52 protein-coding genes and 1 tRNA gene (2 of these 53 cut by a window edge) are annotated in these 57,671 nt (G+C 55.3%); 37 read left to right on the forward strand and 16 right to left on the reverse strand.

Annotated features, from left to right (window positions below):
• The 3 genes in view from BB497_04780 to BB497_04790 are tightly spaced (at most 55 nt apart) and all read right to left on the reverse strand, a layout consistent with a single transcriptional unit that may run on beyond the window.
• On the reverse strand, positions 1-1,129 hold the 5' portion of the coding sequence (locus BB497_04780) for a 1-deoxy-D-xylulose-5-phosphate synthase (protein ID AVI62064.1). Its footprint begins 797 nt before the window's first position; the window shows 1,129 of its 1,926 coding nt (coding positions 1-1,129); its start codon is at positions 1,127-1,129; its stop codon lies beyond the left edge, outside the window.
• 55 nt (positions 1,130-1,184) lie between these two features.
• The gene (locus BB497_04785; GenBank protein AVI62065.1) at positions 1,185-2,078 is read right to left on the reverse strand and encodes a geranyl transferase; all 894 of its coding nucleotides are present in this window, start codon (positions 2,076-2,078) and stop codon (positions 1,185-1,187) included.
• Entirely contained in the window at positions 2,072-2,365 is a 294-nt protein-coding gene (locus BB497_04790) for an exodeoxyribonuclease VII small subunit (protein ID AVI62066.1), read from the reverse strand. Before BB497_04790 ends, BB497_04785 begins: the two co-directional genes overlap by 7 nt.
• Positions 2,366-2,646: 281 nt before the next feature.
• Here BB497_04790 and BB497_04795 point away from each other — a divergent pair, with 281 nt between their 5' ends.
• Entirely contained in the window at positions 2,647-3,891 is a 1,245-nt protein-coding gene (locus BB497_04795) for a D-3-phosphoglycerate dehydrogenase (protein ID AVI62067.1), read from the forward strand.
• Between the two features lie 56 nt (positions 3,892-3,947).
• Here the strand turns inward: BB497_04795 and BB497_04800 are convergent, their stop codons facing one another.
• A complete protein-coding gene (locus BB497_04800) occupies positions 3,948-4,637 on the reverse strand; it encodes a quercetin 2,3-dioxygenase (GenBank protein AVI62068.1) in 690 nt (229 codons plus the stop codon).
• Positions 4,638-4,863: 226 nt separating this feature from the next.
• Between BB497_04800 and BB497_04805 the strand changes: the two genes are divergently transcribed.
• The 5 genes from BB497_04805 (at position 4,864) to BB497_04825 (ending at position 10,736) form a co-directional block, all read left to right on the forward strand.
• Positions 4,864-5,859: a hypothetical protein gene (locus BB497_04805; GenBank protein ID AVI62069.1), complete on the forward strand. Its 996-nt coding sequence runs from the start codon at positions 4,864-4,866 to the stop codon at positions 5,857-5,859.
• A gap of 105 nt (positions 5,860-5,964) precedes the next feature.
• Positions 5,965-6,771 carry an enoyl-CoA hydratase gene (locus BB497_04810; protein AVI62070.1) on the forward strand — a complete coding sequence of 269 codons (807 nt, stop codon included), beginning with the start codon at positions 5,965-5,967 and terminating at the stop codon, positions 6,769-6,771.
• Positions 6,772-6,880: 109 nt separating this feature from the next.
• Complete coding sequence (locus tag BB497_04815) at positions 6,881-7,705, forward strand: transcriptional repressor IclR (GenBank protein ID AVI62071.1); 825 nt, start codon at positions 6,881-6,883, stop codon at positions 7,703-7,705.
• A 13-nt stretch (positions 7,706-7,718) separates the two neighbouring features.
• Positions 7,719-8,150: a hypothetical protein gene (locus tag BB497_04820; protein AVI62072.1), complete on the forward strand. Its 432-nt coding sequence runs from the start codon at positions 7,719-7,721 to the stop codon at positions 8,148-8,150.
• Between the two features lie 210 nt (positions 8,151-8,360).
• Entirely contained in the window at positions 8,361-10,736 is a 2,376-nt protein-coding gene (locus tag BB497_04825; GenBank protein AVI62073.1) for a mechanosensitive ion channel protein MscS, read from the forward strand.
• 105 nt (positions 10,737-10,841) lie between these two features.
• Here BB497_04825 and BB497_04830 read toward each other — a convergent pair whose 3' ends face one another.
• On the reverse strand, positions 10,842-11,588 hold the full coding sequence (locus tag BB497_04830; GenBank protein ID AVI62074.1) for a short-chain dehydrogenase: 747 nt from the start codon (positions 11,586-11,588) through the stop codon (positions 10,842-10,844).
• 209 nt (positions 11,589-11,797) lie between these two features.
• Here BB497_04830 and BB497_04835 point away from each other — a divergent pair, with 209 nt between their 5' ends.
• Both BB497_04835 and BB497_04840 read left to right on the forward strand, forming a co-directional pair.
• Positions 11,798-12,247 carry a 2-amino-4-hydroxy-6-hydroxymethyldihydropteridine diphosphokinase gene (locus BB497_04835; protein AVI62075.1) on the forward strand — a complete coding sequence of 150 codons (450 nt, stop codon included), beginning with the start codon at positions 11,798-11,800 and terminating at the stop codon, positions 12,245-12,247.
• 112 nt (positions 12,248-12,359) lie between these two features.
• Complete coding sequence (locus BB497_04840) at positions 12,360-13,181, forward strand: flagellin (GenBank protein AVI62076.1); 822 nt, start codon at positions 12,360-12,362, stop codon at positions 13,179-13,181.
• 27 nt (positions 13,182-13,208) lie between these two features.
• On the opposite strand, the gene BB497_04845 is transcribed toward BB497_04840, so the two are convergent.
• Positions 13,209-14,759, reverse strand: coding sequence for a BCCT transporter (locus tag BB497_04845; protein ID AVI62077.1), 1,551 nt, complete (start codon positions 14,757-14,759; stop codon positions 13,209-13,211).
• A gap of 298 nt (positions 14,760-15,057) precedes the next feature.
• A complete protein-coding gene (locus tag BB497_04850) occupies positions 15,058-15,804 on the reverse strand; it encodes a hypothetical protein (protein AVI62078.1) in 747 nt (248 codons plus the stop codon).
• A 182-nt stretch (positions 15,805-15,986) separates the two neighbouring features.
• On the opposite strand from BB497_04850, the gene BB497_04855 reads away from it, so the two are divergent.
• The 14 genes from BB497_04855 (at position 15,987) to BB497_04920 (ending at position 31,324) form a co-directional block, all read left to right on the forward strand.
• On the forward strand, positions 15,987-17,678 hold the full coding sequence (locus tag BB497_04855) for a histidine kinase (protein ID AVI62079.1): 1,692 nt from the start codon (positions 15,987-15,989) through the stop codon (positions 17,676-17,678).
• Between the two features lie 28 nt (positions 17,679-17,706).
• Positions 17,707-18,438, forward strand: coding sequence for a transcriptional regulator (locus BB497_04860; protein ID AVI62080.1), 732 nt, complete (start codon positions 17,707-17,709; stop codon positions 18,436-18,438).
• 196 nt (positions 18,439-18,634) lie between these two features.
• Entirely contained in the window at positions 18,635-19,630 is a 996-nt protein-coding gene (locus BB497_04865) for a tricarboxylic transporter (protein AVI62081.1), read from the forward strand.
• Between the two features lie 107 nt (positions 19,631-19,737).
• Positions 19,738-20,220, forward strand: coding sequence for a TctB protein (locus tag BB497_04870; GenBank protein AVI62082.1), 483 nt, complete (start codon positions 19,738-19,740; stop codon positions 20,218-20,220).
• Between the two features lie 48 nt (positions 20,221-20,268).
• Positions 20,269-21,759 carry a transporter gene (locus BB497_04875; protein AVI62083.1) on the forward strand — a complete coding sequence of 497 codons (1,491 nt, stop codon included), beginning with the start codon at positions 20,269-20,271 and terminating at the stop codon, positions 21,757-21,759.
• Between the two features lie 377 nt (positions 21,760-22,136).
• Complete coding sequence (locus tag BB497_04880; protein ID AVI62084.1) at positions 22,137-23,489, forward strand: urea ABC transporter substrate-binding protein; 1,353 nt, start codon at positions 22,137-22,139, stop codon at positions 23,487-23,489.
• Between the two features lie 135 nt (positions 23,490-23,624).
• A complete protein-coding gene (locus BB497_04885) occupies positions 23,625-25,235 on the forward strand; it encodes an urea ABC transporter permease subunit UrtB (GenBank protein ID AVI62085.1) in 1,611 nt (536 codons plus the stop codon).
• Between the two features lie 3 nt (positions 25,236-25,238).
• Positions 25,239-26,420: an urea ABC transporter permease subunit UrtC gene (locus BB497_04890; protein AVI62086.1), complete on the forward strand. Its 1,182-nt coding sequence runs from the start codon at positions 25,239-25,241 to the stop codon at positions 26,418-26,420.
• On the forward strand, positions 26,417-27,253 hold the full coding sequence (locus tag BB497_04895; protein AVI62087.1) for an urea ABC transporter ATP-binding protein UrtD: 837 nt from the start codon (positions 26,417-26,419) through the stop codon (positions 27,251-27,253). Before BB497_04890 ends, BB497_04895 begins: the two co-directional genes overlap by 4 nt.
• Entirely contained in the window at positions 27,253-27,960 is a 708-nt protein-coding gene (locus BB497_04900; protein AVI62088.1) for an urea ABC transporter ATP-binding subunit UrtE, read from the forward strand. The genes BB497_04895 and BB497_04900 overlap by 1 nt, the downstream gene beginning before the upstream one ends.
• Before the next feature lie 252 nt (positions 27,961-28,212).
• The gene (locus tag BB497_04905) at positions 28,213-29,574 is read left to right on the forward strand and encodes a diguanylate cyclase (protein ID AVI62089.1); all 1,362 of its coding nucleotides are present in this window, start codon (positions 28,213-28,215) and stop codon (positions 29,572-29,574) included.
• A gap of 128 nt (positions 29,575-29,702) precedes the next feature.
• Positions 29,703-30,110 carry a hypothetical protein gene (locus tag BB497_04910; GenBank protein ID AVI62090.1) on the forward strand — a complete coding sequence of 136 codons (408 nt, stop codon included), beginning with the start codon at positions 29,703-29,705 and terminating at the stop codon, positions 30,108-30,110.
• A gap of 81 nt (positions 30,111-30,191) precedes the next feature.
• Positions 30,192-30,728 carry a hypothetical protein gene (locus tag BB497_04915; protein AVI62091.1) on the forward strand — a complete coding sequence of 179 codons (537 nt, stop codon included), beginning with the start codon at positions 30,192-30,194 and terminating at the stop codon, positions 30,726-30,728.
• A 2-nt stretch (positions 30,729-30,730) separates the two neighbouring features.
• Positions 30,731-31,324: a photosynthetic protein synthase I gene (locus tag BB497_04920; GenBank protein AVI62092.1), complete on the forward strand. Its 594-nt coding sequence runs from the start codon at positions 30,731-30,733 to the stop codon at positions 31,322-31,324.
• A gap of 47 nt (positions 31,325-31,371) precedes the next feature.
• Here the strand turns inward: BB497_04920 and BB497_04925 are convergent, their stop codons facing one another.
• Positions 31,372-32,739: a hypothetical protein gene (locus BB497_04925; protein ID AVI62093.1), complete on the reverse strand. Its 1,368-nt coding sequence runs from the start codon at positions 32,737-32,739 to the stop codon at positions 31,372-31,374.
• An 885-nt stretch (positions 32,740-33,624) separates the two neighbouring features.
• On the opposite strand from BB497_04925, the gene BB497_04930 reads away from it, so the two are divergent.
• The 7 genes from BB497_04930 to BB497_04960 all read left to right on the forward strand — a co-directional run bounded on the left by BB497_04930 (position 33,625) and on the right by BB497_04960 (position 38,859).
• Positions 33,625-34,509 carry an urease accessory protein ureD gene (locus tag BB497_04930; protein ID AVI62094.1) on the forward strand — a complete coding sequence of 295 codons (885 nt, stop codon included), beginning with the start codon at positions 33,625-33,627 and terminating at the stop codon, positions 34,507-34,509.
• A gap of 27 nt (positions 34,510-34,536) precedes the next feature.
• Entirely contained in the window at positions 34,537-34,839 is a 303-nt protein-coding gene (locus BB497_04935; GenBank protein ID AVI62095.1) for an urease subunit gamma, read from the forward strand.
• Between the two features lie 80 nt (positions 34,840-34,919).
• A complete protein-coding gene (locus tag BB497_04940) occupies positions 34,920-35,240 on the forward strand; it encodes an urease subunit beta (protein AVI62096.1) in 321 nt (106 codons plus the stop codon).
• Positions 35,237-36,952 carry an urease subunit alpha gene (locus BB497_04945; GenBank protein AVI62097.1) on the forward strand — a complete coding sequence of 572 codons (1,716 nt, stop codon included), beginning with the start codon at positions 35,237-35,239 and terminating at the stop codon, positions 36,950-36,952. Before BB497_04940 ends, BB497_04945 begins: the two co-directional genes overlap by 4 nt.
• A 13-nt stretch (positions 36,953-36,965) precedes the next feature.
• A complete protein-coding gene (locus BB497_04950) occupies positions 36,966-37,523 on the forward strand; it encodes an urease accessory protein UreE (GenBank protein ID AVI62098.1) in 558 nt (185 codons plus the stop codon).
• Positions 37,513-38,196, forward strand: a complete 684-nt coding sequence (locus BB497_04955) for an urease accessory protein UreF (GenBank protein ID AVI62099.1) — start codon at positions 37,513-37,515, stop codon at positions 38,194-38,196. Before BB497_04950 ends, BB497_04955 begins: the two co-directional genes overlap by 11 nt.
• Positions 38,197-38,220: 24 nt before the next feature.
• On the forward strand, positions 38,221-38,859 hold the full coding sequence (locus BB497_04960; protein ID AVI62100.1) for an urease accessory protein UreG: 639 nt from the start codon (positions 38,221-38,223) through the stop codon (positions 38,857-38,859).
• A 19-nt stretch (positions 38,860-38,878) separates the two neighbouring features.
• On the opposite strand, the gene BB497_04965 is transcribed toward BB497_04960, so the two are convergent.
• On the reverse strand, positions 38,879-39,805 hold the full coding sequence (locus BB497_04965; protein ID AVI62101.1) for a hypothetical protein: 927 nt from the start codon (positions 39,803-39,805) through the stop codon (positions 38,879-38,881).
• A gap of 400 nt (positions 39,806-40,205) precedes the next feature.
• On the opposite strand from BB497_04965, the gene BB497_04970 reads away from it, so the two are divergent.
• A complete protein-coding gene (locus BB497_04970) occupies positions 40,206-41,954 on the forward strand; it encodes a chemotaxis protein (GenBank protein AVI62102.1) in 1,749 nt (582 codons plus the stop codon).
• Between the two features lie 111 nt (positions 41,955-42,065).
• Here BB497_04970 and BB497_04975 read toward each other — a convergent pair whose 3' ends face one another.
• Genes BB497_04975 through BB497_04985 form a run of 3 tightly spaced genes read right to left on the reverse strand, consistent with a single transcriptional unit; the run spans position 42,066 to position 44,889 of the window.
• Positions 42,066-43,328 carry a C4-dicarboxylate ABC transporter permease gene (locus BB497_04975; GenBank protein ID AVI62103.1) on the reverse strand — a complete coding sequence of 421 codons (1,263 nt, stop codon included), beginning with the start codon at positions 43,326-43,328 and terminating at the stop codon, positions 42,066-42,068.
• Positions 43,325-43,849, reverse strand: coding sequence for a C4-dicarboxylate ABC transporter permease (locus BB497_04980; GenBank protein AVI62104.1), 525 nt, complete (start codon positions 43,847-43,849; stop codon positions 43,325-43,327). Before BB497_04980 ends, BB497_04975 begins: the two co-directional genes overlap by 4 nt.
• Entirely contained in the window at positions 43,849-44,889 is a 1,041-nt protein-coding gene (locus BB497_04985) for a C4-dicarboxylate ABC transporter substrate-binding protein (protein AVI62105.1), read from the reverse strand. The genes BB497_04980 and BB497_04985 overlap by 1 nt, the downstream gene beginning before the upstream one ends.
• A gap of 297 nt (positions 44,890-45,186) precedes the next feature.
• On the opposite strand from BB497_04985, the gene BB497_04990 reads away from it, so the two are divergent.
• Positions 45,187-46,578, forward strand: a complete 1,392-nt coding sequence (locus tag BB497_04990; protein ID AVI62106.1) for an FAD-linked oxidase — start codon at positions 45,187-45,189, stop codon at positions 46,576-46,578.
• 34 nt (positions 46,579-46,612) lie between these two features.
• On the opposite strand, the gene BB497_04995 is transcribed toward BB497_04990, so the two are convergent.
• Together BB497_04995 and BB497_05000 are read right to left on the reverse strand one after the other, a co-directional pair.
• Positions 46,613-47,560 (reverse strand): LysR family transcriptional regulator, encoded by a 948-nt coding sequence (locus BB497_04995; protein ID AVI62107.1) that lies wholly within the window; start codon positions 47,558-47,560, stop codon positions 46,613-46,615.
• A gap of 121 nt (positions 47,561-47,681) precedes the next feature.
• The gene (locus BB497_05000; protein AVI62108.1) at positions 47,682-48,677 is read right to left on the reverse strand and encodes a C4-dicarboxylate ABC transporter substrate-binding protein; all 996 of its coding nucleotides are present in this window, start codon (positions 48,675-48,677) and stop codon (positions 47,682-47,684) included.
• Between the two features lie 143 nt (positions 48,678-48,820).
• Here BB497_05000 and BB497_05005 point away from each other — a divergent pair.
• A tRNA-Arg gene (locus BB497_05005) sits at positions 48,821-48,897 on the forward strand.
• A gap of 278 nt (positions 48,898-49,175) precedes the next feature.
• Here BB497_05005 and BB497_05010 read toward each other — a convergent pair.
• The gene (locus BB497_05010; protein AVI64263.1) at positions 49,176-49,970 is read right to left on the reverse strand and encodes an enoyl-ACP reductase; all 795 of its coding nucleotides are present in this window, start codon (positions 49,968-49,970) and stop codon (positions 49,176-49,178) included.
• A 412-nt stretch (positions 49,971-50,382) separates the two neighbouring features.
• Between BB497_05010 and BB497_05015 the strand changes: the two genes are divergently transcribed.
• The 3 genes from BB497_05015 (at position 50,383) to BB497_05025 (ending at position 51,633) form a co-directional block, all read left to right on the forward strand.
• Positions 50,383-50,688 carry a monooxygenase gene (locus BB497_05015; GenBank protein AVI62109.1) on the forward strand — a complete coding sequence of 102 codons (306 nt, stop codon included), beginning with the start codon at positions 50,383-50,385 and terminating at the stop codon, positions 50,686-50,688.
• 101 nt (positions 50,689-50,789) lie between these two features.
• Positions 50,790-51,248, forward strand: coding sequence for a hypothetical protein (locus BB497_05020; GenBank protein ID AVI62110.1), 459 nt, complete (start codon positions 50,790-50,792; stop codon positions 51,246-51,248).
• A gap of 25 nt (positions 51,249-51,273) precedes the next feature.
• Positions 51,274-51,633: a hypothetical protein gene (locus BB497_05025; GenBank protein AVI62111.1), complete on the forward strand. Its 360-nt coding sequence runs from the start codon at positions 51,274-51,276 to the stop codon at positions 51,631-51,633.
• Positions 51,634-52,653: 1,020 nt separating this feature from the next.
• Here the strand turns inward: BB497_05025 and BB497_05030 are convergent.
• Positions 52,654-54,222: a hypothetical protein gene (locus tag BB497_05030; GenBank protein AVI62112.1), complete on the reverse strand. Its 1,569-nt coding sequence runs from the start codon at positions 54,220-54,222 to the stop codon at positions 52,654-52,656.
• Positions 54,223-54,928: 706 nt separating this feature from the next.
• Here BB497_05030 and BB497_05035 point away from each other — a divergent pair.
• Together BB497_05035 and BB497_05040 are read left to right on the forward strand one after the other, a co-directional pair.
• Entirely contained in the window at positions 54,929-57,379 is a 2,451-nt protein-coding gene (locus BB497_05035; protein AVI62113.1) for a restriction endonuclease, read from the forward strand.
• Positions 57,380-57,452: 73 nt separating this feature from the next.
• Positions 57,453-57,671 carry the beginning of a DNA methyltransferase gene (locus BB497_05040; GenBank protein ID AVI62114.1) on the forward strand. Its footprint extends 1,263 nt past the window's final position, so only the first 219 of its 1,482 coding nucleotides appear in the window; the start codon lies at positions 57,453-57,455; its stop codon lies beyond the right edge, outside the window.

Consider the following 57,671-nt stretch of genomic DNA (forward strand, 5'->3'; position numbering starts at 1 on the left):
GGTAGGCTTGGGAAAAGCGAATTAAATCTGAGCCTTCGCGCATGGCGGGAGTAATGCCCATCAGCCGCGGGTCGGCGGCGGCCATATCGTATAGCCAGTCACCAAAGACGTTACAGTATTTCTTCGAGCTCTGTTTTGGCGCTACCGGCTTTTTCACCAGCGATGCTTTGGCGATGTCGCTAGGTTTTTCCAGCTTAGTGATGGCGTGATAACCAATCTGGTCAGCTTCAGCGGGTAAGAAGCCTTTACCTTTGACGGTTTTAATATGCAGGAACTGCGGCCCATCTTCATCGCGCAGGTTGTGCAGCGTGCTGGTTAGCGCGTCCAAATCATGGCCATCGATGGGGCCGACGTAGTTAAAGCCCATCTCTTCAAATAGCGTGGCGGGGCTCACCATACCTTTCATGTGCTCTTCGGTGCGGCGGGCAAGCTCGAGGGCGCCGGGCAGGTGAGAAAGCACTTTTTTGCTCTCTTCGCGCATTTTGAGATAAGGCTTGCTGGACAGCACGCGGGCAAGGTACGTCGCGATGCCGCCGACGTTTTCAGAAATCGACATTTCGTTGTCGTTCAGCACCACCAGCAGGTTAGCGTTAACGTGACCGGCATGGGCCAGAGCTTCAAACGCCATGCCTGCGGTTAGCGCGCCGTCGCCAATAATCGCACACACCCTGCGTGGGTTGCCTTGCGCTTGGGCGGCCAGCGCCATGCCAAGGGCCGCGGAAATTGAGGTGCTGGAGTGGCCGACGCCAAAGGTGTCGTACTCTGACTCTGCCCGGTGGGGAAAGGCTGCAAGGCCGCCGTGCTGGCGAATACTGAGCATCGCGTCGCGGCGCCCCGTGAGAATCTTATGAGGGTAAGCTTGATGGCCCACGTCCCACACTAAGCGGTCTTTAGGGGTATGAAAAGCGTGGTGCAGCGCTACGCTAAGCTCCACGACGCCGAGGCCTGCGCCAAAGTGGCCGCCGGAAACGCCGACGCTATACAGCAGGTAAGCGCGCAGCTCATCTGCCAGCTGGGCAAGCTGCTTACTATTCATGGCACGCAGGGCGGCAGGGTGCTCAAAGGAGTCGAGCAGCGGTGTCGTCGGGCGCTCGCGGGGTATCTCGTCGAACAGCTTCATAGGCGGCATGCTTTCATGAGTATGGAGTTAAAAACATCGTTAAGAACATGGTTAAGAGCATCGTTTAGTGGTCGCGCTCGATCATATAGTGCGCCAGATCGGCCAGCGGTGCGGCACGCTCACCCAGGGGGGCGAGGGCGGCAATGGCCTCATCAATCAGCGCTTGTGCTTTGCGCTGTGCGCCCGCAAGCCCTAGCAGGCTAGGATAAGTGGGCTTGGCACGGGCGGCATCGGCACCGGATGCTTTACCCAGCGTGGCGGTATCACCCGTCACGTCCAGCACATCATCGTGAATCTGGAAGGCTAGACCAATGGCGCGGGCGTAGCGAATTAATGCGCTTAAGCGCGGGTCCTGTTCTTCAACGGCGACTAGCCCACCGAGACGTACCGCGGCCACAATGAGCGCGCCGGTTTTATGGCTGTGCATGTGCGCTAGCGCGTCGACATCCGGGTGGCCGCCCACAGCGGCAAGGTCCAGTGCTTGGCCTGCGACCATACCTTCTCGACCCGAAGCCACCGCCAGCGTAGTCACCATACTGCCAAGCCGGGGGTGCGGGCGGCGGGCGAGCACTTCAAACGCTAACGCTTGTAGCGCATCACCGGCCAGAATAGCGGTAGCTTCATCGAAGGCTTTATGTACCGTCGGTTGGCCGCGGCGCAAGTCGTCGTCGTCCATGGCGGGTAAATCGTCATGGATTAGCGAGTAAGCGTGAATCAGCTCAATCGCCGCCGCGGGGGCATCCAGGGCCTCATCATCAGCGCCCAGGGCCTGCCCTGCGAGATACACAAGCAGCGGGCGCAGGCGTTTGCCGCCTACCAGCAGGCCGTGGCGCATGGCGGCTTCCAGGCGCGGATCAACGGCGCGGTGGCTGTCGAATAGTGCGGCGAGGGTGGCGTCTACCCGGGCGTTGCTGGTTTGGCGCAGGGTGGTTAGCCGTGTTGGGTTAGCGGTTACCATGGTGGCGTCTCCTCGCTGTCGTCCCCATTGGTTTGGGCAGTGTCGTCCGGGGTGGCAGCAAAGGGGGCGACCGCTAAACGGCCGTCGCGGTCTTCGCTTAAGGCGCGCACCTTTAGCTCTGCGCTGTCGAGACGCTGCTGGGCGTCACGGGTTAGCCGGACGCCTTGCTCGAAAGCTGTCAGCGCATCTTCCAATGAGAGGTCGCCGGACTCAAGGCGTTCCACAAGGCTCTCTAACTGTGAGACCGTTGCGGCAAAATCTTGCGCGGGTGGTGTGTGTTCGCTCATTGGTTAATGCCTACTGGTTTACGGACGCCACAAACAGATAAAGGGCGGCAAGTGGGGCTGCGGTCGTGCTACCAAAACAAGCGCACAGTATACACCGAGGCAAGGGGGTGGCGTCTGCCCTCATCCGGACGGGCATTTTCCGACTTGCGCCCGGTTCATCTTGAAAGCGCACACTTTTCATCATTTCAAGGCGCCGGGAGCCCCGGGTGCTGTGCTACTATACGTGCCTCCCGTGAACCGATACACGGCGCATGCCGCCGACCATAGAGGTTGATTCAGCCATGGCCAAAACGTCCCTGGACAAGAGCAAGATCAAGATCCTGCTGCTCGAGGGCGTCCACCAAAGCGCGGTGGACAATTTTCACAACGCAGGCTACGAGAACATCGAGCTTCTGCCTACCTCGCTAGATGAAGAGGCGCTGATCGAGAAGATCCGCGACGTTCACTTCATCGGCATTCGCTCTCGCACTCAGTTAACCGAGCGGGTGTTCGCAGCGGCAGAGAAGCTGGTGAGCGTTGGCTGTTTCTGTATCGGTACCAACCAAGTTGACCTGGAAGCAGCGCTCAAACGCGGTATCGCCGTGTTCAATGCGCCTTACTCCAACACCCGTTCGGTGGCCGAGTTGGTGCTGGCAGAAGCGATTATGCTGCTGCGCGGTATTCCTGAGAAAAACGCCCGTGCCCACCAGGGTGGTTGGCTGAAATCAGCGAAAAACTCCCACGAAGCACGGGGTAAAACCCTGGGTATCGTGGGCTACGGCAGCATTGGTGCGCAGCTCTCTGTATTGGCCGAGTCGCTGGGCTTCAACGTCATTTTTTACGATGTCATCACCAAGCTGGGGATGGGTAACGCGAACCAAGTGGCCAGCCTTGAGCAACTGCTTGAACGTTCAGACGTGGTTAGCCTACACGTGCCCGACCTGCCTTCAACCCGCTGGATGATGGGCGCGAAAGAGATTGCGGCCATGAAAGATGGCGCCATCCTAATTAACGCAGCCCGTGGCAGCGTGGTGGAAATTGAGCCGCTGGCAGACGCTATTAAGGCCGGCAAACTTAACGGTGCCGCCATCGACGTTTTTCCGGTGGAGCCTAAAGGCAACGATGAAGAGTTCCAAAGCCCGCTGCGTGGCCTGGAAAATGTGATCCTGACGCCGCATATCGGTGGCTCTACCTTGGAAGCCCAGGAGAACATCGGTATTGAAGTGGCGGAGAAGCTGATCACTTATTCAGATAACGGCACCACGGTGACCTCGGTCAACTTCCCCGAAGTGGCGCTGCCAGCGCACCCGGACAAGCACCGCTTGCTGCACATTCACGATAACGTGCCCGGCGTACTTTCCCAGATTAACCGTGTGCTGTCTGAAAACGGCATCAATATCTCGGGTCAGTATCTGCAAACCAACGATAAAGTGGGCTACGTCGTCATCGACGTGGATAAAGCTTACGGCCCCCAGGCGCTGGAAGCTTTGAGAGAAGTCGAGCACACACTGAAAATTCGTGCTCTCTACTCGGCGCACAATAGTTAAGTAGCGCTTCTCACCAAAACGGCCCCTTAAGGGGCCGTTTTGCGTTCTACCACTCATCACGCAAGGTCAAACAGCAGCACTTCGCCCGCCTCTTTACAGGTCAGTGTTATTACCTCTTCGGGGGTGAACGCTGCCGCATCGCCGGTGGTCAGCGTTTCCCCGTTAACCTCTACCGCGCCTTTTACCACGTGTAGCCATGCGTAACGGGTAGCAGGTGGTGCCACCTGATCCCCAGGGCTAAGTAAACTCGCGTAGAGGTTAACGTCCTGATTGATACTCACCGACCCCTCGCGTCCTTCCTGGGAAACCACTAAACGCCACTGGCTCTGACGTTCAGAAACGGGAAAGTGTTTCTGTTCGTAGCTGGGCGTAATGCCGCGTTTAGCAGGCTGAATCCAAATCTGTAGAAAGTGCAGGCCATTCTCTTTGGAGTGATTGAACTCACTGTGCAGTACGCCGATGCCCGCCGACATGCGCTGCACGTCGCCTGGGCGGATGACCTCGCCATTGCCCATATTGTCACGATGTTCCATTTCCCCTTCCAATACATAGGAGAGAATTTCCATGTCCCGGTGGGGGTGGGCGCCAAAACCGTTACCAGGCGTTACCCGGTCTTCGTTGATAACCCTCAGCGCACGGAATCCCATATGGTTAGGGTCCATATAATTGGCGAACGAGAACGTATGGTAGGAGCGCAACCAGCCGTGATCGGCATAGCCCCGCTCGATTGAACGACGAATCTGCATGGGGTGCTCCCAAAGAGTGACTAACAGTGATGCTTACTATACGTCCGGTACGGGTTGGCGTGGGGTGAAGGTTTCTATACGGTAACATCGAATAAATCGACGATTGGGTGTTGTGGTTGCGTGTTGCATCTAGGTTTTGCTGAACTTTTTGCTCATTTTTCGTTAAAATGCGCGCCTCTTTTAACCCGGTCCGCCCTTTGCGAGGGCGACTACCAGGAGTTGTACCATGACGGCACCTACCCCTATCTCAACCTCAGCGCCGCCCATTGTGGTGGCTGCGCTATATAAATTTGTCACCCTGAATGACTTTGAAGCGCTGCGCGAGCCGCTGCACCAAACCATGGTCGAGAACGGCGTAAAAGGCACGCTGCTACTGGCCAAAGAGGGCATTAATGGCACTGTTGCCGGTACGCGCGAAGGCATCGATGCCCTGCTGTCATGGCTGACGGCCGACCCCCGCTTAAGCGATATCGACCACAAAGAGTCGTTTTGCGATGAGCCGCCGTTTTACCGCACCAAGGTGAAGCTGAAAAAAGAGATCGTCACCTTGGGCGTGCCTGGCATCGACCCCAACGACACCGTGGGTACTTACGTTGAGCCAGAAAACTGGAACGACGTGATCTCCGACCCGGAAGTACTGGTGATTGATACCCGCAACGATTACGAAGTGGCGATTGGCAGCTTTGAAGGTGCAGTTGACCCCAAAACCACCACGTTTCGCGAGTTCCCTGGGTACGTGCGCGAGCACTACAACCCGGAAAAGCACAAGAAAGTTGCCATGTTCTGCACCGGCGGTATCCGCTGCGAAAAAGCCTCCAGCTTCATGCTGAAAGAGGGTTTTGAAGAGGTCTACCACCTGAAAGGCGGCGTGCTGAACTACCTGGAAAAAGTGCCGGAAGCGCAATCCCTGTGGCGCGGCGAGTGCTTTGTGTTTGATAACCGCGTTACGGTTCGTCATGACCTCAGCGAAGGCGAGCACGAGCAGTGCCACGCCTGCCGGATGCCCATTTCTCTTGAAGATATGCAGTCGTCGGCCTATGAGCCGGGTATTAGCTGCCCCCACTGTATCGACTCGCTGCCTGAGAAAACCCGCGCCGCCGCCCGCGAGCGTCAGCGCCAAATTGAACTGGCAAAGGCGCGCGGTGAACCCCATCCACTGGGCTATGACCAGCGCCAGAACGGTCGCAAGAAGGAGCCTAAAGACGTAGTCGAAAAAGCGTAAACAGCGTGGCCTATTGTTTTGCAGAGGCCACTTTGGTCTTACTTTGCCCAATACCTCTCTAGGGAAGCGTTAGACTAGCAACAACCCATTGTCTAGGAGCTTCCCATGCCAACTCCCCCCACGACACCCCTGGCCGCGGATAATTTGCTTCAGCGTTCTGACCACCAGGGCGTTACCACGCTAACCCTTAACCAGCCTGAACGTTTTAATGCACTCTCTGAAGCAATGCTCTCGGCGCTGCAAAGCGCGTTAGACGACATCGCCCAGGATGAGCAGGTGCGCTGTGTGGTACTTGCCGCGAGTGGGAAAGCGTTTTGCGCGGGGCACGATTTAAAACAGATGCGCGCTAACCCTGATAAAGCCTACTACCAAGCGCTGTTTGCGCGCTGCGGCGCGGTGATGCAGGCAATTGTTAACCTGCCGGTGCCAGTGATTGCTAAAGTCCAGGGTATTGCCACAGCTGCCGGCTGCCAGCTCGTCGCCAGCTGCGATTTAGCGGTGGCGGCCAGCAGCGCGCGGTTTGCGGTGTCGGGCATTAACGTAGGGTTATTTTGCTCAACCCCTGCGGTAGCACTATCGCGTAATGTTGCCCGTAAGCGGGCCATGGAAATGCTGCTCACCGGAGAGTTTATCAGCGCGGCCCAGGCGGCCGAGTGGGGGCTAATCAACCGCGTCGCAGAGGACGATGCGCTAGACAGCGCGGTTGATGCTTTGACCGCAAGTATTTGCGCCAAAAGCGCGGTGGCGGTTCGCACTGGTAAAGCGATGTTTTCCCGTCAGCTAGCGATGCCGTTGGATGAAGCCTACGCCTTTGCTGGCGAAACCATGGCCTGCAATATGCAGGCAGAAGACGTTGGCGAAGGCATAGATGCCTTTATTGCCAAGCGCGCTCCCCAGTGGCGACACCGTTAGCGAAGCACCTGTCGGCATTGGTGGAATTTGTTTCCGTAAACGCGACAACGCCTATAAGGCGCGTTATCCTCACCCCCTTTACGCCAAGACGCCTTCAAGGGAGAACAGGGTGAGTGAAGTCAAGCGCAGGTCAGTCGGACGCCCGGCGGGAGCCACCAAAGCAAGCGGCGGGCACAGCCAATCGTTGGTACGTGGCCTCACGCTGCTTGAGTATTTATCAGCAAGCCCACTAGGGCTAGCCCTTTCAGAACTGGCGGAAATGGCCGACCTTGCGCCCTCTACCACCCACCGTTTGCTGCAAGCGCTGCAGAGCCAAGGCTTTGTGACCCAAGAGAGCGAGCAGGGGCTATGGCGAATCGATGTGAAAACGTTCCGCATTGGTAACAGCTTTTTGGAAGCTCGGGACGTGGTCGCCAAAAGCCGCCCTTTTTTACGCCGCTTAACCGCAGAGACCGGCGAAACTGCCAACCTGGGCATCCGAGATGGCGCAACGGCTGTGTTTTTGGCCCAGCATGAGTCACCTCAAATGATGCGCATGATTACGCGCTTGGGCTCCCGCGCCCCGCTTCACGCGTCGGGCGTGGGTAAAGCGCTGTTAGCCTGGATGAGCGAGGAGGAGCGCGCCGAACTGCTGAAAGGCTACGAGCTTGGCCGGGTCACCGAAAACACCCTCTACCAAACCGACACCCTGTTAACAGAAATGGCCGCCATTCGCGCCCAGGGGTTTGCCTGCGATCGCGAAGAGCATGCCATCGGCCTGCACTGCGTCGCTGCTTGTATTTATGATGAGCATAGAACGCCGCTGGCGGCGATTTCGGTGTCTGGGCCAATGGCGCGCATTCCTGAAGAGCGCTTGTTAGCGCTGGGTGCACTGGTGCGCAAAATCGCCGACGAGATCACGCTACAGTTAGGCGGTCATCTGCCCCGTTGTTAAGGTGTAACGCCTGATGTTTAGCTTGTTTTGGGTGGCGTTGGCTAGCGCTACGTTGCTACCCGGTGGCTCTGAGGTGTGGTTAGCCCGGTTATGGTGTCTGGGAGAGCCCGCACTGGGCCTGTGGATAGTCGCCACCACCGGCAATACCCTTGGTAGCCTGATTAACGTAGCGATGGGGCGCTATGCTCGAAAATTTCAACATCGCCGCTGGTTCCCCGCGTCTCCCGCTAGCCTCGCGCGGGCTGAGCGCTGGTATCACCGCTTTGGTGAGTACAGCCTACTGATTTCCTGGGCGCCGATTATTGGCGACCCATTAACGGTGCTGGCGGGTGTTTTCAAACTGCCCTGGTGGCGAGCTCTGCTATGGATCGTACTTGCTAAAGGTGCACGCTATGCCTTAGTGCTTGCCCTGGCTCATCAATGGTTAGCACCGCTCTGCAGCTGATGCCTGGCAAAACACTATCCGTTAAGAGAGGCCGTTAATGCCGCAATGCGCGTGCTAAGCGCCGCTGCCCCTTCAACGAACGTGATAACCCCATGTTACCCTAGGCTATCTCTATACAAGCTGTGCCTCCCTGCTGGGTGCGCTATGATTTGTATACAGCGATTCAATCGTAGATTGTTGAAAACTACTCACCCGAAGGGAGGTTAAGGTGTGACGCCACTACGTTTACTACCCTGGCTAAGCGTCTTGATGTTAGCGCTGTTTGCCTTACTGGCAACGCCCGCGTTGGCGCAAACGACGTTAACGGCAGAAGAGCAAGAGGTCACCCAAACAGCGCAGGAAGCGCCCACCTACGCCGCGCTTGCTGATTTGCTTGAGGATGAGCAGGGGCGACAAGAGCTGATAGAGCTGCTGCGCAATCAAGCCTCAACGCTTCCCGCAGGATTAGCCAACGAGCTGTCGCCGGAAGCGGCCGCACAGGGCGGCGAGGCGGCCCCTGAAAATGTATCGCTACCGCGTCAGTTAGCTGAGCTAACCAGCGGGGTAGTCACGGATATTGGCAGGCAACTGGAGCAGGCGTTTACGATGGTAAGCGGCCTGTTTACGGGGCAAGGGGCCGGTACCTTTGATACAGCGGGCTTCATCAACGCGGCGATAAATTTGGGGATTGTGATTGTCGCTACCTTTGCGATGTTTATAGTCTTCCGTCGCCTTGCGAAGCCTCTTTTCACAAAAATTAGTGCTTGGTCGCAACTGGGCAGCGGGCTAACCCCTGTTCTTAGGCTGGTGGTATGCGTTGCTATTGCCGCGGTCATCGATGTGTTACTGGTCGCCCTGGCCTATGTAGGCGGTAACCTGCTAGCGACCTTTGCGGTGGGCGAAACCGGCGAGCTCTCTACCCGCGCGTCACTCTTTTTAAATGCCTTCCTGATTATTGAGCTGCTTAAAGCGGCCGTGCGGATGCTGTTCTCTTCGCGCTATGAAGGACTGCGCCTGCTACCTATTTCAGCTACAGAAGCGTCGTATTGGAACCGTTGGTTAGCGCGCCTGATTGGTATGGTCGGGTACGGCTTAATGGTAGTGGTGCCCCTGGTCAACTTCTACTTGGCAGCTGCGCTTGGGCAGTTGTTAGGCACCGTCATTATGGTGCTGGCGTTTATTTACGCGGTGGGCGTGGTGCTTAAAAACCGCCTTCGCCTGCGGGATAACCTGAATGACATGGCGGCGCGCTCAACGTTAACCGCTAGCCGTGTCTCGCTGCAGCTGTTCGCCCGTACCTGGCACCTGTTTGCGCTGCTCTATTTCTTGATTGTCTTTGTACTTACGCTAGTACGCCCCGGAGATGCCCTGCCGTTTGTGCTTTTTGCGACGCTGAAAACGCTGGCTGCCGTGGTCATTGGCATTCTGCTCTCGTCGTTCTTGAGCCAAACCATTGGCCGTCGTATTCAACTTTCCGATGATCTACGCCGTAAATTGCCGCTACTAGAAGCACGTTTAAACAGCTACGTGCCTAATGCGCTGCGTGTGCTGCGTACCATTATTTTGATCGCGGTCATCATGGTAGTGCTGGATGCTTGGGGCGCCTTTGACCTGAGGGCTTGGTACGCTTCTGAACGTGGTGCCAATCTGGTGGGCAACCTGTTCGGCGTTGCCATCATTCTAATTGTGGCGCTTGGCGTGTGGCTGGGACTCGCAAGCCTGATCGAGCATAAACTCAACCCGGAAACGGGCCATGGGGAGCCTTCGCCGCGCGCTAAAACCCTATTGAGCTTGTTCCGTAATGCCCTTGCTATCGCCATGGTGACCATTACTGGCATGATCGTACTGTCGGAAATCGGCATTAATATCGGCCCGCTGATTGCTGGTGCCGGTGTGCTGGGTCTAGCGATTGGTTTTGGTGCACAGAAGCTGGTTCAGGATGTCATCACTGGCGTCTTTATTCAGGTTGAAAATGCCATGAATACTGGCGATGTGGTGACCCTGGGCGGCATTACGGGAACGGCAGAGCGGCTCAGTATTCGCTCTGTGGGTATTCGCGACCTTAACGGTACTTACCACATCGTACCGTTCTCAAGTGTCGATACCGTTTCCAACTACATGCGTGATTTTGGCTACCATGTGGGTGAATACGGTATTGCCTATCGTGAAAGCATTGACGATGCCATCGTTCAGCTACGTAATGCGTTTGACGAGCTGTCTGCCAGTGAAGAGCATAAGATGAATATCTTGGCGCCGCTTGAAGTCGCCGGGGTAACCAGCCTTGGGGATAGCGCGGTTAACATACGCGTGCGTATTAAAACCATCCCAGGCATGCAGTGGGCCATTGGGCGAGCGTATAACCGCTTAGTGAAAATCCACTTTGATAATGTGGGTATTGAGATTCCGTTCCCGCATACCACGCTCTACTTTGGCGTGGGTAAAGAGGGTGAAGCGCCGCCGGCCAACCTGCGTATCATGCGGCAGGACTTTGATATTGATGGCCGTCCCGGTGGTCAGCCGCGCACAGGCGATGCGAGTCGCCTGAGCGAAGATGACCCGCGCTCCAAGTCAAATCCTGAATTTAAAGGAGACTTTGACGAGGATTAGACCCCACATCCCGGCGAAGTAGTCGGGATGGTGATAGCGTACAGCGGGGCCGCCTTTGGGCGGCCCCGCTGCGTTTGAGGCAGTGCATAAAGGCGTGAAGGAGGGCTACACAGGGTAGTTTTCTGAGTGCTGCCCTTCCAGGTTGTTTGACTCACCGCCATCTACGAACAGGACTTGCCCGGTCACGAAGTTGTTATCCAGTAAGTAGTACATAGCTTGTACAAGATGGCTGGGGTCACCCTGCTGTTTAAGCGGAATGCCTTCTATACGCCATTGAATATAGTCGCTGGTGCGTTGGGACGCAGGGAGTACCACGCCGGGCGCAATACCGTTAATACGCAGGCGTGGGGAAAATTCCAGTGCCGCCATGCGCGTCATGTCGGCAAGGCTCTTTTTCGACAGTAAATAGGCCGCGTAAGGGTACTGGTGGTAGGCCACTTTATTATCAATGATGTTGATGACCTGACCGTTCTCTACGGCCTCTGCAAAGTGGCGCGTGAGGAGCAGCGGCGTAAACAGATTGACCCGAAACTGCGTTTCCAGCATCGCCATGTTGGTGCTAGCAATAGGCGCCGGTTCATACGCAGAAGCACTATTTATCAGCACATTCAGGCCTGGAAAGCGCTGCTTGGCAGTGGCTACCAGCTCTTCAAGCGCGTCGCTTAAGAAGTTGCACGGCAGTATTTCGCACGCTTGGCCTTTTTGGCGAATGCCTTTGGCAACCTCTTCGGCCTCCCCCCGTGAGCTATTGACGTGCAACGCAATATCATAGCCCTTTTCCGCCAGGGCTTCGGCGAAGTGGCGCCCCAAGCGGGTGGCGCCTCCGGTCACTAATGCAGCGGGTGTATGCATAGCAGCTCCTCAGTCTTGAAGAATGTCAACGACAGCCATGACTCTCTGCGTGTACTCAGCGTTTGTCAATAAATTGTACAGGGGTTGAACAAAATATAAGCCGAGCTACTCTAGTGAGGCGCCTATTTAATGACGGCTTTCGCTATTACGTTCGCGACTGCCTGCTTTTGTGACTGCCTTTATCATGCCTTTGAGGCTGGAGTGCTGCTATGCCATCAACGTCGTCACATGCAACTTTGGGTACTGCCTACCATGAATGCGTAATCTCGTTAGGCAGCAATATTCAGCCCGACCAGCACTACACACAAGCGCTCGCCATTTTGGGCCAAGAGTGCGAGCTGGTAGCCAACTCCCAGGCGATTCGTACCTCGCCCGTGGGGTTTCAGCAGCAGCCTGATTTTCTTAACGCGGCGTTACTGGTGCGCACTTCCTTTGATTACACCGCCTTTCGTGCCTATTTAAAAGAGGTTGAAGAGCGTTTGGGCCGCATCCGCGGGCCGATTAAATCCGGTCCGAGAACGATGGATTTAGACATCGTCGCGTGGGATGGCGAGGTAGTGGACACGGCTTATTATCACCACGACTACGTGCGTGGCCCCGTCGATGAGCTATTAGCCGCCACTGGGCGCTCGATTACGCCCTCGGCCAGCATGCAATAACGCATTTTTTTTACCTACTAAGCCTCACCTTCTGCGCTCCTCTGCCGATATTAAAGTGACTGCCACGGTGCGTTTGCCAGCGGCCGAAGTAGCAGCCCTAAGAGGAATCAGCGTGATCAGTCTTGCGACCAATATAACGTCGCTACTGGTGCAAAATAATCTGCGCAGTAGCCAGCAGTCGATGCAAACCGCCATGCAGCGGTTATCGTCGGGCCTGCGCATTAATAGCGCCAAGGATGACCCCGCCGGGCAGGCAATTGCCAACCGTATGACGGCGCAAATAAAAGGCATGAATCAGGCGATCCGCAATACCAATGACGGCATCTCCATGGTGCAGACGGCTGAAGGCACGCTTAACCAGATTAACGATAATCTGCAGCGCATTCGAGAGCTAAGCGTTCAGGCGGCCAATGGCACAAATGCACCCTCCGATCTGGCGTCTATCCAGGGGGAAATCGACCAGCGTTTGGAGGAGATTGAGCGCCTGGCAGGGCAGAGCAATTTCAACGGCATCGGACTGTTGGGAAGCGATAAGACGCTCAATATCCAGGTCGGCGCCAATGCAGGTAATGTGATCGGGGTGCGTTTTGAGGCGATGGGCTTACAGGCATTAGGCTTGGAAGGTTTCAGTGTACTGGGTGATAACAGCGCAACAGACAACCCACTCACTGCCATGGATGAAGCACTTAAACGCGTAGACCGTCAGCGTAGCTATATGGGGGCTGTGCAAAACCGCTTTGAGAGCGTTATCGAAGGGCTGAATACCAACATTATCAACACGTCTGCCGCGCGGTCACGCATCCAGGATGCCGACTACGCACAGGAAGTCTCGAATCTGATCCGTGCTCAAATCCTACAGCAGGCAGGCGTAGCGATTTTGGCCCAGGCCAATCAGCAGCCGCAGATGATTCTGCGACTGCTGGAAGGGCTATAAGAAGCGCTATCAACACGAGAGGCGCTTTTACTTGATGATGCCCTGCTCCCGCGCCATGGCATAGGCTGCCTGGGGGCCATTCCAGAGTGATGGCAGTAAGATCAATGACACGGGAATCGCAGTAATCACGATAAACTGCTGCAGCGCGCCGATTTGTCCAGCGCCCATGTAGAGCAGAACCGCCGCCATCAGCGCCATCGCAATGCCCCAGAAGGCACGTATGTAAGGGCTGGGGTTGTCGTGACCAGCGCCCACTACCGCAATGGCGTAGCTCATTGAATCACCCGTGGTCGCCACAAAAATGGTGGTCAGCAATAGAATTGCCAGCGCCATCCAAGTGCCGCCGGGCAGCGCCTGGGCAACTGTTAATGTTGCCACATCAAATTGGAAGTTGTTCAGCGCATCGGTGAGGTCAATGACGCCGTTGAGCTGGTAGTAAATACCCGAGCCGCCCAGCAAGGTAAACCATACGGTAGTCGCAATAGGCGCAAGAACCGCAACGGCTAGAATCATCTCGCGAATGCTGCGGCCCCGAGAAATACGCGCCACAAAAATTGCCATTAACGGCGCATAGCCAATAAACCAGGCAAAGAAGAATACCGTCCACCACTGCATCCACCACGCTGGTGCGGTGTCGGCGGTCATGGTCGCCATGGTGAAGAACTCACTCGCATAGGCGCCCATACTCGCAACGTAGGTGTTGACCAAAAACAGCGTAGGCCCAAAGACGAAAATCGCCGCGCCAATCGCCAGCGCCAGCAGCACATTAAAACGGCTGAGTAGCTGGATACCTTTGTGTACGCCACTCATGGACGAGAGCACATAAACACTGCCCAACACTGCCAAAATAATCAGCTGTCCGGGGTAGCCTTCAGGTAGTCCAAATAGCTCATGCAGGCCAAAGCTTACCTGCGTTGCCAAAAAACCAATCGGGCCGACCGTGCCGGCAACGACTGCAATCACACAGCACGCATCGACTACCGCCCCCAGTGGGCCACGCATTAGGCGCTCGCCTAAAATTGGGTACAGCAGCGTACGCGGTTGAAGCGGTTGGCCTTTCACATAGTGGGCGTGGGCCAGCACTACTGCCGTCAGGGAGCCCAGTACGGCCCATGCCATGAAGCCCCAGTGCATAAACGACTGGGCCAGCGCGCCAGAGACGGCTTCAGCGGTGCCTGCTTCGGTATCAAATGCCGGCGGCGTGACCACGAAGTGATAAACCGGCTCTCCGGCAGCGAAAAATACCCCGCCACCCGCCAGTAAGGTGCACAAAATAATCGATAGCCACTTGAAGGTGCTTATTTCTGGTGTATCAAGATTACCAATTTTAGCACTGGCAGCGGGGGTGGCGGCCAAGCCAATCGCGATAAAGAAGGTCAGCAAAAGCAACAGTTGAAAGTAGCTGCCCAGCACCAGGGCCGTCCAAGCGAACCCGGCGCTGATGGAGTCGGCGACCAGCTCAATGTCGTACAGTGACAGAGCAAGAAACGCGACGATAAAGCCAATGCTGAGGAGCAGCACAATAGGGTCGCCAATGGTACGCTGTATGCGGCCCTCGTTTGGGACAGGTTGGTTCATAAAACACCTATAAATGAAAAGTCAGGGGCAGAGGTGCCCATTTATCAGCACCTTGCGCAAACGGGTGTAACGCATAGGTCCACAGATTTTTTTAAAGCTTGGTTTTTCGAACAAAAAAAAGCGCCATTCAATGAATGGCGCGAGGACAGGAAACTGGATGTAGTTTATCGCAAATATAGACCAAGGTCTAATGCGTTTTGCTTTGGTGCAAGATAAACACCGTCATGCACTGATATAAAGCAGTCAAAAAGCGTCCGTAGGCGAAGAGTTCTCAGCGTTTTTCAGAGAGGGACTTTCATTACCAACGAAACAGCAGCGAGGCACTGGTGGTGTGATCAGTACGTTCGCTGGCATCTTCTGGCGGTAGTGAATTGTGTTTGATCTCGTGGGATAGCCGTAACGACAGCCGAGAGTTCAAGCGTGTTGTCAGGGCTGTGAGTGACCGTGACGTCGTATTTTGGTCGGTATACTCAACGGACATCTCCTGCTTAAGGTCAGAGTGTTGCGAAAACTCCCAACGGTAATCAAGGGCGGAATAGGCCACGGCGAGCCGCTCATTTTCGTCGTCGCGTAGTCGATCGTGACGATAGCCTGGCCCCGCCTCAAGGGAGAGGTAATGGCGCTCACCATCGACAATTTGTCGGCCGTAGCCACCAATCGCGGAGAGCTGTTGGTCGTAACCGGCAAAGCGGTCTTTTTCCCACCGAGCAAAACCGAATAAATAGTGCGGGCCGTTAAAGTCGTAGCGCTCGCGGCCCGCCAGTAAATACTGTTCAGCGCTTGTGTTGCCATCTCTGCTGACATTGCGCACTTCACCGCGCAGTGAGTGAGTCAACTGGCCGGTAATCCATGTTAGGCGTGTTTTGCCAATCAGAGTACGGCTATCGGTATTGCCGGAAAGCTGGTTAAACCCAAGCTCAGCGTCGCCACTGAATAGGGGGGCGTCATCTTGAGGGGGAGGGGGCGCATAAAATGGGCTAGCCGTTGCTGCAGAAACCCCTACTAAACTACTGGCTAGCACGATACATCTTGTAAGGCTTAGCACGACTCTCCTCCTTGAGTACACAACGGTGCGAACAGCTGACCTTAAAGCGCAGCTAGTAGGTATCAGTATATAGACGCGGCTAGATGGCTGCTATTAAGGCAACGTGCCACAACAGCGCCATGGCTAACGCCTCTTGGCATTGCGGTGCCATAATGACGCTGTCGCGCACTATGAGTTCCGTTATGACTGCTTCCCGCCCCCGAACGCTGGCTGAATTACAGCGCTGGCGCCGCACCCGCGCAAAACACCGCTGGTATAAGCGCAGCTTTCGCTTACAGGTCATGCTGTTGGTGGGCTTCTTATTGGCCGGTATGCTGCTGGCGCAAGGCACGTATCTGAATCACCGCAAAGCGGAAATCATTACCTATCAAATGGGTGAGCGGGCGTTGGCGGTGGCTAAAACGGTGGCGGGTATGCCGCAAATCATTCATGCGTTTGCTACCCCTGATCCCGCGTTAATTATCCAACCCTTGGCGGAGCGCGTTCGCCAAGAAACCGGCGCCCGCTATGTGGTGGTGGGCAATGCTCAGACGATTCGCTATTCGCACCCGCTGCCGGAACGCATCGGCCACCCCATGGTAGGCGGCGACAACGACCAAGCGCTGATTTATGGTCAGTCATATGTGTCAGAGGCAACCGGCACGCTGGGTACCGCAATGCGCGGCAAGACTCCCATCTGGGATGAAGAGGGGAATATTATCGGCGTGGTCTCGGTGGGCTTTATGCTCGATCGTGTGGCCATGGATGTGGGGCGCTATACCAACTTTGGTTGGGCGTTAGTGGCGCTGATGATCGCCTTAGGGTTTGCAGGCGCCTACTGGCTGTCACAGCATCTTAAAAAGGTCATTCTTGGTTTAGAGCCCTACGAGATTGCCCGTCTGGCCATGGAAAAAGAGGCGATTTTACAGTCGATCCACGAGGGTATTCTGGCGGTCAACCGCGAGGGGCAGATTACCTTAGTGAATCAACAAGCGCGGCGTTTTTTAGGATTGCTGGATGAGCATGTGCTGCTGGGCCAGCCGATTCGCGAAGTGGTGCCTAATTCGCGGCTACTGGAAGTATTAAGGCACGGTGAGCAGGAGTTCAACCAGGAGATGTGGCTGGGTGACCACCCGGTGGTGGTCAATCGCGTGCCGATTGTGCATGAAGGCGAGATTGAAGGCGCCGTTGCCACATTTCGTAGCCGCCGTGAGATTGTTGACCTTTCCCAAGCGCTGACCCAGGCAAGCCGTGATGTGGATATGCTGCGTGCTCAAGCCCATGAGTTTTCTAACAAGCTGTACACTATTTCAGGCTTACTCCAGCTAAAACGTATTGACGAGGCGCTGGCGCTGATTCATCACGAAACTGAACGTGCTCAGGCGCAGATGAGCTTTTTGATGCGCCATGTCACCGACGCGGTATTAAGCGGAACGCTGCTGGGTAAGCTGACCCGTGCCCGAGAGCTTGGGGTTGCGTTGGAAATTGATGAGCAGAGCTCACTCTCCAGCCCCTTAACGCCCACTGGACAAGAGGTCATGATGAGCGTGGTGGGCAACTTATTGGATAATGCCTGCCATGCTGCGCTTAATGGCCCAAACAGCGATACCCCAACAGTCCGCCTGTTCTTTACCGACCTGGGGGAGCAGCTGTTGATTGAAGTAGAGGATAACGGCCCAGGCGTCCCTGGTGAGCATGCACAGTCGATCTTTCAAGAAGGGTTTTCGACTAAAACCGGCAAGCATCGTGGCATTGGTTTAGCCTTGGTCGCGCGGCTGTGCCGTCAGCACGGCGGTGAGGTGACGCTAGAAGAGAGCGAATTAGGCGGTGCGTGCTTTATTGCTGTGCTTGATCGCTCGCTTTGCGATCAAGCAGCCACGACGTCCTACTCATAATAACGATGCCAGTATAAGAGGGATGACTATGTCTACGGCGCAGTACGGTATTTTGGTCGTCGAAGACGATTTTCGCATTGCTGATATCCATAAAGCGTTTATCGAACAGAGCGACGGCTTTTATGTGGTGGGAATGGCACGCAACGGCAGCGAAGCAAAAGCGCTAATGGCCGAGCATGCTGACACTATCCAACTGATTCTATTGGATGCGTATTTGCCTGATGTGGAAGGCCTAGAATTGCTATGGGCTATCCGGCGCGACTATGTGCATGTGGATATTGTGATGGTGACCGCCGCCCGTGAAGTGGAAACCATTAGCGAAGCGCTGCGCGGTGGCGTTTTCGACTACCTGATTAAACCCATTGAAGTCACGCGGATGAGCCAGATGTTGAGCCGCTTTCGCCGAGAGCGAGCAGCCTTGGCCAATCGCGTTGAAATGAATCAAGACGAGCTAGATCAGGTGCTAGCGCGGTTGCAGCCGAACGAGCCACCGCGGCCAGCGACGCGCTCGCTACCCAAAGGGGTTGACCGATTAACGCTACGCCGCGTGGTGGATGCGCTGGCAGCAGCACAGGACTCGCTTACGGCTATGCAGGTGGCGCGCACCATGGGGGCAAGCCGCTCCACGGCGCGGCGCTACTTGGAGTTTTTAGTGGCTGAACAGGCGGTTAACGCAGAGCTAGGGTATGGCGATGTTGGTCGACCTGAGCGGCGCTACCGGCTACTAGCCGCGGCGAAAGGCTGGTTAGAGGCGCTGTAATGTATCCGCGTGAACAAAATGAACAAAACGCACATAAAGAACAGTTTGTCCTTTATGCCCATAAGCTTGTCCCCTGAACCTAACTTCTTCTAACGTTCTCAGCGTAACCACACTACAACACGCATATAACCACACGTTTATAACGTTGTTTATAACAATACGCTTATAAAAAATAGCTGAATCGTGGAGAACGCCAATGATCTCGCCTTCCCTAAAGCGCCTAGCCGTGCTGGCCCTGCCGATGGCTGCCCTTGCCGTAACAACCAACGTTCACGCTGAAGAGTGGTCGCCGAGCCGCTCAATTGAATTTGTAGCCCCGGCTAACCCAGGCGGTGGCTGGGACACACTGGTACGTACCGTTTCCCGTGTGCTGCAAGAAGAGCAGCTTGCTGAGCGTAACTTTGCGGCGATTAACGTGCCTGGCGGCGGCGGTGCGGTCGCGTGGGCGCAAATCGCCCGCGATAGCGGTAACCCACACAAGCTGTTTGCGACCAGCCCACCGATAATTCTGGTACCGCTCGCCGGTGCCTCCCGCTACGACCACACTGATTTCACACCGGTCGCGCGCTTAATTACCGATTACTCCATCATTTTGGTTTCTGCAAACGCTGAGTATGAAACCATCAATGACCTATTTGATGCGTTAAAAGAGAACCCTCGTTTGAGCGTTGGTGGCGGCAGTGCCCCTGGCTCTATGGACCACATCTCAGTGGCGGGCTTGGCATCAGCGGCGGGGTTAGATGCCTCTAGCGTCAACTACATTCCGTTCTCAGGCGGTGGCGACGCCATGACCAACCTGATGGGGGGGCATGTAGAAGCGGTTATTACCGGCGCCGGTGAAGCCGCTGGCCAGTTGGGAGAAGGCAGTCAATTACGTGCACTGGGCGTATCCGCACCTGAGCGTTTGACGGGCAGCTTAGCGGATGTCCCCACCTACCAAGAGCAGGGTGTTGATTACACGTTCGATATCTGGCGTGGCGTGATGGGTACCCCCGACATGCCTGAAGAAGCCGTCACCTACTATGAAAATCTCTTCGCTGAAATGCTAGAAACCGACGGTTGGCAGCAGGCCCGTGATCAGCTGGGCTGGATTGATGCCTATCAAAGCAGCGAAGAATTTGGCGACTTTTTGGATCAGCAGAAAGAGCTATTCAGCGACGTGCTGAGCGAGCTTGGCCTACTGCGCCAGTAAGCGCTCCTCTGAGTCCTCCCGATGGCGTTTCGCCATCGGGATTCATCGTCTGAGACCGATACCGCAAGGCAGTGCTTAAATGCCACGGCGCCTTCGGAGAGATTCCAATGACTCGATTAAACACTAACCAGTGGCTGGCACTTGTGTTAGCGCTGTTGGCGGCTGCCTATCTAGCGATGGCGTGGCAGATTCCTGTTTTCCCGTTGCCACGACCAGTGGATTCTGACCTGTTCCCTAAAGTGCTGGGCGCGGCGTTGCTATTGCTATCGGTTTTTCTCTTTTTTGAGAAACCCACCCCGATTGCAGGCGCCGATGAAATCGATCAAGACGCTACCCAAGGGCCGCTGCTGCTTACTCCCTGGGCACGCGTTGTAATAACCGCGCTGGCCATTGCTGCCTACGCGCTGCTGCTGGTGCCATTGGGTTTTGTGCTTGCCTCAACGCTACTGTGCGTTGGCTTGACCGCTTACTACGGCTACCAACGTCATGGGGTCAACCTAGCGTCCTCTTTGGGTGTGGTGCTGGTGCTTTATCTGACGATGACGCGGGTCATGGATGTTTACCTTCCAACCGGCGTTCTGCCGTTCTAATCACACCGTGATGCTGAATTTGTAGCGGGTTTTGCGAGAGAGTCTCCCATGGATGCCTTAAACAATTTGATGTATGGCTTTGGCATCGCGCTTGAGCCAATGAATATTGCGTATGTCTTTGCTGGTGTATTTGCGGGCACTATTATCGGCATGCTGCCGGGCCTAGGGCCGATTAGTGCACTGGCACTGATGATTCCGATTACCTTTGCCATGGAGCCTTCGTCAGGGCTGATCTTGATGGCGGGGGTTTACTACGGCGCGATTTTTGGCGGCTCTACGTCGTCTATTCTGCTTAATGCCCCCGGTGTTGCAGGCACGGTGGCGACCTCCTTTGACGGCTATCCGTTGGCCAAGCAGGGGATGGCCGGGAAAGCGCTGGCTATTGCTGCCTATGCCTCCTTCATTGGCGGCACCATTTCGATTGTCTTTTTGATGCTAGTGGCACCGCTACTTTCCAAAGTCGCGGTGAGTTTTGGCCCACCGGAGTATTTTGCGTTGATGGTACTGGGCCTTACCGCCGTGGTCTCACTATCGGATAAATCCTTGGTGAAAGGGTTAATTGCGGCGGTAGTGGGTGTGATGATCTCCATTGTTGGTATCGACTTACAAACGGGTACCGAGCGCTTTACCTTTGGCACTATTAACTTGCTCGACGGTATCGATTTTCTGGTGGTGGCTCTGGGTATTTTTGCCTTGGCAGAAGTTTTTTACATGCTGCTACGGGGCGGTGGCGGTAAAGCGCCGAAGCGAAATGCGATTGGCTCGCTAAAACTGTCGGGCAGTGAAATGAAGCAGATTGCAGGCCCTATCAGCCGTAGCTCGGTACTTGGTTTCTTTACCGGGGTGCTGCCTGGCGCAGGGGCCACGATTGGCTCTTTTCTTGGCTACAGCATGGAAAAACGTATTGCTAAAGATGGCGATACTTTCGGTAAGGGCAATATTAAGGGGGTTGCTGCCCCGGAAGCGGCCAATAACGCTGCCTGTACCGGTTCATTTGTGCCGCTGCTAACGCTGGGTGTGCCGGGTTCTGGTACGACGGCGGTGCTGCTGGGTGCGCTTTTGGTGATGGGGGTAACGCCTGGGCCAATGATGCTTGAGCAGCGCCCGGATGTGTTTTGGGGGGTTATCGCGAGTATGTATATCGGCAACATCTTCCTGCTGGTACTCAACCTGCCGCTGATTCCACTGATCGCCAAAATTCTTGATCTACCACGGCCACTGCTGCTATCGCTGATTTTAATCTTCTGCATGATTGGCGTTTACGGCATGAGCTTCAGCGTATTTGATCTACTGCTGCTGCTTGGTTTTGGGTTGATTGGCCTGGGGATGCGCTTATTTGGCTTCCCCGCAGCACCGCTGATTTTGGCGCTGATTCTAGGCAATATCATGGAAGAGTCCATGCGCCGCGCGCTGCAGATTTCTGGCGGGGACTGGATGATTTTTGTTGAAAAACCCATCTCACTGAGCCTTCTGCTTATTGCGCTGCTGTCGCTTGGTTTACCGCTCTTAAAGAAGCGTCGTAAGCGCCCCGTGGCTTAAGCATCCCTCTTTTTAAAAAACGTTTAGCGCCTTAGCCTAGCTAGGGCGTTTTTTTAGTTTTTTACACTAAATCGCTGTGAATGCTTTCTTGGTGCATGGTGCTCTCCTGGTGCATCCAAGCCGTGCATTAAGGATGCGTTAGCGCGCTACGTTAGTGCATAAAGCGTTTTTAGGTGTTTCTTAGTTAATGGCTAAGTGTTTGATTTATTATTTATTAAATTCATTTGTTCCAGTGTGGCGCACCCCTTGCAGGCGTAATAGGTACCACTCTAGTGGACGTGCTGAAGCGCACCAATGCCGGTAGCAGCAAGAGGCAGAGGTTTCAGCACGCAGCCAACATACAGAGCCCCAAGCATAAGGGGCGCAAGGAGGTTCAAGTGACCACACTGCAGCGCAAGACACACCCTCGCACCCTTGGCCGTTTTACCACTGGCTTAATTGCCGCCGCGGTAATGGGCGCCAGCGCCCACGCGGTTGCCCAAGATAACGACCCCATCAAAGTCGGTATTCTTCATTCGCTTTCAGGCACCATGGCGATCAGTGAGTCAACGCTAAAAGACACCGTTGAGATGCTAATTGAGCAGCAGAATGACGCCGGTGGTTTGCTGGGCCGCGAGCTTGAAGCCGTAGTGGTCGACCCGGCTTCTAACTGGCCGCTGTTTGCCGAGCGCGCCCGTGAGCTGCTGGCTCAGCATGAAGTAGACGTTGTGTTTGGTAACTGGACTTCGGTATCGCGTAAAGCCGTTCTACCGGTGTTTGAAGAGCTAAACGGCCTGCTGTTCTACCCGGTACAGTACGAAGGGGAAGAGTCTTCTGAAAACGTCTTCTATACCGGCGCGGCCCCCAACCAGCAGGCGATTCCTGCCGTTGAGTATCTGATTAATGAAGTCGGTATCGAGCGTTTTGCACTGGTCGGCACCGATTATGTCTACCCGCGCACCACCAACCGGATTCTGGAAGCATTCTTAAAAGATGAGCATGGTGTGGCAGACGAAGACATCATGATCAGCTACACGCCGTTCGGCCATTCGGACTGGCAGAATATCGTCTCTGAAATACGCCGCTTTGGTGAAGAGGGCAAATCTACCGCCGTGGTTTCGACGATTAATGGCGATGCCAATGTTCCCTTCTACCGGGAACTGGCTAACCAAGGCATTGACGCTGCGGATATCCCGGTGATTGCTTTCTCGGTAGGTGAGCAGGAGCTTTCAGGTATTGATACCGGGCCGCTTGTGGGCCACTTGGCCGCGTGGAACTACTTTATGAGCGTTGATACCGACGAAAACTATGACTTTATAGATGCTTGGATTGACTGGACCGGCGATGAGGAAGCCGTCACTAACGACCCCATGGAAGCGCACTACATCGGCTTCAACATGTGGGCGGAAGCGGTACGTAAAGCAGGTACTACCGACGTTGATGCAGTAAAAGAGGCAATTATTGGCGTAACGGTTCCCAATCTCTCCGGCGGCTATGCGGCCATGATGCCTAACCACCACATTACCAAGCCAGTGCTGATTGGTGAGGTGCAGGATAACGGCCAGTTCGACATCGTATGGCAAACGCCGTCAACCGTTGCGGGCGATGCCTGGTCTGACTACCTGCCGGGTTCACGTGATTTGATCGCCGACTGGCGTGCGCCCATGCGCTGCGGCAATTTCAACGTTGCGACCGGCTCCTGTGGTGGTAGCACCGCAGCAGAAGAAGCCGAGGCGGCCCTCGCTGAGTAACACCCTTATCCCTTGCCGCACTGCTTCGCTAGGCCCATGGATGCCAAGCGAAGCAGTGCAACAACACGCGGCAAGGGAGCACGCTACCTCTCCTTTTTAGACAACCCTTGTTAGACAACCAAAGGAAGAACCCCTATGAGGCGTTTCCTTTCCTTGGGGCTTTTGTGCGCGCTGCTACTGAGCATTTCGTTCACTGCACAAGCACAATCTGACTCCAACCCACCTGATGACTCAGCCGCGCTGGAACTGCTCGAAGCGTTGGACGTGCGTTCTTATCCTGCCAAAGGAGAGGCGATTACGGCCATAGTGCAAAGCGACGATGAGCGCGCCCGCGACTGGCTACAGGCACTCCTGGATGGCCGCTTACAACGCACTGACGACGGCCGTTTTGTGGTGGTGCTTGATAACCGTGGTCGTGACTGGCCAGTGGCGGATGCGTTGACCAATGAACCTCTGGGCGATATGTCGCGCCGCGAGCTGGATCGCATCGGTATTAATAACGCCCTGCGCAATCAGCTACGCAGCGCCATTGCGGTGGTGGACCTCTATTCACCCGATGTTGAGCGTCGCCGTTCTTCGGCAGAACGGTTATTGGGTGAAGTGGATGAAGAGCTAGCCGAGCCGCTCGGTGAACTGATCACAGAGGAGGAGGACCGCCAGGTACAGCGTCGCCTTGCCCAGGCGCTTGCCATTTATCAAGTAGAGAGTGGCCAGCTTGAAGGCGTTGAGGCACTGCGCGGTAGCCTTCACCCCCGTGCCCGTGTGGCGCTCAGCCGCGCGGCCAGCGGGGAAGATCCTATTATTGCCGATGCAGCAAGAGAAGCGCTGAGCAGTATTGAGCAGAATCTGAGAATCAACCGCGGTATTGAGACCCTCTACTTCGGCTTAAGTTTAGGCTCCGTATTGGTGCTGGCGGCGATTGGTTTGGCAATTACCTTTGGTGTCATGGGGGTGATTAACATGGCCCACGGCGAGCTGATCATGCTGGGCGCTTATACCACCTGGATGATGCAGCAATTCTTGCCCGGCCAGCCAGGGCTAGCGTTAATCTTATCGATTCCTGCGGGCTTTATGGTGGCGGCACTTGCAGGTATTGCCATTGAGCGTGGCGTGATCCAGTTCCTCAAAGGCCGCCCGCTGGAAACCCTGCTAGCCACCTTCGGTATTAGCCTGATTCTGCAGCAGCTGGTGCGCACGGTGATCTCGCCGCTGAACCGCACCGTGATTACACCCGAGTGGATGAGCGGTTCGTTGGTGATTAACGACGCCCTGTCATTAACGCTCAACCGCATGTTTGTACTGGGTTTTGCACTGGTGGTGTTTGCAGGCCTGATGCTGATTATGCGCCGCACGCGCCTGGGGCTTGAGGTTCGCGCCGTGACTCAAAACCGCGCTATGGCACGCTCTATGGGTATCCGCGCTACCCGTGTGGATATCATGACCTTTGCGCTGGGCTCTGGCGTGGCAGGTTTGGCAGGCGTTGCGCTCTCGCAGCTGACCAACGTAGGCCCCAACCTTGGCCAAAACTACATTATTGATTCGTTCATGGTGGTGGTGTTTGGCGGCGTGGGCAACCTGTGGGGCACCCTGGTGGCTGGGCTCTCCCTGGGCATTATCAACCAAGTGTTGGAACCCTGGGCAGGCGCAGTGCTTGCCAAGATTATTGTGCTGGTCTTTATCATTCTGTTTATTCAAAAACGCCCGCGTGGACTCTTCCCGCAGAAGGGCCGGGCTGCGGAGGGCTAAGCGATGTCATCAACGACTTCATTAACGACGCAATCATCCTCGAGCCAGTTTTGGCTAACCCGCCCGTTTGGCGAACGGGCCACGCAGATTTTTCTTGGCGTGCTGTTTGCCGCACTTCTGCTGGTCACTGTGCTGCACCTAGCGGTACCCCAGGGCCATCCGCTACATGTGAATGCCTACACGGTAAACCTGTTTGGCAAGTACTTAAGCTACGCGCTGCTGGCGGTAGCGGTCGACCTGGTGTGGGGTTACTTGGGTATTTTAAGCCTTGGCCACGGCGCATTTTTTGCCATTGGCGGCTACGCCATGGGCATGTACCTGATGCGCCAAATCGGTGACCGTGGCACTTACGGTGACCCGGTATTACCGGATTTCATGGTGTTTCTCAGCTGGGATAGCCTGCCCTGGTACTGGCTCGGCTTTGATATGGCCTGGTTCGCGTTTGCCATGGTGTTGATAGCGCCCGGCCTGCTGGCATTGGTATTCGGCTTTTTAGCTTTTCGCTCACGGGTGACCGGGGTTTATCTGTCGATCATCACCCAAGCGCTCACCTTTGCCCTGATGCTGGCATTCTTCCGCAATGAGATGGGCTTTGGCGGCAACAACGGGCTGACCGATTTCCGCGAGCTGCTGGGCTACAACCTGCGCAGTAATGACACCCGCTTAGGACTATTTATTGCTACCGGCGTGGCGCTAGCGCTGGGCTACGTTCTTTGCCGCGCGATTGTCACCAGCAAACTAGGCCGAGTGTGTGTGGCCACCCGAGACGCCGAGGCGCGCACGCGCTTTATTGGCTACCGGGTGGAGCGTTTTCAGCTATTTGTGTTTGTGGTGTCAGCCATGCTGGCGGGCTTGGCGGGGGCGCTATACGTGCCACAGGTAGGCATTATTAACCCCAGCGAGTTTTCGCCAATTTTCTCTATTGAGATTGTGCTGTGGGTCGCGCTGGGCGGTCGTGCCACGCTATATGGCGCGGTAATTGGGGCAATTTTGGTTAACTACGCCAAAACCGTGTTTACCGGCGTGATGCCGGATGCCTGGCTGTTTGCCCTAGGGGCGATGTTCGTACTGGTAACGGTCTTTCTGCCCAAGGGCGTGGCGGGGCTATTTCGCCATCTCAAGCGACGCAAGCAGGGCGATGAGAGCGAACAACCCAACAGCACACCTAAGGAGGCCGCCGTATGAGCTTTTTACAATCGCTGAGCCAGCGCGACCGGGTGTTTGATTTTATGGCTCCCCAGGCTTCCCCGGTAGATGTGCGCCATGGCCCGATTCTGTATATGGAAGATGTCACAGTGAGCTTCGATGGTTTCAAGGCCATCAACAACTTAAACCTGACCATCGATGACGGCGAGCTGCGCTGCATTATCGGCCCCAACGGGGCGGGTAAAACCACTATGATGGACATCATCACCGGCAAAACGCGGCCCAACCAAGGCAGCGTGTGGTTCGGTAGTCGCCATAATCTGCTGCAAATGAACGAACCTGACATCGCCAGCCTAGGCATTGGCCGTAAGTTCCAAAAACCTACGGTGTTTGAAGCGCTTAGCGTGTTCGAAAACCTAGAGCTTGCCATGGCCGCAGATAAGCGGATTTTTCCCACGCTGACCGCCCGCATGACCGGTGAAATCAAAGACCGCATTGATGAGGTGCTGGAAACCATTGGGTTGACCGCGCTGCGATACCAGCCTGCCGGCATTCTCTCCCACGGCCAGAAGCAGTGGCTGGAAATTGGCATGCTGTTGATGCAGCGACCGCGCTTGCTGCTGGTGGATGAGCCGGTGGCGGGGATGACGGAGCAAGAGATGGAGCGCACCGCCGAGCTACTAACCAGCCTTGCGGGTAAGCAGTCTGTGGTGGTGGTAGAGCACGATATGGGGTTTGTGCGCTCGATTGCCCGAAAAGTGACCGTGCTGCATCAGGGCAGCGTGCTGGCAGAGGGCAGTATGGATCAGGTATCAAGCGACCCTAAGGTGGTTGAAGTCTACCTGGGTGCCGATGATGAGGAGGCCGCCTGATGCTATCCATTGAAAGGCTCAACCAATTTTATGGGCAAAGCCATACGCTGTGGGATTTAGACCTTGAGGTGCCCGCAGGCGAATGCACCTGCGTGATGGGCCGTAACGGGGTGGGTAAAACCACCTTAATGAAGGCCATCATGGGCGAAGTGGCAGTGAAGAGCGGCCAGCTACGCTACCAAGGCGGTGACGGCGACATTGAGCTGACCAAAAAAGCCGTTGAAGCACGCTCCCGAATGGGGATTGGCTTCGTACCTCAGGGACGGCAGATTTTTCCGCTGCTCACGGTGGAGGAGAACCTGCGCACCGGGCTTGCTGCCCGAGGCGACGGGCTGAAAAAAATCCCCGAGCGCATCTATGACCTGTTCCCCGTGTTAAAAGAGATGAAGCATCGCCGGGGTGGCGACTTATCCGGCGGGCAGCAACAGCAGCTCGCTATTGGCCGTGCGCTGGTGATTGAACCTAAGCTGCTGATTCTTGATGAGCCAGGGGAGGGCATCCAGCCCAATATCGTCGCCCAAATTGGTCAGGTGATTCGCCAACTGATCAAAGAGGACGGCTTAACAGTGCTGCTGGTAGAACAGAAGCTACCCTTCGCCCGCAAATACGCCGACCGCTTCGTGATTATGGATCGCGGCCGACCGGTGGCCAAAGGCGATATTAGCGAGCTTTCCAACGCGCTGATCAAGCAGCACCTGACCGTTTAAGTTATCCACACCCGATTCACGGCGCCCACTAATTAGTGGGCGCCGTAGGTAATAGCACAGGTTGTAAAAACAGAAGGTGTAAAAGTATTGAGTGTGAAAACCTTTAGTTTGAGAACTTAGGGTGTTATGAATAAACAGTTTAAGAACTTGGCGTTTAAGAACAAAGAGTGAAAAAACCCTGCGCTGGGTTCGTGTTGGCAACATTGCTTTACGGTAACATGGCTCGCCTTAACAACCAGAGCCGGGTGGAGTATGCGTTATAAAGATAAAAATCAGCTCGCTACCGAGTGGCGAACGCTGCTGGAAAGTACGCCGATGGCGTTACGCCAAGCGGTGGAAGCGCTGATCGAACAACACTGCGCCCACTTTGCTGATCACTTCTACAGCGTCATGCTAGAAGATCCTCATGCCTCGCTGTTTCTCTCTAACGACCAAGTGCATCAGCGCTTAAACCCTTCCATGCAGCGCTGGCTAAGTGCCATGTTTGCCGTAGAACTGGCTGACTTCGATGCGCTGGTCGTGCATCAGGAAAAAATTGGCCAGGTGCATGCCCGTATCGATATCCCGGTTAATCTAGTGCTTAACGGAGCACGACAGCTTAAACAGGCAATTTATCAGCAGATGAAAGCCACTTTTGATAGCCCGCTGTCGCCGGGAGACGCCTCTGTGTATGTCTCCAACCATATTGATATGGCCATGGAAATTATGAGTCACGCCTACTCCGTCGCCAGTGACCGCAATGCGCGCACTGAAGAGGCATACAAGCTCTTTTCTCTGACCCAGAGTATCGGCGATGAGCGCGAGCGGCAGCGTTCGGCGCTATTGGACTGGGAAAATACGCTGATGTTTGCCGTGGCCGCCCAGCAGGAGATAGCCAACTTTCCCCGGCTAGCAAACTCCGAATTTGGCCTATGGTACTTTCATAAAGCCTGCCATGCCTTTGAGGGCGCGCCGGAAATTACGACGATATCGCGCCACATTCAGCAGGTGGATAGCGAATGGTTAAAGGCCCTGGCCAGCGAAGATACCACTGCACGGCTGCGGGCGTTGAGCGATATTCGCACCGCTGCGCGCACCATCATCATGCTGTTAGATGATGTGCTAGAGCGCGCTTCAGGTTTAGAAGCAGGGCGCGATAGTTTAACCCGGCTGCTTAATCGTAAGTTTCTTTCCGTAGTACTTAACCGTGAAGTTGAGATTGCCCGCCATTCAGACAAGCGCTTTGCGCTATTAATGGTGGATATCGACCACTTCAAGTCGATCAATGATACCCATGGGCACGATGCTGGCGACAGCGTACTGCAGCAGGTAGCGAGTATTCTTGACCGCTCCACTCGCGGTGGCGACTACGTATTCCGCATGGGCGGCGAAGAGTTTTTAATTGTATTGGTCGACACTGACCAGGATGGCAGCCGGCTGTTTGCCGAGCGATTGAGGCAAGCCGTGGCCAAAGAGCCTATGCTCGCAACGGCCGATACACTGCTCAATGTGACGGTAAGCGTTGGATTAACACTCCACGATGGCCACCCGGACTACCAGCGCTCCATGCAGCGCGCCGACCAAGCGCTCTACCAAGCCAAGCGCGGTGGGCGTAACCGGGTCATTGTGCAATAGGCGATAAGCGATGGAGGCAAAATGACACACGGCCTAGTGCTCACCTCGCACTATGCTGATAATACCTAGCGATACGATTCACTCGCGCTTTACAACAAGCACAATAATAGCAAGGATCAGCCTACCCCATGACGAATCGGTGGCGTCGACAGAGAAACCAGCGCAAGAGTATCGTCATTGCTATCGTTGTGTCGTATGTGCTGTTTTTGCACGTATTGCTGGGTGGCTATGCTCAGGCAGCGCTGCTTGGTAGTGGTGGCCACTCTCCGCTGTTTGTGTTGTGCGACCCCCACGGTGTGATGGCTAATCGGGGTGGCGCGACGGATACCGCAGGCTCCAGCGAGCTTAATCATCTTCTATGCAAATCAGCCTGCGCACTTGGTGCTGCGCTGGCGAGCGTACCGCAAGGCTTTATAGCCTTGGCTGATGTGGAGGCTTTGCCTCCTTATTGTGAACCTCTTCAGCAAGCCTTTGGCTTGTTCATGCTCTGTTATGCGCGTGCACCTCCTGACGTGACAGCGTTCCTACTATCTTAACCATTAATGAGGTCTGTCGCTTTGTGTTGCACTTTTGATTAGCAACAAAGTGTCTCTGTCTACGCTTTATAGGAGCTTTTTATGTTTACCCTTCGTACAGCACTGCTTTCCTCGCTGCTATTAGTCAGTACCACTCTGTTTGCCCATCATGGCGGTTCGCATGATGATGACGCGGATGGTGGCTCGTCACATATTAAAGCCTCCCAGCCTTGGACACGCGCTACGCCGCCCGGTGCAGGCGCTGGGGGAGGATTTGTCACGCTTACTAACCATGGCGATCAAGGCGATCGGCTAGTCAGCGCTTCGACCCCTATCACCGAGCGAACGGAAATTCATACCATGGAAATGGACGGCGAGGTGATGCGCATGGTCCCGTTGCCGGGTGGTATTGAAATTCCTGCCGGTGAATCAGTGGCCCTAGCCCCCGGTGGTTTGCATCTGATGTTCATGGATCTTCCCCGCCCTATCGTGGAAGGTGAGCCGCTGCCTGTCACGCTGGAGTTCCAGCGTGCTGACAGTATTGAGCTTCAGCTTCAGGTAGTGCCTGTCGGGTCTTCGCCTGATGGCCTTAGTGCTCATGCTGACCAGCACCAAGAACACAGCCATATGGCACATTAAGCGTGCCACGCCGCGACGTTGCGCTGCTTTCCATTGGTTCGTTGGTATTGCTACTGACGTTGGCCGTGTTTTTTGTGGTCTTCGGCCGTCAATCCGAGGGCCCGACGCTGGCCGAGCTGGGTGGGCAATTTCAGTTGGTGGATACTGAAGGTGGGGTCGTTACGCAAGATGAGCTGATCGGAAAGCCGACACTGTTGTTTTTTGGCTTTACCTACTGCCCGGATGTTTGCCCTAACACACTGTTCAAACTCTCGCGTTTGATTCAGCAGTTGGGGCCGCAGGCAGATCAGTTCAACTATCTCTTTGTTTCTCTGGACTGGCAGCGTGATGGCCCTGAACAGCTGGCGCGCTACCTCTCGGTGTTCGACGAGCGCATACGAGGTCTGTCTGGAAACGAGGCACAAATTGATGCAATGGCTGACGCCTACCAGGTTCAGTACGAGCGTGTATCACTCGGACAAGGCGATTACACCCTCAGCCATACGGCTGCCACCTACCTATTGGATCGCGAAGGTAACGTCGTGGGCACTCTGGCCTACGATGTCGAGCCGGAGTTTGCCAAGGCACCCCTGATATCCTTACTGTCATCTTCCTGAATAGGCCATCAACGCCGACCAGCCGTCGGCGTTGATGGGTAGCAGGCCTAAGTGGCGTGCCTGGCAAGGCGGCGCTCTTGACGCGGCCGCACGATGCACCAGTCGATGACCAGCATCACCAACAGCGACGCGCCTACCAGTGGAAACAGCAACCCGCCGATGACCAGCAGGGCGATGAGCCCGCGGAACACCCGCGTGTCGGCAGGCAGGGGCGGCACGCCCATGGCGCCAGAGGGGCGGCGTTTCCACCACATCACACCCGCGGCCACGCACATCACGATGATGGCTAGGCAGGCGGCCAGCAGGAAGAGCTGATTGGCCAGGCCAAACTCCTGCCCCAGGTGAACGTTGATGCCGAACTCCAGCCAGCGGCCCAGAGGGCCGTAATCGGCGTAGCGCATGTCGATCAGCGGCTCGCCGCTGTACTGGTCGAGATGGATTACCCGCTGTTGGGCCAGGTCATCCGGATAGATGGAGCCGGTGTAGACGCCTGCTGCCGTTGTGGGTAGGTTGACGACATAGCCCTGCTGTAGCCCCAGCTCATCCAGAATCGCTACGATGCTGTTCAGCCCAAGGCGGGGTGTCGGCGTGGGTAGTGAGGTGGATTCCGGCACTTGGGCCTGCTCTAGCGACCAGCTGGTGGTGCCTTGATCGCTCAGGTAAGCATTGGACATGGGCACTTCCACGCGTACCCCCGAGGGGTAGCCGAAGTTGTTGCCGTTGGCCCACTGGTTGACCTGCCCGCCCCATACGCCTGACCAAGGCATGCCGGTAATGGCCAGAAATACGATAACCCCACCGGTAAAGATGCCCAGCACCGCATGCAGGTCGCGCCAAAACACTCGGCTGTTGGGTTTGCCGCGCACGCTCACCACGCCGTCGCGACCGTTGCGCGGCCACCAGAGGTAAATACCGGTAGCGACCAGCAGGATCGACCAGCCCGCTGCCATCTCGATCAGCTTGCGCGGGGTTTGTCCGAAGAGCTTGAAGCTATGCAGGTAGCGCACGGTCCACATCACCGTTCCCCGGTCATCCAGCGAGCCCAGCACCTCGGCGGTGTAAGGATTCACGTAGACCGCCAGGCGTTCGCCAGACAAGGTGTTGACGGTAATCTCAGCCGAGCTTTCCGGCGTGGCGGGGGAGGTGTATTTCACCGCCGTGCCGGGGTAGTCCTGCAGTGCCGCACTGACCTGAGCGGCAGGGGGCTGGGCGGCCTCCTGAACTGCCACGCGCTTTAGGTCGGAATGTATGAAGGCATCCAGCTCGTCATTGAATAAGTACAGCGCGCCCGTCAGTGAAAGGATGATCAAAAAGGGTAGTACCAGCAGCCCGGCATAGAAGTGCCAGCGCCAGACGGCGCGATACAGATCCAGCGCGGCTTTGCGCGCGGGTGGAGATGTGGAAATAGTCGACATGTGGGTGCTCCAGAGCCGCTGCATAGCGGCGAGCAGCGACTCCCCCTAAGGAGGCGCCACCACTGGGTAACAGGTGGGCAAGGCGCTAAGTGCGCCTACCCCGCGCAGTCATGGGGTTAACTGGCCTGCAGCAAGGGGGGAGCACGAGGGCAAGCGTGGGGGTAATCGAGCCATACCACCGTCCGTTGGGAGAACGTGTTTGGCAATGGCGACGCGTCGATAAACGCCCTGCCCAATGGCAGGAAGGTGGTTGGGTGCCGAGGATGACGGCTGCCAGACACCGCAGTAATCACACTGGTGGTGCCAGTGCTCCAGTGCGTGGGACGAGGAGGGAGTAGGGTCGGAGTGGCTGAGACACAAGGCATGCTCGTCATGGTGGGCATGACCTGACGCCTGCAGTTGGGAAAGCAGCGGCCCGGCAAACAGCAGGTAGATCGCGACGAACGCCAGACAAAGCGCTGCGCGATACCAGAGAGAGTCGGCAGACCGAAATGGATGCATCCCTACCACACTGATGAACGTTGTCAGGGCAAATGATGTCATGCCACGAGCTTGGTATGACACGAATCTGGCCGTGAGAGTGCTGTACCCGCAATTCACGCTCGCACAGTTTACAGGGTTCGCACTGAACACAATACGGTGAGCTCTTAACGACATGGTGTCGCGTATGGCCTGTTTGATGGCTCTTTTTTTATGAGCCTTTTTGGTGCGCGCTTAAAGTGCCACGCTTTTTTGTGTTCGGTTTTGGTGCAAGAAAGGCTTTTGTTTGCCCAGCCAGGAGAGTGCCAGCGAAGTGATAGGGGATATGGCGGCGCTTTCACCATTTTGGCGCACTCTTTGCATTAAACGGGGAAAGGCTTATCAAAAAGGATGCGACCGCTCCCCATGCTGCTGTGCGAACCCGCAACACCGCGTGCTGGCTCCGGCCACCGGTTTGACCAAGACCGCCACTGGGCGGCATCGTTGGCGCTGCGTTTTGCTAACCGCGACGGCATTACCCGGCTCACCCAGGCCCGCCATCAGGGGCCGCTTCGGGTACAGCGCCCGTTTTACCCCGAAGGCAGCGCGCAAGCCTGCCATGTATATGTGCTGCACCCGCCGGGTGGCTTGGTCAGTGGCGATGCGCTGACGATTAATGCCCACGTAGAGCACGGGGCCCATGCGCTGCTAACCACCCCCGCCGCAAATAAACTCTATAAAGCCGACAGCCAGGGCGTTGCCTGGGCTCAGCACACCGCACTGAACGTGGACGATGGCGGCATACTTGAGTGGCTGCCCCAGGAAACCATCGCGTTTGATGGTTCCAAGGGCAACCAGCGCACTCATATCGCGCTTCACGGCAGCGCGCGCTGCCTAGGCTGGGAAATCATGGCCCTTGGCCGTCCTGCGAGCGAACTCCCCTACCTTTCTGGCTGCATTGAGCAGCACTTTCGGCTAACCCTGGATGGCAAGCCGCTGTGGCTAGAGCGCCAGCCGTTAGACCCATCTCACCCGCGCTTTGCAGGGCGCTGGGGCCAGGGCGGCGCCACAGTACAAGCCACGCTATGGGCGGTAGGCCTGGAAGAAGCCGGGGCGGCGATTGATGAGCTACGCGAGTTACTGCCGGATAACCCGCGCTGGGCGGTTACCGTTCGCCGCGGCGTGCTGCTGCTGCGCTACCTTGGCAACTCCCGTAATGAAGCATGGACGCTGTGTGAACAGGCCTGGCACCTATTACGCCCGCGCTGGATTGAGCGTACAGCCCACACCCCACGCATTTGGCTAACCTAATGTGATGCACCGCTGGAGACATGCCCCATGGAACTGACCCCACGAGACAAAGACAAGCTGCTGCTGTTTTCAGCTGCCCAGCTGGCCGAACGCCGCAAAGCACGCGGCCTAAAGCTTAACTACCCCGAAGCCGTCGCACTGATTAGCTTTGAAATCATCGAAGGTGCCCGTGACGGCAGAAGTGTCGCCGATCTAATGAGCTACGGCCGTGAAATTCTTAGCCGTGACGACGTGATGGAAGGCGTGGCGGAAATGGTCGATGAAGTGCAAGTAGAGGCCACGTTCCCTGATGGGACAAAGCTGGTCACCGTGCACACGCCCATTGTGTAAGTAGCGAAGGGTGAATGATGGAGTTATGACACACACCTAACGCCTTACCCCTCACAGCAACGCGACGAAGGAGCAAGCAGATGATTCCTGGTGAGTATCAGTTAAAAGACGGTGATATTGAGCTATGCGTGGGACGCGAGCGAATCACGGTAGAAGTGGCCAATACCGGCGACCGCCCCATTCAGATCGGTTCTCACTACCACTTTGCTGAAGCCAATCCCGCGCTGGTGTTTGATCGCAGCAAAGCCCGCGGCTTTCGCCTAGACGTGGCGGCAGGCACCGCGATCCGCTTTGAGCCTGGCCAGACCCGCGAAGTCACGCTAATTCCTTTCGTCGGCAAGCGCGAAATCTACGGCTTCCGCGGCGATGTGATGGGTGCACTTGATGGAGGTAACCAATGACATCGGTTAACAAAATCAGCCGGCAAGCCTATGCCGACATGTACGGCCCCACGGTGGGCGACCGCGTGCGCCTGGGCGATACCGAGCTGTGGATTGAAGTTGAAAAAGATGCCACCCACTACGGCGACGAAGTGAAGTTCGGCGGCGGTAAGGTTATCCGTGACGGTATGGGGCAAAGCCAGCGTAACGACGGTACGGTCATGGATACGGTGATTACTAATGCGCTGATTTTAGACTGGTGGGGCATCGTCAAAGCCGATGTTGGCCTGCAAAACGGGCGCATTGCAGCGATTGGCAAGGCGGGCAACCCCGACGTACAGCCTGATGTGGAGATTGTGATTGGCCCTGGCACTGAAGTTATCTCAGGCGAAGGCAAGATTCTCACCGCTGGCGGCATCGACGCGCATATCCACTTTATCTGCCCCCAACAGGTAGAAGAAGCGCTCATGAGCGGCGTGACTACCATGTTGGGCGGGGGGACTGGCCCGGCGACGGGCTCCAACGCTACCACCTGCACCCCCGGCGCTTGGCACATTGGCAAGATGCTCCAAGCGGTGGACGATTTGCCGATGAACATTGGCCTGCTCGGCAAAGGTAATGCCAGCCTGCCTGAAGCATTGGAAGCGCAGCTAGAAGCCGGTGCCATGGGGCTCAAGCTCCACGAAGACTGGGGCACCACGCCTGCATCGATTGATACCTGCCTAAGCGTAGCGGAAAAGTATGATGTACAGATCGCGATCCACACCGATACGCTAAACGAATCCGGCTTTGTGGAAGACACCCTGGCGGCGTTTAAAGAGCGTGGCATTCATACTTACCACACCGAAGGGGCAGGCGGCGGTCACGCGCCGGATATCCTGACTGCCTGCTCAAAAGAGTACGTGCTGCCGTCTTCCACTAATCCGACGCGGCCTTATACGGTTAACACCATCGACGAACACCTGGATATGTTGATGGTCTGCCACCACCTGGACCCCAATATCCCTGAAGACGTAGCTTTCGCCGACTCACGCATTCGCCGTGAAACCATCGCCGCTGAAGATATTCTCCACGATTTGGGCGTGATCTCGATGATTGCATCGGACTCCCAAGCCATGGGGCGGGTGGGCGAAGTGGTCTGCCGTACCTGGCAAACGGCCCATAAAATGAAGGTACAGCGCGGCTTACTGCCCGAAGATGAAGCGCTGGGCGCGGATAATCTGCGTGCCAAGCGCTATATTGCCAAATACACCATTAACCCTGCCATCACTCACGGTATTGCCCATGAAGTAGGCTCTATCGAAGTAGGCAAGCTGGCTGATTTAGTGCTCTGGAAACCGGCGTTTTTTGGCGTAAAGCCCTCGCTGATTTTAAAAGGCGGCATGATTGCGGCAGCCCCTATGGGCGACCCCAATGCCTCTATTCCCACGCCGCAGCCAGTGCATTACCGCCACATGTTTGGCGCCTTTGGGCGGGCCACCAGCCATATCCGGCTCAACTTTGTTAGCCAGGCCGCCATTGATGCGGGAATTAAGGAGCGCCTGGGCCTGCATAGCACCTTAGCGGCCTGTAAAAACGTGCGTGGCGTGCGCAAAAAAGATATGAAGCTCAACGATGCCTGCCCAGAACTGACGGTTGACCCACAAACCTACGAAGTGCACTGCGACGGCGAGCTGCTCACCTGCGAGCCAGCGACCGAGCTACCACTGGCGCAGCGGTATCACTTGTTCTGATAAAGGAGCCCTTATGCTGAAACTGATAGAACGTTTAGGGCCGGTGGAAGAGAGCGCCGCCAGCGACACGCTGACACTGCCTTTTGAGCTGCGCATTCGCGGGCGCTTAAAAGCGGACAGCGACAGCGGCCAATCCTTAGGCCTGTTTCTAGACCGCGGCCCCGTGCTGCGCGATGGCGAAGGCTTAAAAGCCGAAAATGGCGAGATCGTGCGCATTTGCGCCGCGATTGAGCCTGTGGTGACTGCGCGAGTGAGCACGGGCCTGCCCCTGGCGAGGCTTGCTTACCACCTCGGCAACCGCCATGTGCAGCTCGCGCTGGGCGAAGACGAAAAGGGCGGCTGGGTGCGGTTCCCCCCCGACCATGTGCTAGAAGAACTGGCGGAATTGCTGGGAGCTGAGCTTGAGCATCACAACGCCACCTTCGACCCAGAACCAGGCGCCTATAACCAAGTAGGTGGCGGGCACTCGCACGGCCATTCGCACAGTCGTTCGCACAATCATGGCCACGCTCATTCCCACGACCACGACCACGACCACGACCACGCGCATGAGCACCACCATGCCCACTGAGCAGCCATCAGACCTCGCCCTGTTAGGGCTGATGCAGCTGGTCAGCCCGGCGCTGCCCATTGGGGCCTTCGCCTTTTCCCAAGGGCTAGAGAGCGCCTTTGAGCTGGGCTGGGTAAGCGATGAGCAAAGCCTTTCTGAGTGGCTTTCTGGCGTACTGGAAGATGGCCTAACCCGCTGTGAACTGCCGCTAATCGCGCGCTTGTACACCGCTTTTGAACAGCAGGACAGTAGTGCCATCGCCCTGTGGGACGAATGGCTAGCCGCCACCCGCGAAACCGCTGAATTAGCCACCGAGGATAGCCGCTTGGGTGCTTCACTCAAGCGCTTGCAGGGCAGCCTGAACTTATTGCCACATGAGACGTTACTGCCGGTTCAGGCCGGCTACGTCACCCTATTTAGCTATGCTGCTCACATGCGCGGCGTATCCAAGCGTCAGGCGCTTTTAGGGTTTGGCTGGGCGTGGCTGGAAAACCAGCTGGCAGTCGCCTGCAAAGCACTGCCCCTGGGCCACACCGCCGCCCAGCGCGTGATTGAACAGCTTCGCGGGGAGCTGGTGGCTGCCGTCGACCAGGCATTGTTGCTCGACGATGATGACCTTGGCCCCGTACTGCCCGGCGTGGCGCTGGCAAGTGCGCTGCATGAAACGCAATATTCACGCTTGTTTAGAAGCTAACTGCTTATTTATTAGGAGAAAAAAATGACGCACTGTTTACGCGTAGGCGTGGGTGGCCCGGTTGGGTCCGGTAAAACCGCACTGCTCAAGCAGCTCTGTTCAGCGCTAAGGGATTACTACGATATCGCCGTTGTGACCAATGATATTTATACCCGCGAAGACGCTGACTTTCTGCTCAAACACGATGCCCTGCCTGCCGACCGCATCCTGGGCGTGGAAACCGGCGGCTGCCCGCACACGGCGATTCGTGAAGATGCCTCGATGAACCTAGCGGCGATTGACGAGCTGCACGCCCGCCATCCAAAACTTGAGCTAGTGTTGGTGGAGTCTGGTGGCGACAACCTATCGGCCACTTTCAGCCCCGAGCTTTCCGATCTAACGCTGTACGTGATCGATGTTTCCGCAGGCGATAAGATCCCCCGTAAAGGCGGGCCGGGTATTACCAAGTCAGACCTACTGATTATCAACAAAATTGATATTGCCGAGCAGGTGCACGCCTCTCTTGAGGTGATGGAGCGCGACTCGAAGAAAATGCGTGGCGAGCGTCCCTTTGTGTTTACCAACCTCTACGATGGCGTTGGGCTTGAAGAGATCATCCGCTTTATTCTCGATAAAGGGATGTTAGATGAGAGGCGCCCACAGGCTGAAAAAGCTAACGGCTGAGGTGATCTAAATCCCGCTTTTACTTTACCCGTGTAATGGGCTGTCGGCTTGGGTCGGCATACCAGGGCAGATCAAGGCGGGTATTTCTTTCCAGTTCGGCAATTACCTGGGCGCCCAGCAGCAAAATGATGGCGCCCACTTCCAGGCTAATCAGCAGGATTACCAAGGTTGCCAGCGAGCCGTAAACGGCGTTGACGAACGACAAATTAGCGAAATAGTAGACCAGTAACAGTCTTACGCCTTCCCACAGCAGTGCCGCGACAAAACCTCCCACCACCGCTCGGCGTAAAGCAATGCGTACGACAGGAAGCACTTTATAGATAGCGCTGAATAACAAGAAAACCCCAATGAAGCTGGCGAGATTCAGCACGGGGCCTGAAAACCCCGCGAGCGGCAGCTCTCTATCGAAAAACATCAGTGCCAATGCATTGAGTGAACTGGCCAGCGTAACGGCCAGCGTTAGCGCCATGAGCCCTGCGCCCAACACCACCATGAAAGCGTAGGGCAGCATCACGGAAACCCAGGCGCTACGTTTAATATGGGGAGTCTCAGGCGCATGAAAAATGATCGCCAGGGCATCTTCGAGCATACGAAAAGCAAAGGAGCTAAACAGAAGCAGAATAGGAAAGCTCAGAATGCCAATGACATCCCGGGAAGCCAGCAGGCTGCGCACGGCTTCTAGCAACACCTCGGCGTGAGCAGGCGCCATATGGCGTGCCTGAACCGTCAGTACACTGAGAAGATGTTGTTCGTCTACGACTTGGGTGAGGAGCACAACGAGGATAGCAAACAGCGGCACAATGGAGAGCAGAATATTGTAGCCCACTCCTCCCGCTAGCAGGATGCCGTGATTTTTTAAAAAGTTGCGTATGACGCGCCAGGCAAAACGGGCCAGCCGAGGGAGCAGTAAAAAGAGCGTACTGATGATGACGCGGGTTCGAACCATGGCGTGCTGTTCTCCTTGTACGTGAGCCCCTATTGCCATGATACGCCGATGGCAGTAGCAAATAACAAGGAGGGTGAGGAATTACAGCACCAGGAGGCACGGCGAGTGAATAACAGCGGAAATAAAAAGCTGCCCTAACCAGGCGGTTGCGGCCAGAGCAGCGGAAGAGCGTGGCTAGCATTTCGCTAAAACGGGCCGTCCCTGGCCACCACAAGAACACAATGAACCTGTAGGTTATTGATAACCTTAACCTATGTTATGAATAGCCTTATTGATGGGATAATTAGTTGTTCAATAAGCAAAAAAGTACCGTGAGTGGTTAAAGTTGACACACTTTTAGCCGATAATTTTTATACCCCTCCTAATCCTGTCTTCCACTTTACCGAGTGCCTGAAAGCTCATGGATAAAAAAACATTGGTTACTATGTCCTTACAGAAAAAAATTCTAGCGCTTGTTTTACTCCCGCTTATCTTGCTCGCTATTGCGCTGCAAGTTGTAAATACACAAACCCGCGTTGCTGATGCGCGTGAAACGTTAGACACGCAGCGCAAAGCGCTTGTGGAGGCGCGTGAGCAAGGTATTAAAGATGTCGTAGAGGCCGCGCAAACATCGCTGCGCCACTTGGTAGAAGACAGCCGCTTATCTCAGCAAGAAGCGCAGGCAAGGGCGTCTGAGATTATCCGCAGTCTACGTTTTGATAATGATAACTACATTTTTGTTTATGACTATAGCGGCGTGAATGTCGTACACCCTTATATGCCGCACCTTGAAGGGCAAGACTTATGGAACCTGCAGGGACCTGATGGCGACTATTTGATTCGCGGATTGATTAACTCGGCACAATCGGGCGGTGACTTTTATCGCCATGATTGGGAAAACCCAGCGACCGACGAAGTAGAGCCAAAGTACTCCTATGCAGCGGCGATTCCAGAGTGGGAGTGGATGCTAGGCAGCGGTATTTATCTTAATGATATTGACGTCACGATGGCGGCGGCAGAAGCCCAGATGCAGCACGAATTGCGGCGCTCTTTGATTGCTTCTGCGGCGCTGTCGCTGCTGTTTGTGGGCATCATTATCGTCGTAGTAATGGCGCTTTTACGGCGTGCCCTACGTCCGATTAAAACAGCGGTAAGCGCTATGGAAGACATTGCCCAGGGCCGAGGTGACTTAACGCGCCGCTTGGCTGTCGAAAGTAATGATGAAATTGGCAGCCTAGCGATTCAATTCAACGCCTTTGTGGAGCGTATGCAGGAAACCCTGCGCGATGTGCGTCGCAGCACCATGAGTGTCTACCACTCCGCAGGAGAGATCTCCCACAGTTCCGAGGAACTAGCCACCCGCACCGAGCAGGCGGCGGCCAACTTGCAAGAAACCTCGGCCTCTATGGAAGAGATCACCTCGACGGTGAACCACAGTGCGGATAACGCCCAGCAGGCCAATAAGCTGGTGCAATCCACGTCAGAGGTGGCCCACCAGGGTGAAGAGGCGATGGGCCAAGTTGAGCGCACTATGAGCGATATTAACGACTCGGCCACGCGCATCAGCGAAATTATTAGCATGATTGATGCCATTGCCTTCCAGACTAACATTCTGGCGCTTAACGCCTCGGTAGAAGCGGCGCGGGCCGGTGAGCATGGCCGTGGTTTTGCCGTGGTGGCTCAAGAAGTGCGGGTGCTTGCTAGCCGCTCAAGCGATGCCTCTAAAGAGATTCGCGGGCTGATCGATAACTCGGTGCAGCATACCCACGCCGGTGCTGAACTGGTGCGCAATGCAGGCGCGACAATGCGCGAGATTGTTGAAAGCGTTTCTAAAGTCACCGACGTTATTGGTGAGATTAGCGCCGGAGCCAAAGAGCAAAGCAGCGGTATCGGTCAGATCAACACCGCCGTGGCCGAAATGGACACCATGACCCAGCAGAACGCTGCCATGGTGCAGGAGTCCACTACCGCCGCTGCCGACATGCGTCGCCACGCGGAGCACCTGAATGAGCTGATTAACTCTTTCATCCTAGGCGACGATGAACCCCAGCAGCGCCAAGCGCTGCCTGCTAAGGGCACGGCCAGTGCAAGTGCGGGCTTAAAGCGCCCAGCGCTCTCTTCCAAGCCTGCGCCCGCCCAGCATGCCGATGATAAGTGGGAAGAGTTCTAGGCAGAGGGTAGTTAGCGAACCGTTAGCGAATACAAAAGGGGCTTGCCAATCGGCAAGCCCCTTTTTCTTAGGTGTTTTTTTCTTAGGTGTTTTTTTAATCGTGCTTGTTCGTTAATTACCCGACCAGCCCAACAAAATCGGCACGTACACCACCAGCAGCAGCACGCCAATGAGCCCCAGCAGGTAGGGGATAATTGCCCGGGTGATGCGCTCTAACGGAAGCTGGGTGACCGACGAGGCGACGTAGAGGTTAATCGCCACCGGCGGGGTAATCATGCCAATGGAGAGCCCCACCACGATGATCAGCCCGAAGTGGATCGGGTCGATGCCCAGCTGCAGCACCAGTGGCAGCAGTACCGGAGTGAGGATGATCAAAGCGCTGGCGGTCTCGATAAACACGCCGGTCAGCAGAATCACCGCCACCACCAGCAGCATAATCACATAGGGGTTAGTGGAGAGCGACAGCACCGACTGGGCGATGGCGCCGGGCACCTGCCAGCTAGAGAGCGTCCAGCTCAGTACCGCCGACATGGCAATCACCAGCATAATCACCGCCGTGGTCATCGCCGAACGAATCAGCAGCTTATACACCTGGGGTAGGGTCAAATCCCGATACACAAACAGCGATACCAGTAGCGCATAGTTCACCGCCACCACGGCCGCTTCAGAAGGTGTGAAGATGCCCGAGAAGATACCGCCGAGAATAATCACCGGTGTCATCAGTCCCCAGCTGGCGGCTTTAAAGGTGCGCCACATTGTCATGAGCGAGAGCGGCGTGCCTTTGGGGTACTGGCGTTTATATGCCTGGGTAATCGCAATTGCCATCAGGCCCAACCCCATGGCCAGCCCCGGTAAAAAGCCATTTAAAAACAGCTTAGACACCGACTGCTGGGCAATCACTGCGTAGATAATCATCGGCACCGAAGGAGGGATTACCACGCCAATAGTGCCGCTTGCGGCAATTAGGCTGGCCGCTGAGGCGGGGTCGTAGCCTTTGCGTTTTAGCTCCGGTACCAGGCTAGAACCCACCGCGGCAGTCGTCGCCGCACCGGAGCCGGAGATGGCCGCAAAGAACATACCCGCCATCACCGACACCACCGAAAGCCCGCCGCGCATAAAGCCTACCAGCGAATCGGCAAAGCTCACCAGCCGTTCACTCACCTTGCCCTGGGCCATTAAATCCCCCGCCAGAATAAACATCGGGATGGCGACCAGGGCAAAGGAGTTGATGCCCTGAAACATCTGCTGAGTAACCACCATCAATGGCACCCCAGACTGATGCAAGGCATACAGGGCGCTTGCGCCAATGGCAAAGGCGATCGGCACGCCCAGCAGCATGAAGAGGAAAAACAGCCCAAACAGCACCAGCGTCATAGCGGTTTCTCCTCGGCGGCGGCTGTTGGTTCACCGTTGATCAGCACTTCAATCATGTCCACCAAGGCGTACCACGCCATGATGGCGGCTGAAATCGGAATCACTGCATACACGTAGGTCATGGAGAGCCGCAGCGAGGCAGATTTCTGAAAGCTCTGCACTTGCATGTAGCGGTAGCCAATCACGACCAACATCACCATAAAGGCCAGCACCACCGCTAGCGCTGCCAAGCGCGCTAGCTTGCGTAGCGGCAGTGGGAGTGCGTCCACGGCGAACGTCACTGCGATATGTCGCCCACGCTGAAAGGCCAGCGTACTGGCTAAAAACGTAATCCACACCAGCAGAAAGCGTGCGACCTCTTCTGTCCAGCCCACGGCGCTGAAAAAAACGCGCGAGATAATCTGTAGCGTGATTACGCCAATTAAAGCTGCCATGCCCGCAAACACCACGGGCTGGATGATCACATCCAGCCCGCGTTCAATGCGTCGCAGCAGCGTCAAAAGAGGCTGTGCAAACACCATCACTGATTTAGCGCCTCCTGAATGCGCGGTAGGTAGTCGCCAAACTGCTGGCCGTATTTCTCGTACACTGGCGCCACAGCGGCTTGGAAGGCTTCAATATCTGGCGACTCGTTGATTTCCATACCCGCTTCACCAAGGTCGGCCAGCTGTTCGGCTTCCATAATAGCATTCTGCTCCCTGGCATAGGCAGATGCTTGCTGGGCGGCGTCTAGCACAATGGGCTGGAGCGCTTCCTGCAGGCCGTTCCAGGCGGGTAGGCTCATGATAAACGTTGCTGGCGCATAAATATGCCGTGTCATCGTGAGGTGGTCCTGGGTTTCCGCTAGGTTAAACGCATGAATAGCGTTCACCGGGTTCTCCTGACCATCAATCGTGCCTTGCTGTAGGGCGGTCAGTGCTTCTGTCCAGGCCATGGGAACGGCGTTGGCACCCAGCTCGCGGAACGTATCAACATAAACCTCGTTCTCAATGACGCGCAGTCTCAGGCCCTCAAGATCCTCGGGTACGTTAATCGCGTGTTTGCTATTGGTGATATTACGAAAGCCGCGTTCAGCGTAGGCCAGCCCTTTCAGGTTGACGTCCTGTAACTGTCCCAATATTTCCTGGCCGATCTCGCCATCTAGCACAGAGTAGGCGGCTTCGGCGCTGGGAAAGAGAAACGGCAGCTCGAAAACAGAGAACGCATCAACGAAGTTAGCCACCGGCCCGTTGGTAATCACGCCCATATCCACGGTGCCGATCTGCATGCCTTCTAACAAGGTGCGCTCATCGCCCAGGGAGGCGTTCGGGTAAATCTCAATGGTGACGGCGCCATCGGTTTGTTCACTAACGATCTGCTGAAACCGCTCGGCGGCAATATGGTATGTATCTTCCGTATTCACCACATGGGCCAAGCGCAGCGTGGTGGGGGCTATCTCATCTGCTTGACTGACGAAGGGGAAGCCAAGTAAACCGGCACACATAATGGGCAGCGTGAATTGTTTCAGTTGGCGAGTTGTTTTAGTCACAGCGTTAACGTTGAAGCGGGCGAGGTTGTTCACATGATCTCCTGAACGTTGGCAGTTCTTATTATAAATAGAGAGGCGTGGTTTTTTTATCTTCTTAACGCTCATCTATATCACACTCGTTCTAGGGGACAAATTACTTATTTTTATTCCATTATTCGCGCTGCTAATCCAAAAAATCTTTATAGATCTTGGGCTTGAGTGATTTGTCGGTTGGCGCTAGCCTGCAAGCGGTGTCTATTGATTACGCACTCTTGGAGAAAGCATTTGCTGGTTTTTAAAAAGAACAAATGCTTCGACCAATGGTGTAGTTAGCTAAAATAGGAATAAGAAATGGATAAGTTGCTGAACGACCTTTTGGCAATCGTCGGCCCGGCGGGGGTGTTGGTGGGTGACGATGTCTCGCAGCGAAGCGTAGATTGGTTTACGGGAGCGCCGTGTCGCGCCAAGGCGATTGTAAGGCCGCGCAGCACAGAGCAACTAAGCCGCGTTATGGCCGTGTGTTATCAGGCCGACCAGCCTGTGGTGACCCATGGCGGCATGACCGGCATTGTGCATGGCGGTGTGGCAAGCCCGGAGGAGCTTGTTGTGTCGCTGGAGTTGATGAACCAGATAGAGGAAGTCGACTCGGTTGGCTCCACGATTCAAGTTCAGGCCGGGGTAACCCTGCAGCGGGTGCAGGAAGCGGCGGAAGAGATCGATATGCAGTTCCCCCTTGATTTGGGGGCAAGAGGCTCCTGCACTATTGGTGGCAACATCGCCACCAATGCCGGTGGTATACGGGTAATACGCTACGGCATGATGCGCCAGCAGGTATTGGGCTTAGAAGCCGTGCTAAGCGATGGCACCGTGGTGAGCTCGTTAAATAAAATGCTGAAAAACAATGCGGGCTACGACCTAAAGCAGCTGTTTATCGGCAGCGAAGGCACCCTAGGGATTGTGACCCGCGCGGTGCTGCGTTTACAGCCGCACATGCCCAGCGAGCAAACGGCGCTAGTGGCAGTGCCCTCGTTCGATGCCTTGACCCAGCTACTGAAGCTTGCTTCTCGCGAGCTAGCCAATAGCCTCAGCGCCTTTGAGGCTCTGTGGAATAATCACTATACGTTGATGACCACCGAGAGTGGCAAGCATGCGCCCGTGTTAGCGGATGACTCGCCGTTCTACGCCATTATTGAAACCCTGGGGCTTGATGAGGCCCAAGATGCCGAGCACTTTTCCCACGTGCTGCAAAAGGGGCTGGAAGCTGGTTTGATCACCGATGCTGTGTTGGCAAGTTCCCATGCACAGCGCAACGCGATTTGGGCCATCAGGGAAGATATTGAAGTGCTGGTGAACGCGCTGAAGCCGATGTTCTCCTTCGATGTCAGCCTGCCGATTCCCAACATGGACGCGTATGTTGATATGTTAGAGGAGAACCTCAAAACCCAGTGGCCCGAAGCAAGCAAAATAGTGGTGTTTGGCCACCTGGGCGACGGCAATTTACATATTATGATCACGGTTCGTGATGATAGCCCGCATATCCGCCGCCAAGTCGAAGAGCTGGTCTATACACCGTTAAAAGCGTTTGGTGGCTCCATTTCTGCAGAGCATGGTATTGGGCTTGAGAAGAAAGACTACCTGTCGGTTTCCCGTACCAGCGAAGAGATCGCCTTAATGAAGCGCTTGAAAACTGCACTTGACCCCAAGGGCTTATTGAACTCCGGCAAGGTCGTAGCACTGGATTAGGGTTTTCTTCAAAATTATTAAAGGCAGCCAGCGATTAGGGGGCGGGTGTTAACAGCTCCCTAATGAGTGAGCGTAACCAGTGTATGCCTGAATCGTGATCCTTCCTTTCGTCCCAGCAAAGGCACACTTTAAAGGGGGCTACATCGAGTGGCAGGGCGTAGAATTTCAGGGTGTTATTACGACAAATCGCGTTGGCTGCGCTCTCCGTTACCACGCAGAGTAAATTCGTTGAGACTAATATCTCCTGAAGGGGAGTGATATAGGGTGTCTTGGCGACGATTTTGCGCTCCAGCCCCAGCGTTCGCAATTTCTCATTGATCAGTAGGGGGCTGTCTTCGCGGTGGGATAAGGCGATTTGCGGTGCGTTTAAAAAAGCGTCAAGCGTGATCGTGTTGCGCTCCCCGTACAGGGTGGCATCGCCAACACAGCCAATCACATCATCAAACAGATATTCGTGATAAGAGGTGAGAGGCAAGCTTTCCAACTGCACCATGGCGAGGTCGATATCGTGGGCCTGTATCGCGTTCTGGGCATCTTCGGCGCTGGCAATACGCGTAGAGAGCATGTTGAAGCACAAGTCGGGCGCATGGGTTAAACAGTGCTGAATCAGTTTGGGCTGCAACTGTTGGCTTACATAGTCCACCAGGCTAACGCGAAACTCGCGTTTTGACGTGGCGGGCGAAAACTCACTGTTGTTGTAAACCGCCTGATCGAAGTAAAACAGCCCTTTGGCCACAGCGGCATCCATTTGCCGCGCCAGGGGAGTTGGCTGCATGCCATCCAGCGTCTTAATGAATAGCGGGTCGTCCATCAGCTGGCGGAGCTTTTTCAGCGAGTGGCTAACCGCAGGTTGGGTCAGGCAGAGCGTTTCTGCCGTCAGTGTTAAGCTTCTTTTCCAATAAAGCGTGTGAAACACCAATAATAAATTGAGATTTATCTTATTCAGTCTCGTTGCCAACTTTATATTGGTCGTTTCGGTCATCGGCTCGTCTCTTGTTGGCAAAGGCTGTTTACGCCGTGTGTTCACGTCACGCAAACAGCCGTCGGTCATTTCACGAACACCCCATGACGCTTCGAGAAATCGTGTCGGTAGAAAAGACCGCTTACTCTAGCGCCTCCTGAATACGCGACAGGTATTCACCAAACTGCTCGCCGTACTTCTCATAGACCGGCGCTACGGCGGCTTGGAAGGCTTCCATATCTGGAGTTTCGTTGATCTCCATGCCCGCTTCGCGCAGGGCTTCCAACTGTTCGGCTTCCATTTCTGCGTTCACCTGGCGCTCATGCTCGGCGGCTTCCTGGGCAGCCGCTAGCAGCACCTCTTGGGCGTGTTCCGGCAGCTGGTTCCAGGCGGGCATACCCATGACAAAAATCGCCGGGGCGTAGGTATGGCGAGAAAGGGTCATGTAACTCTGGGTTTCATCCAGCTTGAACGAGTGGATAACGTTCACCGGGTTTTCCTGGCCGTCAATAGTGCCCTGTTGCATAGCGGTGAGCGCTTCTGTCCACGCCATGGGGATAGCATTGGCGCCCAGTTCACGGAAAGTATCTGTATAAACCGGGTTTTCCATCACGCGAATACGCAGCCCGTCTAAGTCTTCTGGCGTATTAATCGCCCGCTCGCTGTTGGTCAGGTTGCGGAACCCGCGCTCGGCGTAGGCCAGGCCTTTTAGATTCACCTCAGAAAGCTTGTCCAGCAGCTCCTGGCCAATGGGGCCATCCAGCACGCTGTAGGCGGCTTCCGGTGAGGGGAACAGGAACGGTAGCTCAAACACCGCCATCTCTTCCACAAAGTTAGCCACCGGACCGTTGGTAATCACCCCCATATCCACCGTGCCGATCTGCATGCCTTCCAACAACGTGCGCTCGTCACCCAAGGAGGCGTTAGGGTAGATATCAATGGTCACCTTGCCATCGGTGCGCTTTTCCACCAGTTCTTCAAACTTGGTAGCGGCGATATGGAAGCCATCTTGTTCATTAACCACGTGGGCCAAGCGCAGGGTAACGGGGTCCATATCAGCAAAGTCAGCGGCGTTCGCGGCGCTTACCAGCGCCAGTGAAATGCCCAGTGCCAGCGTATTACGTGCAAATGTTTTCATTTTATTATGTTCCCGGTTTCACTAAGGTTCGGAAGTGCTCCCAAAGCATGCACCAGAGAGACGAAAACGGTCAATCAAAGCGCCTGTAAAACCGCTAGGCAGCTGGACACAGCACGCCCACACGGGTACGATACGCACCCAAAGCGCCCGTAGCTCAGTTGGATAGAGTGTCGGCCTCCGAAGCCGAAGGTCGCAGGTTCAATTCCTGCCGGGCGCGCCAAACATATCAAGGGCTTACGTTAACGCGTAGGCCCTTATTTTTTGCCTGTGACCACCCTGTGACCAAATTGTGGCCACACTTTTAAAACTACCTTCTTAACTGGCTTGCTTCTCGATGACCATTGGCCGCTATGGGTCACACGCTTGGTCACGCTATTTTTGGGTAATGCCCACCCATTCTGCTAATTGCTGATTCGCCTTCAGTCGTTGGCGTTGCAATAACGCACTATTGAAAATCATATGACCCACTTTGGTAGTGCAGATCTATGGGCGGAGGGGCTAGTCCCCCTCCGTCCCGATATACATGATGTTGTCACCCGCATCGATGTAGTGCACGCCGCCCGTTGTAGCAGCTCCCGCTGGTGATGCCAGGTAGACAACCGTATTGCCAACATCTCGAATCGTGGCTAACCGACGAAGTGGAGCGCGATTTTCACTGGCATCGGCAAGGGTGTCGAAGTCTTTTAATCCAGAAGCTGCACGGGTACGGATAGGCCCTGGCGATACGGCATGCACGCGAAGGCCTTGAGGGCCTAGTTCGGCTGCCATATATCGTGTCATTGACTCTAAAGCTGCTTTCACCGGCCCCATCAGCGCGTAATTTTGAACAACGCGCTCAGCACCCAGATAAGACATGTTGATCAGCGTACTGCCTTCAGACATAAGCGGCTCCGCCAAACGTGCCATGCGTAAAAACGAGTGGCATGAAATATCCATCGCTAATAAAAAGCCTTGTCGTGAAGCATCAATAAGGCGTCCACGCAGGTCTTCAATGGGGGCGTAAGCAATAGAGTGAACCACCACATCTACGCCGCCGTACCGGTCAGCAATATGCGTAAACAGGCGAGTAAGCTGAGCGTCATCCTGTACGTCACAGGGCATTAGCTCAGCGTTGCCCAGCTCGTCTGCCAATGGAAGGACAAAGCGCTCAGCGCCGGGCATATAGGTGACGATGACCCGTGCGCCTGCCTGGTTAAGTGCTTGCGCACAGCCAAAGGCAATGCTGTCGCGGTTGGCAAGTCCTGATACCAAAGCGACCTTGTTGTGCAGGGAGAAAGGAGAATCGAGCATCATCAGATATAGGCCTTGATCTGCGCTGCATAGCAGCAAACTAAACATTGAATGTAGCGATATGGTGACAGAAGCGCGAGCCAGCAGGAAATGTGTGGTTTAGAGAATGTGGTAACGCTGTTGAACAAAACCTTGCCGTATCGCCGGGTTTTTGTCGCCGAGACCACCAACGGCTGACCTATCTAGCTGATAAGCAAGCCCCTCAGGTCAGTCGGCAGTCGGTCAATCTAGCGCTCGACCATCATTGCCAAGCGATCGCGGTTGAAAGCCAATTAGAGGTTTCTTAAAACGCTGGTGGCCTGAAGTGGGGGAAAAGCGTACACCGAGGTACGATACCGTATGCCTAGTGGTGTGGGTGGACAGGGACTAGCTCCCCTCCGACCCGATCTAAATAGAATCAATATATGGAGTTAACATGCCAACAGTGTTGCAGGTTTATTTTCCCTTTAATGGGCCGTTCGGGGATGAAATGGAAAAAATGATGGCAACCCTTGCACACTCTATCAACGAAGAGCCGGGGTTAATTTGGAAAATTTGGACTGAAGATGAGGAAAGTAACCAAGCAGGAGGCGTGTATCTGTTTCAAACCCGCGAAAATGCCATCGCATATCGTGAAAAGCATACTGCTCGCTTAAAAGATATGGGGGTCAGTGAGATCGAAGCACAAATACTCACCGTTAACCAAGCGCTATCGAGCATCAACAACGGCCCACTCCGCTAAGCAAATCTAGACTATCACTAAACAGCTGAGGAAGCGTGTGTGATGGTGGTGAGACTACTTTTTAAGCTCTTATACAGAGCGAGATCAACACAGGAATGTACATGAATCACTTGCATGCTGAGAATGCTGGTCGCAGCGCCAGCGAAGACATTCACACTGCTCGCGCAGCGCACAAGGATAATGTCGCCCCGCTTCAGCCGCCTGTCGATCAGGCTGAGTATCCCGCTGCCTCTTTGGAGGAAGTTATCCCTCGGGTGGACGATATCCTAGAGGCCGCGAAATTACTGGCTTCAGCGGCAAAGAAGCTGGAGAAAAACCGTCAGGAGGAAGAGGAAGCCGAAAAAAGCGCAAGAGCGCTTCAAAAAGAAGCAAGTGAGGCTTTCGATGCCCGGCTGGCAAAGCGTGAAACACCGGAGGCACGCTCCTTCGAAGACGTGCAGAAGGATTTGCTGAAAGCACTCAAGCGACTCGATAAGGCCGTAGAGAGCGCCAGCGATGAAACAGAAAAGTCACATGACGCTTATAGGGAACTACTCAGTATCATCACTCCATCCTACTGAGTGTTAAACGGCATCGGAGTGAAGCATGCAAAACAGTGTCTCAAGTAACGGTGTGATTAGCCTGCCCCAGGCATTGGCAAACTACAAAAGCATCCTGTCAGCCGCCCAAAGGCTTTCATCGTCAGTTAAAAAGGTGGAGCGTAAGCGCGCAGAAGAGGCCAGGGCCAGGGAGCTGGCGAGTCGCCTTCGCGATGAATCGAAAGCCGCTTACAAGGCCTTAGCGGACGGCGATTTTTCGGGTCAGCTGCGAATCGAAAAGACCATCCAGAGGGATCTTAATAAGGCCAACAATGATGTCGATCGTGCGATTGACGGTGCCCATAAAGAAATAGAAAAATCAGAACAAGCCTACGCGGATCTATTGTCGGTTATCAGGGGAGGGTGATGATTTAATCCGTTAGCAAGCAAGAACTCCGCTAGGCATTGCCGCAGTAGTGAAAGATAAAGGACTCACTGACCGTTTACCACACCTTGTGTAAAGCATCGCCCACATGTGGGCGATGCTGAATTGTTTTCGCTCTCAATCCGGGGATGTCGGTATCGCTGAGATTGATCCAGCCCTTCCAGTACCAGGGTACGTAGCTGGCTGACCAGCGAATGGCAGGCGCGCAGCGGGTTGCGTTGGTCGATTAGGTTGAGGAGGGTCTCTCGGCCTTCAATGCAATGGGCGTCAAGATCACTCTACCCTTTTGCCACGGACTCGCCGCAGAGGTTGCGGGGAGAATGGACTATTCAGTCGCAGGAATGAACGCCTTATGTCAGGCTTTCGCAATAGTTCGGACGAGCGGCGAGCGCTGGTGCCTCCCCGAGCTTCATCGCCTGCGAGCCAGTCTGGCTTAAAAGACAGGCCGCTCCGATATCGTCCTCCGCGCACACGCTAATGCAAAAATTTTGGCGCGGGGACAGGGAAGGATTGAACTGGCCACGTGAGAACCTGATAAGCCGTACCGACGGCATATCTCCTTGTTAGGCAGTTGCGCTTCGGTTTCGATCAAGAAGCCAGTGATCTGTTATTTACTAAAACGCCTCTCTATGCACGATCTTCATACCCATAGGATCGGATAAATGACTATGGGTGTGAAATCGATCAAGATGAAGCCGTGATGGCAGGGTAGTCTAAGCGTGCGGCCGTGATAGGCATGATCAACCAGAATAGCCTGAGACTGATATACAAACGGTGACAACGCGCTTCGAGATTAAGATCAGGCAGTGCGTTTTTATCGTTTGATAGCTGCATGGAGCAATAAATATGCCCTGCTATATATGGCCCCGGCTCAGGTACAGGAAAGGCAGCATTTGGAGACAAGCTTAAGATGCGGCTATTGAGATTTTGTTAACCGGCCGGCCCTCTTGGCCAGTTCTTTCGTTGCGCTTAAGCAAGGGACTATAAATAAGTAGCAGCGTGCTACAGCGTCTCCACCTCAAACGCCACGATCTGCCGCTGAACACTTGAGAACTCCACGCCCACCAAATGAATGGGCTTGCCGCTGGCACGGTGTTTATCAGCGTAACCCTTGGCTTTGATTTGCTCTAGCGCTTTGCCTTCGGGCAGCTGCTCCACCACTTTGAACTCAAAGAGGTAGATGTGGCCGTTAAAATCGACGCTCATATCCACTTTGCCGTGGTGGCTGGCGTCTTCTACTGTCACATTCACACCCAGTGCGGCGAAGTGGCTGTAAAAGACGCTGGCATAATGGCCTTCATATTGGGCGATAGGGTTGTTGCGGTACCAGTCGTGGGGTAAACCGGCATAAAGCGCTTTAAGGTGGTTTTCTAATCCCGCTAGATCATGTTCCAGCAGCACGTCAAACAGTGCTAGTTGATAGATCTGGGCTTCGCTGTGCTGGATGCCCAACACGGGCAGTAGAAATTCGTTTAGGCTACTTTCTACTTCTCGGTTGGGAAAACTGAGCGAGTAAATCCGATAGCCGATCATGGGCTCTTGTACGTCTTTGATGGTGATATAACCCGTCTGGAACAGCAGTGCTTCGGTGGCGATGTCATCCACATCGAAGCGTCCTAATAGCTGCGCTTTGGCTTGAAGCGTGTCGAGTTGCGGCGTAAATACCCCGCGTTTCTTCAACAGGTCAATTAAAAATGTAGGGGTGGCGCTTTCAAACCAGTAAGGGCTGAATGTCCGCTCTTCTAGCAATAACAACACATCAAACGGATTATAAACGCTAGGTACATCTTGCCCGCCCCAGCGGTAGCCGTTGTACCAGCGACGGATTTCGTCACGGTCAAGCCCAGGTAGCTCTGGCGCAAACACCGTATCCACATCGTGGTCGGTATAGCCACAGATAGCGGCATAGTCGGAAGAGAGGGTGATGTCGCGCAGGTTGTTTAGCCCTGAAAACAGGCTGACTTTGCTGAACTTGGACACGCCGGTGAGCAGCACAAAGTGCAGGTGGGGGTCAGCATCTTTCAGCACGCTATACAGGTTTTTTAGCCCCTCACGCAGTTCACGTGCCCTATCGCCATCGAGAATATTGTCCAGGATAGGTTTATCGTACTCGTCGATCAGTACCACGACGCGCTGGCCGTAGTGTGAGTGTGCTTGGCGAATAAGCTGCTCAAACTCGCCGGCAATATCGGTATCGTAGGTGAGCGTTAGCCCCAGGCGCTCGCGCTCGGTGCGCAACTGGTCGCGGATACGCACATCCAGCTCTTGGCGATTCTGCATCACACCGCTGCCAAAGCTTAAGCGCACCACTGGGTGGCGCTGCTGCCAGTCCCACTTATCGTGAATATATAGCCCTTCAAATAGTGTTTCGCGACCCTCAAACAGGCAGCCCAGGGTATCCAATAGCAGGCTTTTGCCAAAACGGCGCGGGCGGGAGAGAAAATAGTACTTATTTTGGTTCGCCAGCTTTTCAATAAACGGCGTTTTATCGACGTAGTAATAGCCGCCTTCTCGAATATCCGAAAAGGTTTGAATACCGATAGGCAACTTACGACGATGGGCAGATGGCATGCTGGCCTCCAAGGCTGAACCGATCAATCACTGGGCAGTTTAGCATGTTGGCTATAAGGGCAGGTTGCGCGTATGCTGCTCCGTTTTTTGCAGCGGCCGCTGCTCGCATTTTGCGCGTTGCCAAATTATTAAAGCGAGCACATATTTCGCGTTGGCCAAAGGTCAAATTTGGTAAAAACCAGGACGCGCAAAAGTCACGGTATGTGCCAAGATTGTGACCATAAAAGCCACATAGTGGCGTTAATTGGTGTGACGGCGAAGAAATAGTTTCCGTTGTCTTTTTGTTTAAGTTTTTGTTTTTAATGATATTTATTTTGCTTATTGCAATAAAGGGAAAGTAAAAGCACGCTACTAAAACCGGCCTCCGAAGCCGAAGGTCGCAGGTTCAATTCCTGCCGGGCGCGCCAAATATATCAAGGGCTTACGTTAACGCGTAGGCCCTTTTGTTTTGTCTGTGTCAAATCTGTGTCATCCATGTGCCACGCCTGCCAATATTGTCTTCAAACCCTGCTACTTAGCCGTTGACCTTTAGCCTTTATCTGACACGGATGTGTCACACACTTATGAGCATTCTGCTCGCCGGTGTGTCGCGCGTGAGTACGACTATCGATATTCTCTACGTCCACTTAGCACAAGATGCTTAAGTCGGCTGAGTATCGTAAGCTAGTACTCATAAGCTCACCCGCCAGATAAGCAGGATGCTGCCATGGATAAGAAGGCCCTCAGCGAACGCGATATTTGCACCAAGTTCATTACGCCAGCCTTGGTGCAGGCGGGGTGGGATATCCAAACACAAATCCGCGAGGAGGTGACCTTTACCGCTGGGCGGATTATCGTGCGCGGGCGGCTGCATACCCGGGGTAAAAAGCGTCGGGCAGATTACCTGCTGAGCTTCCAGAAAAACCAGCCGATTGCGGTGATAGAAGCCAAGGATAACAAGCACAGCCTGGGCGATGGCATGCAGCAGGCACTGGCTTACAGCGATGCGCTGGATGTGCCTTTTGTGTTTTCAAGCAATGGCGACGGCTTCCTGTTCCACGACCGCACCGGGCTGGGTGGGCAAACCGAAACCACTCTAACCCTGGCTGAGTTTCCTTCGCCTGATGAGCTATGGGAGCGCTACTGCCAGTACAAAGGCATTCAGCCCGCTGCCCGCCCGGTGGTTGAGCAGCCCTATTACGATGACGGCAGTGGCCGCACCCCGCGTTATTACCAGAGGGTGGCAATTAACCGCACGGTGGAAGCCGTGGCGCGGGGGCAGAATCGTATTCTACTGGTGATGGCCACCGGTACCGGCAAGACGTTTACCGCTTTTCAGATCATTTGGCGGCTGTGGAAGTCGCGCCAGAAGAAGCGAATCCTGTTCCTGGCGGACCGCAATATCCTGGTCGACCAAACCAAGAACAACGACTTCAAACCCTTTGGTCAGGCGATGACCAAGGTCACTAACCGCACGGTGGATGCCTCCTACGAAATCTACCTCTCGCTCTATCAAGCGGTGACCGGCAGCGAAGAAGAGCAGAACATCTACAAGCAGTTCTCGCCGGACTTCTTCGACCTGATTGTAATTGACGAGTGCCACCGGGGCAGCGCAGCGGAAGACTCCGCCTGGCGCAAGATTCTCGATTACTTCAGCGCGGCAACACATATTGGCCTGACCGCCACGCCCAAAGAAACCAAAGAAGTCTCCAACATCGACTACTTCGGCGCGCCGCTTTACACCTACTCCCTTAAGCAGGGCATTGAGGATGGCTTTCTGGCCCCCTACAAAGTAGTGCGGGTGGATATCGACAAAGACCTGCAAGGCTGGCGGCCCAGCAAAGGCCAGCGGGATAAACTCGGCCAGGAGATTGAAGACCGCATCTACAACCAGAAGGATTTTGATAAACAGCTGGTGCTGGAAAAGCGCACCACCCTGGTAGCCGCCAAAATTACCGAGCTGCTGGAAAGCACCGACCCTTTCCAGAAAACCATCGTCTTCTGTGAGGATATCGATCACGCCGAGCGCATGCGCCAAGCGCTGGTCAACGCCAACCCCAAGCGGGTAGCCGAGAACCGCAAATACATCATGCGCATTACCGGCGACGAGCAGGAAGGTAAGGCCGAACTGGATAACTTCATCAATCCGGAAGAGCGCTACCCGGTGATTGCTACCACCAGCAAGCTGATGACCACCGGCGTGGATGCCCAGACCTGCAAGCTGATTGTGCTCGATCAGCGCATCCAGTCGATGACCGAGTTCAAGCAGATTATTGGCCGGGGCACCCGCATCAACGACGACTACCACAAGCACTGGTTTACCATTCTGGATTTCAAGAAAGCCACCGAGCTGTTTGCCGACCCCGATTTCGATGGCGAGCCGGTGCAGGTCTACCAGCCCTATGCCGATGATGCCCCCATCGTGCCGGAGGATGAACAAGACGGCGCATTAGATGAAGAACAGGCAGACTCACAAGATACAGCAGACACCGCCGCAGAAGGCGTCGAGACCGACTGGGCCGAGTACGAGGTAGACGACAACGCCACCTGGGAATCCGACGATACGGGAGATATGGGCACCCCCGAAGGGCCGGAGCCCCGGCGCAAATATGTGGTGGATGACGTTGAGGTCAGTATTGTTGCCGAACGTGTTCAATACCTGGGGGCGGATGGCAAGTTGATCACCGAAAGCCTGCGTGACTACACCCGAAAACAGGTGAAAGCCCAGTTCGCCTCGCTGGATGCGTTTCTGAGCCGCTGGCAGGATGCCGAGCGCAAGCAGGCGATCCTCGATGAACTGGCCGAGGAAGGCATCTTCTGGGATGCCCTGGTCGCCGAGCTGGGCCAGCAATGGGGGGAAGAGCCCGACCCCTTCGATGTGATCTGCCATATCGCCTTCGACCGCCCGCCGCTAACTCGCCGCGAACGCGCCGAACAGGTAAGAAAGCGCGATATCTTCAACCGCTACGAAGGCCAGGCCCGGCAGGTGCTTGAATCCCTGGTGGATAAATACGCCGATGCCGGTATAACCCCCATCGAAGATAACAGCGTGCTCACCATGGCGCCTTTCAACCAAATCGGCTCTGTACTGGAACTCTTCGATGCGTTCGGCGGCAAGCCTAAGTACGAAAAGGCGTTGCATGAACTAGAAGAGGCCCTTTACCAAACGCCCGCCTGATACCATTGCCTTTTTCCTGGCGGCCTGCCCTTGTGCAGGCCGTGATTAATACGCCAACGGAATACACCTCACCATGTCAATCAGCACCACCATCAAATCGATTCAGGACATCATGCGTAAAGACGTGGGCGTTGACGGCGACGCCCAGCGAATAGGCCAGCTGGTCTGGCTGCTTTTCCTGAAGATCTTCGATGACCGTGAAAAAGAGTGGGAAGCCCTTAACGACTACTACCGCTCGCCTATCCCCGAGCCGCTGCGCTGGAGGAACTGGGCCGCCGACCCGGAAGGCATG

The organism is Halomonas sp. GFAJ-1 (assembly GCA_002966495.1).
Taxonomy (GTDB): domain Bacteria; phylum Pseudomonadota; class Gammaproteobacteria; order Pseudomonadales; family Halomonadaceae; genus Vreelandella.

Excerpts from the sequence above, each read along its gene's own strand:
- BB497_04945 (AVI62097.1), top strand. The coding sequence starts at position 35,237 with ATGACATCGGTTAACAAAATCAGCCGGCAAGCCTATGCCGACATGTAC.
- BB497_05030 (AVI62112.1), bottom strand. The coding sequence starts at position 54,222 with ATGCCATCTGCCCATCGTCGTAAGTTGCCTATCGGTATTCAAACCTTT.
- BB497_04965 (AVI62101.1), bottom strand. The coding sequence starts at position 39,805 with ATGGTTCGAACCCGCGTCATCATCAGTACGCTCTTTTTACTGCTCCCT.
- BB497_04960 (AVI62100.1), top strand. The coding sequence starts at position 38,221 with ATGACGCACTGTTTACGCGTAGGCGTGGGTGGCCCGGTTGGGTCCGGT.
- BB497_04915 (AVI62091.1), top strand. The coding sequence starts at position 30,192 with ATGTTTACCCTTCGTACAGCACTGCTTTCCTCGCTGCTATTAGTCAGT.
- BB497_05035 (AVI62113.1), top strand. The coding sequence starts at position 54,929 with ATGGATAAGAAGGCCCTCAGCGAACGCGATATTTGCACCAAGTTCATT.
- BB497_05020 (AVI62110.1), top strand. The coding sequence starts at position 50,790 with ATGAATCACTTGCATGCTGAGAATGCTGGTCGCAGCGCCAGCGAAGAC.
- BB497_04955 (AVI62099.1), top strand. The coding sequence starts at position 37,513 with ATGCCCACTGAGCAGCCATCAGACCTCGCCCTGTTAGGGCTGATGCAG.
- BB497_04865 (AVI62081.1), top strand. The coding sequence starts at position 18,635 with ATGATCTCGCCTTCCCTAAAGCGCCTAGCCGTGCTGGCCCTGCCGATG.
- BB497_04785 (AVI62065.1), bottom strand. The coding sequence starts at position 2,078 with ATGGTAACCGCTAACCCAACACGGCTAACCACCCTGCGCCAAACCAGC.
- BB497_04935 (AVI62095.1), top strand. The coding sequence starts at position 34,537 with ATGGAACTGACCCCACGAGACAAAGACAAGCTGCTGCTGTTTTCAGCT.
- BB497_04930 (AVI62094.1), top strand. The coding sequence starts at position 33,625 with ATGCTGCTGTGCGAACCCGCAACACCGCGTGCTGGCTCCGGCCACCGG.
- BB497_04970 (AVI62102.1), top strand. The coding sequence starts at position 40,206 with ATGGATAAAAAAACATTGGTTACTATGTCCTTACAGAAAAAAATTCTA.
- BB497_04835 (AVI62075.1), top strand. The coding sequence starts at position 11,798 with ATGCCATCAACGTCGTCACATGCAACTTTGGGTACTGCCTACCATGAA.
- BB497_04990 (AVI62106.1), top strand. The coding sequence starts at position 45,187 with ATGGATAAGTTGCTGAACGACCTTTTGGCAATCGTCGGCCCGGCGGGG.
- BB497_04810 (AVI62070.1), top strand. The coding sequence starts at position 5,965 with ATGCCAACTCCCCCCACGACACCCCTGGCCGCGGATAATTTGCTTCAG.
- BB497_04875 (AVI62083.1), top strand. The coding sequence starts at position 20,269 with ATGGATGCCTTAAACAATTTGATGTATGGCTTTGGCATCGCGCTTGAG.
- BB497_04950 (AVI62098.1), top strand. The coding sequence starts at position 36,966 with ATGCTGAAACTGATAGAACGTTTAGGGCCGGTGGAAGAGAGCGCCGCC.
- BB497_04980 (AVI62104.1), bottom strand. The coding sequence starts at position 43,849 with ATGGTGTTTGCACAGCCTCTTTTGACGCTGCTGCGACGCATTGAACGC.
- BB497_04910 (AVI62090.1), top strand. The coding sequence starts at position 29,703 with ATGACGAATCGGTGGCGTCGACAGAGAAACCAGCGCAAGAGTATCGTC.
- BB497_04830 (AVI62074.1), bottom strand. The coding sequence starts at position 11,588 with ATGCATACACCCGCTGCATTAGTGACCGGAGGCGCCACCCGCTTGGGG.
- BB497_04905 (AVI62089.1), top strand. The coding sequence starts at position 28,213 with ATGCGTTATAAAGATAAAAATCAGCTCGCTACCGAGTGGCGAACGCTG.
- BB497_04870 (AVI62082.1), top strand. The coding sequence starts at position 19,738 with ATGACTCGATTAAACACTAACCAGTGGCTGGCACTTGTGTTAGCGCTG.
- BB497_05010 (AVI64263.1), bottom strand. The coding sequence starts at position 49,970 with ATGATGCTCGATTCTCCTTTCTCCCTGCACAACAAGGTCGCTTTGGTA.
- BB497_04820 (AVI62072.1), top strand. The coding sequence starts at position 7,719 with ATGTTTAGCTTGTTTTGGGTGGCGTTGGCTAGCGCTACGTTGCTACCC.
- BB497_04900 (AVI62088.1), top strand. The coding sequence starts at position 27,253 with ATGCTATCCATTGAAAGGCTCAACCAATTTTATGGGCAAAGCCATACG.
- BB497_04885 (AVI62085.1), top strand. The coding sequence starts at position 23,625 with ATGAGGCGTTTCCTTTCCTTGGGGCTTTTGTGCGCGCTGCTACTGAGC.
- BB497_04800 (AVI62068.1), bottom strand. The coding sequence starts at position 4,637 with ATGCAGATTCGTCGTTCAATCGAGCGGGGCTATGCCGATCACGGCTGG.
- BB497_04805 (AVI62069.1), top strand. The coding sequence starts at position 4,864 with ATGACGGCACCTACCCCTATCTCAACCTCAGCGCCGCCCATTGTGGTG.
- BB497_05000 (AVI62108.1), bottom strand. The coding sequence starts at position 48,677 with ATGAAAACATTTGCACGTAATACGCTGGCACTGGGCATTTCACTGGCG.
- BB497_04790 (AVI62066.1), bottom strand. The coding sequence starts at position 2,365 with ATGAGCGAACACACACCACCCGCGCAAGATTTTGCCGCAACGGTCTCA.
- BB497_05025 (AVI62111.1), top strand. The coding sequence starts at position 51,274 with ATGCAAAACAGTGTCTCAAGTAACGGTGTGATTAGCCTGCCCCAGGCA.
- BB497_04855 (AVI62079.1), top strand. The coding sequence starts at position 15,987 with ATGACTGCTTCCCGCCCCCGAACGCTGGCTGAATTACAGCGCTGGCGC.
- BB497_04925 (AVI62093.1), bottom strand. The coding sequence starts at position 32,739 with ATGTCGACTATTTCCACATCTCCACCCGCGCGCAAAGCCGCGCTGGAT.
- BB497_04860 (AVI62080.1), top strand. The coding sequence starts at position 17,707 with ATGTCTACGGCGCAGTACGGTATTTTGGTCGTCGAAGACGATTTTCGC.
- BB497_04975 (AVI62103.1), bottom strand. The coding sequence starts at position 43,328 with ATGACGCTGGTGCTGTTTGGGCTGTTTTTCCTCTTCATGCTGCTGGGC.
- BB497_04995 (AVI62107.1), bottom strand. The coding sequence starts at position 47,560 with ATGACCGAAACGACCAATATAAAGTTGGCAACGAGACTGAATAAGATA.
- BB497_04845 (AVI62077.1), bottom strand. The coding sequence starts at position 14,759 with ATGAACCAACCTGTCCCAAACGAGGGCCGCATACAGCGTACCATTGGC.
- BB497_04890 (AVI62086.1), top strand. The coding sequence starts at position 25,239 with ATGTCATCAACGACTTCATTAACGACGCAATCATCCTCGAGCCAGTTT.
- BB497_04895 (AVI62087.1), top strand. The coding sequence starts at position 26,417 with ATGAGCTTTTTACAATCGCTGAGCCAGCGCGACCGGGTGTTTGATTTT.
- BB497_04795 (AVI62067.1), top strand. The coding sequence starts at position 2,647 with ATGGCCAAAACGTCCCTGGACAAGAGCAAGATCAAGATCCTGCTGCTC.
- BB497_04940 (AVI62096.1), top strand. The coding sequence starts at position 34,920 with ATGATTCCTGGTGAGTATCAGTTAAAAGACGGTGATATTGAGCTATGC.
- BB497_05015 (AVI62109.1), top strand. The coding sequence starts at position 50,383 with ATGCCAACAGTGTTGCAGGTTTATTTTCCCTTTAATGGGCCGTTCGGG.